This window comes from Mongoliitalea lutea, from assembly GCF_014652135.1.
GTDB classification, from domain to species: domain Bacteria; phylum Bacteroidota; class Bacteroidia; order Cytophagales; family Cyclobacteriaceae; genus Mongoliitalea; species Mongoliitalea lutea.
In genome coordinates, this window is the sequence record NZ_BMYF01000002.1 from 115,344 (window position 1) to 173,014 (window position 57,671).

The window sequence follows — 57,671 nt, forward strand, 5'->3', positions numbered from 1 at the left end:
TTGGACCTTTGCCAGTGATTTTCAACCTGCTTGGGCAGCCTATGGAGGTGTTTGGGAGTGCCCTGATTTATTTCCTTTAAAAACTGAAACAGGAGAAGAAAAATGGGTATTACTCGTAAGCATCAATCCTGGAGGTCCCCAAGGAGGATCTGCTACCCAGTATTTTATAGGTGATTTTGATGGAAAATCATTCACTCCAACGCAAGAAGATGTGGAATGGATTGATTGGGGAGCGGATAACTATGCAGGTGTTACTTGGTCCAATATACCAGAAGCGGATGGAAGAAGAATATTCATCGGATGGATGAGTAATTGGAACTATGCCCAGGTGGTACCTACGACCGCCTGGAGATCTGCTATGACCGTACCTAGATCATTAGCTTTAGTGGAAAAGGAAGGGACATATTCAGTAATTTCACAGCCAGTTTCAGAGTTGGAAAAGCTACGAATAAGAGAATTTCCCGTAACTAGTGAAGTTTTTGAATTGGGTTCAAAAACAATTGAATTGCTTCTTTCTTTGCAAGATGAACAGGATTTTTCTCTACGCTTCTATAATGACAGCGGAGAGGAAGTTGTGTTGTCGCGTATTCGAGATCAATTTATTTTTGACCGTAGTAAATCAGGTGTTACCACTTTTGAAGATGGATTTGGGAATCCTCAAACGATCCCGTTGAATTCCGTTCAACTGGAATCTGTTCGAGTATTTGTTGATCAGTCTTCCATAGAAGTTTTCTTAAATGATGGAGCGGTAGCCATTACAAATCTGGTTTTTCCCAAAAGAGCTTATTCTCATGTGGAATTGAGTGGGATTCCTGCTCAAGGAAGTTTGTATCACCTAGCTTCCATTTGGAAGTAACTGAATCGTTTTACCATGCAACAACATAAGAATTACGTACTCTTTTTATCCATTACAGCTGCGCTGGGTGGATTTCTGTTTGGCTTTGATACAGCAGTAATTTCCGGAGCAGAAAGGGATATCCAAGTGATTTGGCAGCTTTCGGATTGGAGTCACGGCTTGGCAGTAGCGATGGCCCTGTACGGAACAGTCATTGGAGCACTTTTTGGAGGGATTCCTGCAGATAAATTTGGCAGAAAAGTGTCCTTATTTTGGATTGGGATACTGTACTTGGTTTCTGCTATTGGTTCGGCAATGGCTCCGGACGTGAATACCTTTATGTTTTTCCGCTTTTTGGGCGGTTTAGGAGTAGGTGCTTCATCGGTGGTGGCGCCTATGTACATTTCTGAGATAGCCCCTGCTGCAAGAAGAGGTCAATTGGTTGCCCTGTATCAGTTTAACATCGTTTTTGGAATATTGATGGCCTATTTTTCAAATTACTTGATTGGTACGGCCAATTTGGCGGAGGCTTGGCGCTGGATGCTAGGGGTGGAAGCGATTCCTGCCTTGATTTACAGCATCTTGATTCTGAGAGTTCCAAAAAGTCCTCGTTGGTTGATAGCCAAAAAGCAGGATTTTGAAAATGCACGGGTGATCTTGACTAAAACTGATCCTGAAGGAGTGGAGGAGGCCATGCAGTTGGCCATAGCCGAAAGCAAGGAGATCAAAGGGAAAGTTTCATTCACCAATTTGTTTCATTCCAAGTATAGAAAAATCACCTTTTTTGCCTTTTTGATTGCCTTCTTCAATCAGGTATCCGGGATTAATGCGATTATTTATTTTGCTCCCAGAATTTTCGAATCAGCGGGTATTGCCACAGAAGACGCGTTACTTTCTACCATAGGAATTGGATTTATCAACTTGGTTGCGACCATGGCAGGCTTGTATTTTATTGATAAGTTGGGCAGAAAAAAGTTGATGTATATCGGTTCGGTAGGCTATATCATTTCTCTTTCCTTGATGGCTTACAGTTACTTTGGAGGCGCTGTTGGGCCACATTTGTTGCCTTACTTTGTATTTATCTTCATTGCGGCACATGCCATCGGGCAAGGTTCTGTCATTTGGGTATTTATTTCAGAGATATTTCCGAATGAATTGCGTGCCTATGGACAATCTTTGGGTTCTTTTACCCACTGGATTTTAGCTGCTGTAATTGCCAATTTGTTCCCCTATTTCGCATCAAATTTTGGAGCAGGGTATATTTTCGCTTTCTTCGCAGCTATGATGGTCTTACAATTGCTTTGGGTGGCTTTCCGCATGCCAGAGACCAAGGGAAGATCCTTAGAAGAGATTCAACAAGATTTACAGAAAAAATATGTCTAAACGTGTCATTTGTTTTGGAGAAATGCTATGGGATTGTTTTCCTAGCGGAGAAGTCCCTGGTGGAGCCTCTTTAAATGTAGCGCTGCATCTTTCTCAATTAGGCTTAGATGTGAGCCTTATTTCCAAATTGGGTAAAGATTCTTATGGAGAGAGGTTACAAGATTTTATGGCTCCGTACAGCTTGGATACATCATGGATTCAGTTGGATGAAGAGCATCCGACAAGCACCGTGCAAGTCAACAACGATGACCCTCAAAATGTCAAATATACGATTGTAGCACCTGTAGCTTGGGATTTTATCCAATGGGATGAGCAACTTCAGCAAGCTGTCAATCAGGCTGATGCATTTATTTTTGGGAGTTTGGCTGTAAGGAATCAGGTAAGTTGGGAAAGTCTGTATCACTTGCTGCATAGCCCGGTATTGAAGGTCTTTGATATCAATTTGAGAGCTCCTTTTTACGACTTTGAACAGATTGAAATCATCTTGGGCTACACAGATATTTTGAAAATCAATGAAGATGAATTGCTGATTGTTGCTGACTATTTCAGTCTTGAACACGATTCAAAAGGGTCGGATGTTGTTTCTATGGCTACGGAAGTGTGTGCATATTTGACTGAGCACTTTCCAATAGAGCTTATTTGTGTCACTCTAGGTGCAAATGGAGCAATGATTTATCAGGAAGGAAAGGTGTATCGACATCAAGGGTATAAAGTCAAGGTTCAGGATACTGTTGGGTCGGGAGATGCATTTTTGAGCGGATTTGTCAAGAGCTATTTAGAAGAGAAGAAGCCGATGGAAGTATTGGATTTTGCCTGTGCTTTGGGGGCATTTGTCGCTTCTCAAAAGGGTGGTACTCCCCGTTATAGCCTTTCAGATATAGACGCCGTTAAGAAAGGATAAGAGCTTTCGCTAGTGCACGTTCAATGATTTTTATGGTTCTATGACCCAATTGAATCGTGTTTAATGCGGTAAGTTAGTTAAGTTTTTTACATTTAGGAAAGTAAATATGTATATCAAACTAATATTTACTATCCTAAATACTTTTTGCTGTTGGTACTCGATTTTTGCTAGTTTGATTTACATTTTTGAGATGCTTGTAATTGGCAAAAAACTTTTTGATTTCATTAATGCGTCTAATAGCTCATATAAAAATTATTAATCTATGTTAACTCACGTTTCGTTCAAAAAAGCGGCTTTCAGCGCTTGTATGCTACTTTTATTAGCGACAGCATCTTTTGCACAGCGCTCTGGTCAGCAGGTAAAAGATGCAAAAAAAGCCTTGTATGATGATCCTAAGTGGAGAAAAGAAAACTACATCATCAACAGAGATTCGGCTTATGCCAACCCATACTATGCATTGCAAAAATTGCGATGGGGAAACCAGCGATTTACAGAAGGTAGAAGCATTCACCCAAGACAGGATGCAGATGTTATCAATGAACTGGCGAAGGGTCAGCAACCATTTGCTACAATCGTTGGGTGTAGCGACTCAAGAGTATCAGCTGAAATCTTATTTGACCAAGGTTTTGGTGATCTATTTGTAACACGTACAGCAGGTCAGGTAATGGCTCAGGCTTCTTATGGTACGATTGAATTTGCTTCCGCTGCCTTGGGAACAAAATTAATCTTGGTCTTGGGTCATTCTAAATGTGGTGCGGTAGAAGCTGCCATTAGTCTTCCTGAAAATCCTCCAGGCCATATTTCAACCTTGATCAACAGCATCAAACCTGCTACCAAGCGTTATTTTGGTGTGAGTGATAACTTATTGGAGTTTGCCGTTCGTCAAAATGTAATCAATCAGGTCAATGAATTGAGAGAATTGGAGCCTGTATTGTCCAGAATGTACCAAAGAGGTGAAATTTTGATTGTTGGTGGTGTGTATGATTTGGCTACCGGTCAAGTGGAGTTTTTGGAGGAGACCATGGTAGACCTTCCTGCTACCAAGTTTTCCAAAAAAGACATCATGGGTATGTAAGCCAATCCATCAAAAAAAGCTATCACAAGCATCCCAAAAATTCATGTAAAAAAGTGGCGAGGCCTAACTGCTTTTGCGTAAAAATTATGGCTAAAAATTAGCAGAGTATGCTGACTTTTAAAAGACAAAAGTCACCAAAAGGAGAAGGGGTATCTACTAATTTCGTGCGCTATTACAGGAGCTTGTTCGTGAGACAGCTTTTTTAGAAATAAACATCATGCTAAAGAAGATAGCTGCGATTATGGGGATTGTCTTGGTATTCGGGACAAATCCGGTTGTTGCCCAAATTTCCGAGCCGGGCAATTGGTTGATTTATTTCGGCAATCAGAATTTTGCCAACAATAAATGGGTCTGGCATAATGAAATCCAGTACAGGGATTACAGCTTGTTGGGTTCAAGAGAACAATTGTTACTTCGTACAGGAGTTGGTAGATACCTGACAGAGAATAACAATATTGTCTCAGGAGGATATGCCTTTATCAGTACTAGACCTCAAGGTTTGCAAGATGGTTTGGTGGTGATCGATGATGCCAATGCCTTTCAGGAACACAGACTTTGGCAGCAATACCTGACGAGACAGCCTATTGGAAAGGTTTTGTTGACTCATCGCTATCGGTTTGAACAGCGGTTCTTCAACGATGGAGATTTTCGCTTGCGAGGAAGATATTTCTTAGCGGCCAATATCCCTTTGAATAATCAGCTTATGATGGAAAAGACCTATTATTTGTCTTTCTACAACGAAGTCTTTCTAAATGTGACTGACGACACATCGGTAGCACTCTTTGATAGGAATCGGCTATTTGGAGCGATAGGGTATCAAGTCAATAGAGGTGTTCGAGTAGAAGTGGGGCTGATGCACCAAACGCTTAACAATAGGGAATTTTCCAGAACGCAATTACAGTTTGTTGTTTTCAATAACCTGCCTTTCAAAAAATAAGGCAGAAAAACTCAGAGGTAACGCCAAATATAAATTTTATGTCAACGCTACCTCTGTTTTTTTATGTTTATTTCAAACGTTTCAATCCTTTGGTTTCTTCTTTGCTAGCTTCCATGATGCTGATAGCATAACCTCCGCCTGAGGCAGTTTGCTGATTGAGCTTGGATTTGTTAGTGACGATCACTTGGCGGATGGTATAAGCCTGGGCATTGTTTCTATAGTGGGCATCCTTGGCATCTGCATAGATAGTGGCTATGTAGGTTTTGTCCGGATCAAGAAAGTCAAAGCTGATAATGGAATTTCTGACGGGAACTCCATTCACATTTCCTACAAACCAATTATTGCGACCTTTTTCTTTTCTGGCTATCGTTACATAGTATCCTGGTTCTGCCTCTAGGTACTTACTTGTTTCCCACTCTACTGGTACATCTTTGATGAATTGGAAAGCGTCCATAAATCGCTCATAATTTTCCGGAAGGTCTGCTGCCATTTGCAATGGGCTATAGAGGGTAACATACAAGCCCAATTGATTGGCAATGGTACTGTTCACCCAAGAATCATTTTCAGGATTTACCTTGCTGATATCCATCTCGAAGATGCCTGGCGTGTAATCCATAGGTCCACCGATTTGACGGGTAAAAGGTAAAACCGTGTGGTGGTTTGGCTTACTGCCACCAAAGGCCTGATATTCTTGACCTCGTGCAGATTCATTGGCGATCAAATTAGGCCACGTACGGGCTACGCCTGTAGGCCTTACTGCTTCGTGGGCATTGACCATGATTTGGTATTCGGCGGCTTTTTCTACGGCATATTGGTAGTGATTGACCAGCCATTGGCTGTAGTGATTTTCCCCTCGGGGAAGGATGTCTCCCACATAGCCGGATTTCACAGCATTGTAGCCGTTGTCTTTCATGAATTGATAAGCCCTATCCAAATGACGCTCATAATTGCGGACAGAGGAGGAAGTCTCATGATGCATGACCAACTCCACACCTTTGGATTTGGCATAATCTCTTAAATAAGGCAAATCAAAATCAGGATAGGGAGTCAGAAAATCAAATACATAATCTTTAGAGTTTCCAAACCAATCTTCCCAACCGATATTCCAACCTTCCACCAAGACCCCTTTGAATCCATGTTCAGCAGCAAAATCAATATGACGTACCACATTATTGGTATTGGCTCCATGACGCCCATTGGGAAGTACTTTGGTGTAGTCGGTTTCACCTAGTTTGACAGCAGGTAATTCATCCGTATATGCCCAAGAGCTTTTCCCGGTAATCATTTCCCACCACACACCGATGTATTTCATGGGCTTAATCCAAGAAGTATCTTTGATTTTGCTCGGCTCGTTCAAGTTATAAGTCATTCGGGAAGCCAAAATGTCCCGTGCATCATCGGATACGATGATCGTTCTCCAAGGACTGTTGAAAGGAGACTGTAAATACCCTTTATCACCGATAGCATCAGGAGTCAGCCAAGACTGAAAAACCATGCGCTCATCATCCAAGTCTAAGTGCATGGTAGAATAATCAATTAATGCTGCTTCATGAAGATTAATATATAAACCATCATCACTTTTCATCATCAGCGATGTTTGTACACCAGTTGTTGAGAAAGGTTTTTGGGATAAATTACCTGTAATAGCTTTTTCCATCAAACCCCTGATTTCAGAGAGTTTGGACTCGGTGTAATCATATTCCTGAGTATCATAATCCCCCGGTATCCAAAAAGCCGTATGGTCGCCTGCCATAGCGAATTGCGTCAATTCATCCTTGATGACAAAATGACCTAAGTTGGGTTGGGAGGGGAACTCATATCGAAACCCTAAACCATCGTCAAAGACCCGAAAGCGAATATTAAGCGTTCTTTCTGTATTTGCTTGATTGAGGGTAACCAAAAGTTCGTTGTAGTGATTTCGGATGCTGCTTTCTTCTCCCCAAACAGGTATCCATGTTTCGTCAAAGGAAGAAGTCTGAGAGGACACTAAGGTGAAATTTCCAGCTAATGGTTCTTGATTTTTGATTTCAAAACCAAGAGAACTGGGTTTAATGACATCTTTGTTTTTAAAAGTCAGGGAGTAGATGGCCTGGCCATTTTCCACTGAGAAGTTTAGCACAATATTTCCATCAGGAGATTTGACCTCTTGTGCTTGTACATGTAAGACCCACAGCAAGAGGGAGAGGGAGAGCAAATAAATTCTTTTCATAGTAAATTGGGTTAATAATAGGTTTTGCCAAATCGTTCAAATATCGCGATATCTAGGGTTTCCCGATGATCAGGATGTGCAATTTGCTGCAAGGCTTTTGCTCGTTGCTTCAAATTTTTACCATAAAGATAGGCAACTCCGTATTCAGTTACCACATAATGCACATGGGCCCGAGTAGTGACTACTCCTGCACCTTCTTTTAACGTTGGTGTAATTTTACTTACTCCTTTATTAGTCACAGAGCTTAAAGCCATGATGGGTTTACCTCCATCTGACAAGGATGCACCACGAATAAAGTCCATTTGTCCGCCCACTCCAGAAAATTGATAAGTTCCAATGGAATCCGCACAGACCTGTCCTGTAAGATCGATTTCAATGCAGGAGTTGATGGATATCATCCGGGGATTTTTGCGGATTACTGCTGAATCGTTCACATATTCCGCCTCTTGGAAAGTGAAAAGTGGATTATCATGGATGTATCGGTAAAGTTCTAGATTTCCCGCAGCAAAGGAAGTGAGTACTTTACCCTTGTGTTTCTTTTTGTAAGCATTGGTAATAGCCCCTGACTCCAATAAAGGAATTAAGCCATTAGAAAACATCTCTGTATGGATTCCCAAATCTTGATGGTTGGTCAAGGACTGTAATACAGCATCAGGGATGGCACCGATTCCCAATTGTAGACATGATCTATCTTCAATCAATTCTGCAATATGATGACCAATGGTTAATTCTGCCTCAGAGATTTTTTCAGCATAATTCACTTCATGCAAGGGTTCATCTACTTCAACTATTGCAGTAAACTGACTTACATGTATGTGCCCGTCTCCATGGGTACGTGGCATTTGATGATTGACTTGGGCTATGACTATTGGAGCAGATTCGACTGCTGCTTTAGCAATATCCACGGAAACTCCTAAGGAGCAAAAGCCATGAGTATCCGGTGGGGAAACATGAACGATGGCAACGTCTAAGGGAAGGATTTTCTTTTTAAACATTTGCCCAATTTCGCTCAAGAAAATAGGGATATAGCCTCCATAAAGGGAGTTAGCGGCATGCCTTATATTTTGGGAAACGAATAAGGAATTGAAAAAGAAGCTATCCCTATTTTCAATGGCTGCCAATGGCATAGGACCAAAACTGGAGATAGATACTAATTCCACTTGACGAAGATCCGAAGCTCGCTCGGCAAGGCAATTGATGAGGTGAGTGGGGGTGGCTGCACTTCCATGCAAAAACACCCGCTGGCCAGATTGGATAAGTTTTACAGCTTCCTGTCCGCTGATATACGATAAATTCATTCTAAATTCTTCATTCCACATTCTTAATTCACAACTGTTCACTTCTCCTTCCCCACCATTTGAACAATTCCATCAAAAGAAGCAAAGGAAATGCCAAGACCAAAATATATCCCCATTCTTGTAACGTGATGGGTTCTATCCGGAGGATGGATTGCATGAAAGGGATATGCATACTCGCGATGTGTATGACTTGGGTCAAAATTACAAATAAAATCAACAAGTAATTGCGGGAAATAGGAATGTTGAAAGTGGATCTACGCTCGGATCGACAATTGAAGATATGGAGATTTTGCATCAATACCATCAGCAATAATACCATGTTTCGGGCATGCAATTCTGACATATTGGTGAACTTGTTCAAATAAAGCCATAGGCCAAAAGCTATACCACCCATGATCAAGCCTGAAATCAAAATCTGCTGGCTCATGATGTTGTTAAAGATACCTTCTTTGGGATCTCTTGGTTTTCTGCTCATCGTCTCAGCCTCACCGGCTTCAAAAGCCAAGGCTTTGTCTTGGATACCATTGGTGACCAAGTTGAGCCATAAAAGTTGTACAGCTAGTAAGGGTAGGGGAAGCCCTGCGAATATGGAAAGTATAAACATGACAACTTCCGCCGCACCCGTGGAAACCAATAGATAGATAACTTTTCGCACATTATCATAAGCAAATCTTCCTTCTTCTACACCAGCTACAATTGAGGAGAAGTTGTCATCCACGACTATCATCGCACCCACGTCTTTGGCAACGTCTGTACCCGAACCCATAGCTACGCCTATATTCGCACGTTTTAGGGCAGGGGCATCATTGACGCCATCTCCAGTTACAGCGACAAACTCTCCCTTTTGGATCAGCACATCCACAATTTCCAATTTTTGTGTAGGAGAGACGCGTGCAAATACATTGGTAGAAGCGACTAAATCTTGGAAAGCTTTATCGGATGGTCCACCTGCTTTTTCTAATTCAGCTCCTGTCACTACCGTTCTGGATTTCTCTTTTAATCCCAATTCTTTGGCAATGGTGGAAGCAGTGGCCGGGTGGTCACCGGTGATCATCATGACTTGGATGCCAGCCTTCTTACATTTAGCAACTGCTTGGATCGCTTCCGAACGTAATGGGTCAATGAAACAAATCAAGCCTTGATAGCTTAATTTTGGAATATCTGATAAATGATAAAAGTCTTTGGCCTGAAAATCATCGACCTCTCCGGAAGCAAATGCTAACACGCGATAGCCTTCGGAGGCGAATTGATTAGCAGTGGTATGGATCTTTTCGATTTCAGCTGATTGCATGTGGCAGAAACTTAAAATTGTTTCAACAGCCCCTTTAACTGCTAAGTGAATGTGGTTATCCTCCTTGTAAAAAGCACCTGAAAATTTTCGTTCTGACTCATAAGGGATCAATGATTGGACTGGGAATTCTTCATGAATTGTCTCAGGCTGAAGTGCAGCTTTGTAGCCCATGCCAAGCAAGGCAACATCCATTGCATCCCCATAGAATTCCCACTTCTCGTCCTTTAGAAGTAATTTAGATTCATTGGCTAGCATGGCTGTTTTGCATACGTTAAAAAGTGCGGACTCCTTTTGCGGCTTGACAGTTTTTCCATCAATGCTAATTTCTCCAATCCCATTATATCCTTCCCCGCTCACATCGTATTGCTGACCATCTGAAAGATAGATTTTTTTGACTGTTTGCTGATTCACTGTCAGGGTTCCAGTTTTATCAGAAGCAATGACAGTGCAGCTGCCCAAGCTTTCCACCGAGGTCAGCTTTCGTACAATCACATTTCTTTTGGCCATTCTTCGCGTTGCCACAGCCAATGCTACTGTGAGCGAAACAGGCAAGCCCTCCGGAATGGCTGATACTGCCAAGGCTACTACAAAAAAGAAGATAGCTGAAAAGTCCATGCCTTGGAAGCGTAATAAAACTGCCAGAATTACTGAAAGCACAATAATGATATTGGCGATTTTCTTGGTGAATTTCTCCATCCGTTGGATCAAAGGTGGTTTAGCGGATTCACCTTCTTGTACATTTTGGGCAATTTTCCCAACCTCTGTGTTTAATCCGGTGGCAATGACAATTCCCTGAGCCCTTCCGGACATGACCGTAGCGCCGGCATGCGCAATATTTTTTCGGTCGGCAATTGGCGTGTTTTTGCCAAGGGCCTCTGGGTTTTTCTTGATAGCTTGGGATTCTCCTGTCAAAAAACTTTCATCTACCTCCAAACCTGCTGTTTGGATGAGTCGGAGATCAGCGGGGACTTTATTTCCAGATTCTAAAATCACCAAATCTCCAGGTACTAAATCTTCCGAGTCAATTTCTGATACCTCATCAGTCCGCTTGACTTTTGCTTTGATACGAAGCAGCTTGGTGAGATTGGAGGCACTTTTTTCTGCATTGTATTCCTGATAAACCCCAATCACGGTATTGATAAGAATGACCAAAAAAATGAAAATGGCATCTTTTCCTTCTCCAATAGCTACAGAGGCAATGGCAGCAGCAATCAAAATGAAGATCAATGGGTTGATCAACTGCCCGATAATCATTTTAATCATGCTGATCTGAGACTTATCGGGTAGCTTATTTGGCCCAAAAACCTCTCTACGAATTCCAACTTCCTGTTGCGATAATCCTGAGGAAGAAGTTTGTAAATCCTTCAACAATTGATCTGATGAAAGGACATGCCAGTGTTTGGGGTCTTGGATGTTCATAGGCTTGGAGTTAATGGCTAAGGGTTGGTCCCATTGCCTTTTTGACTAAAATAAATTCACTAATATTCTCTTGGTCCAAGATACCTAAGAAGTGACCGTTTTCAATAACAAATGCGACTTTTGTTTTCCGGGTGAGCATATTTCTCCAAGCCTCGTTGAGATCTTCTTCAGTTTCAAGTTTAAATGGTTCCATATTAGCTACTTGTTCAATTTTCCCTTGATTGCCAAATTCTTTTAATCCTTTGATGATTTCATTTCGGCTCAAGGTTCCTACTGCGACATCATCTTTAACTACTACAAAATGAGTTGCTTGGGAGTTAAGCAGTTTTTCCACTGCTTTTTGAAGCGGTGCATCAAAAGCAATGATCTGAAATTTCATCATCATGGCATCTTTTACTTTGAAGCCTTTCAGCATACTTTCCTGTTGGGTATGACTTACTTCCGCACCTGCCCCTAGAAAAATAAAAATACCTATCAGTACCAGTACGGGATTATTGAATAGTCCAAAAAAGATGAAGAATATCGCCAAAAACTGTCCTATACCCCCTGCGATAGCGGTAGCTTTGGCTCTTGGGAGTTTGATAGCCAAGAATGCCCGTAAAATTCTACCCCCATCCATTGGAAATGCAGGAATGAGATTGAAGATCGCCAAAATCAAATTGGCAGATGCTAAATAAAGCAGAAAGGTATCCGGGCCAATATTGATTTTCTCCAAGGCTTCTACCTCAAACCCTTGAAAAGAGAGTAGGATAGAGAGTCCTATAAAAATAACAATATTTACCAAAGGACCTGCAATGGCCACCCACAATTCCTGTTTGGGATCGTCGGGAAGTTTTTCTAATCGGGCCACTCCTCCAATGGGATAGAGCACGATATCCTTGGTTTGGATGCCGTATTTTTGTGCTGCCAGTGCATGACCAAATTCATGTAAGACTACGCAAAAGAAGAGCGCAAGTACAAGGAAAATTACCCAGGCAATGTCTACGGTCGGCATGCCTTGCCGGTAGTTGGAAATAATGATCCATAGGAGCAGTAAAGAGAAGGTCCAGTGGATAAAGACTTTGATGTTTTTGTAAGTGCCGAGTGGGAGAGAAAGCTTCATTTTGTATCTGATCGTTAAACTAATCTAAATTTAGAAAATTTTTTTAAAGGAAATGCTGACAAAAATCATGTTACTGTTAATTTAATTTGAACAGGATATTTTTAAAACATTACACATGTAAATAGCTAGAGAGTTTCTTTTTTGATTAAAAGCGAAAGATCTGAAATGTAGACTTGATTTTATTTTGATATTTTAAGTTAATGACAAATAATAATATGTTATTGCATTCAAAATACAAATTAACTACTATATTTGTTTTATCGATTGTATTTTTCCAGAATATTGTTTTGAAATTTATCCCGTTGGAAACCTGTAGTCCTGTTTTTTGTTTATATTCGCAAGTTGGTAGAATTTAATTTGCTACTTAATTATTTGACAAGTATTCAGCGATATAAACCCAAATTGAAATGTCTTTTACAGAAGAGATTTACAAGCCTCAAAATCACATCCGGATTGTAACCGCAGCCTCCTTATTTGATGGGCATGATGCAGCAATCAATATTATGCGTAGGATTATACAGTCCACGGGTTGTGAGGTGATTCATTTAGGCCATAACCGTTCGGTACAGGAGATTGTTGATTGTGCGATTCAAGAGGACGTACAGGCCATCGCCATTACTTCTTACCAAGGAGGTCACGTAGAGTTTTTTAAGTATATGTATGACCTATTGCAGGAAAAAGGTTCAGGGCATATTAAGATCTTTGGCGGTGGAGGAGGTACCATACTTCCGGAAGAGATTAAAGAACTCCATGCCTACGGTATTACCCGTATTTACTCTCCTGATGATGGGCGTGCCATGGGTTTACAGGGCATGATCAATGATCTGGTTCAGCAATCCGATTTTCCGGTAGGTAAAAATGTAGCTGATATCGTTCCTAGCATGACTGATAAATCCAGTATCGCTAAGATCATTTCTGCTGCAGAAAACTTCCCGGAAGAAAGTAAGGAAATGCTTGCCGGATACAAACAAACAGCTGCTGCTAGCAAAACCCCTGTTTTAGGAATTACAGGCACAGGTGGTGCGGGTAAATCATCTCTTGTGGATGAGTTGGTTCGTAGGTTCTTGCTGGATTTTTCAGATAAAAATATCGCCATTATTTCGGTAGATCCCTCCAAGCGCAAAACAGGTGGGGCATTATTAGGGGATAGAATCCGCATGAATGCTATCAATCACCCTCGAGTGTACATGCGCTCATTGGCTACCCGTCAATCCAACCTTGCACTTTCGAAGTATGTACAGGATGCGGTTGATATTGTAAAGTCAGCTGATTTTGATTTGATCATCTTAGAAACTTCCGGTATCGGGCAATCAGATACAGAGATCATCGAACATTCTGATATGTCCTTGTATGTTATGACTCCAGAATATGGTGCTGCTACCCAATTGGAGAAAATTGACATGTTGGACTTTGCTGATATCATCGCACTCAATAAGTTTGACAAGCGTGGTGCGCAAGATGCCCTAAGAGATGTCAAAAAACAATATAAGCGCAATCATAACCTGTGGGATATTGCGGATGAGGATATTCCAGTATTTGGTACTATAGCTTCCCAGTTTAATGACCCGGGAATGAATAATCTGTACAAAGCCATTATTCATAAATTGGTTGAAAAAACAGGTGCAGATTTAACAACATCCTTTGAGGTAACCAAAGAGATGTCTGAAAAAATTTATATCATCCCACCGGCAAGAACACGGTATTTATCAGAAATTTCTGAAAACAACCGAGCCTATGACAAGTGGGTAGAAGAGCAGAAGGAAGTTGCCCAAAAGCTTTTTTCTATCCAAAAATCTATCGAAGCTATCCAAGGCACGTCTGTTGCAGATAAGGACCGCTTAGTAAAAGAGCTACAGGAAGTATATGCAGAGGTAGCGCTCAACTTGGATCCTAAAAACAAGAAATGGTTGGAGGAATGGCCTGAAAAAGTGGAGAAATATTCCAATGATTTCTATGTGTTTAAGGTCCGTGATAAAGAAATCAAGGTTCAGACCTATCATTCTTCACTGTCGAATACCAAGATTCCCAAAGTTGCCCTACCAAAGTACGAGGCATGGGGAGATTTGTTGAAGTGGGGTCTAAAGGAGAATGTGCCGGGAGAATTCCCTTATACCTCTGGAGTATTTCCGTTTAAGCGGGAAGGAGAGGACCCAACCCGTATGTTTGCAGGTGAAGGCGGGCCAGAACGAACCAATAAGCGATTCCACTATGTCTCCCAAGATATGCCTGCCAAGCGTTTATCGACAGCATTTGACTCTGTGACCTTGTATGGGGAAGATCCGGATTATAGACCGGATATCTATGGTAAGATCGGTAACTCTGGAGTGAATGTCTGCTGCTTGGACGATGCCAAAAAACTGTATTCAGGCTTTAATCTAGCAGATCCAAAAACATCCGTATCCATGACCATTAATGGTCCTGCTGCTACCATGACAGCATTCTTCATGAATGCAGCCATCGATCAGCAATGTGAATTGTACATCAAAAAGCATGGATTGGAAGATGAGGTGCATGCAAAAATTGAGACGATTTATAAAGAGAAAGGTGTTCCGAGACCTGTGTACAACGCTCCGATTCCTGAAGGAAACGACGGGTTGGGCTTAATGCTTTTAGGCGTGACAGGTGATCAGGTATTGCCTACGGATGTCTACGAAGAAATCAAAGCATATACATTAGCTACTGTCAGAGGAACTGTGCAAGCAGATATTCTGAAAGAAGATCAGGCGCAAAATACCTGTATTTTCTCTACAGAGTTTTCGCTTCGTTTGATGGGAGATGTGCAACAGTACTTTATCAACCGTCAGGTAAGAAACTTCTATTCCGTATCGATTTCAGGCTATCATATTGCCGAGGCCGGTGCTAACCCCATTACGCAGTTGGCATTGACACTTTCCAATGGCTTTACCTATGTTGAGTACTATGTTTCCCGAGGAATGGATATCAATAAGTTTGCTCCAAACCTTTCTTTCTTCTTCTCCAACGGTATTGATCCGGAGTATTCCGTAATCGGTCGAGTGGCTAGAAGAATTTGGGCAAAAGCCATGAAATTGAAATATGGTGCGAATGAGCGTTCGCAGATGTTGAAGTACCATATTCAGACTTCAGGCCGTTCCTTGCATGCGCAAGAGATTGATTTTAACGATATCCGAACTACCTTACAGGCGTTGTATGCAATTTATGATAACTGTAACTCTCTGCATACCAATGCGTATGATGAGGCTATTACAACTCCTACAGAGGCGTCTGTACGAAGAGCAATGGCTATTCAGTTGATTATCAATAAAGAGCTTGGCTTGGCTAAAAATGAAAACCCTATCCAAGGCTCCTTTATCATTGAGGAATTAACAGACTTGGTAGAAGAGGCAGTTTATACCGAATTTGATAGAATCACTGAGCGTGGAGGTGTTTTGGGAGCGATGGAGACCATGTATCAGCGTGGAAAAATCCAGGAAGAAAGCTTGCATTACGAAATGTTGAAGCATACGGGAGAATATCCGATCATCGGGGTAAATACCTTCCTTTCTTCAGAAGGTTCTCCTACAGTAATTCCGGGAGAAGTGATCCGAGCCACTATTGACGAGAAAGAAGATCAAATCCGCACTCTTCAATCCTTGCATCAACGTAACGCTGAAAGGATAACCGAAGAGTTGAAAGGCTTGCAGCAGGTAGCCGTACAAAATGGTAATATTTTCGAGCGATTGATGGAAGCTACCAAGGTTTGTTCCTTGGGGCAAATCACCAATGCTCTTTACGATGTAGGCGGTCAGTACCGCAGAAATATGTAAGAATCAAGCACAGGCTGAACTTTCCTTCAGCCTGTTTTGGTTTCTATGACTGGATAATTGAAATGTTATGAGTATAAGAAAATCTGTAGTCCGCATGAAGTCTGACTACGAATACGTGGCTACGAATCAGCAGGGCAACGCTGTTGAGATAGATATGTACGATGCGCCAAATAAAAAGGCTCAATCTCCTATGGACTTGCTATTGTCAGCCTTGGGAGGGTGTAGTTCTATTGATGCAGTCTTGATGATGAAGAAAAAAAGGAAGACGATAGTAGACTTTTTTCTGGAGGTAGAAGGTACAAGAAATGATGGTATTCCAGCATTTTATACCCATATCCAAATGAACTTTGTCCTGGTGTCACCGGATGCTACAGAGGAGGAGTTTGCTAAAGTTGTCACGCTTTCGGTAGATAAATATTGTTCTGTTGCATCCTCAATTAAATCTGAAATTTCCTATACTTCTGAAGTTCGCAGGCCATGAGAGTTGTTACTGAGTTTGTCAAAGAAGAGGTCAGGATTTCTGTTTTTTCTTGGAACAATAAATACCTGATCAAATTTGAATTGGGCCCCATGGAGCAGACATTCAAAATTCCTGAAATAGATGTATTGGATGAAGCAGATTTAGAAAACTTCTATCAAGGAGAATTTTTTCAAGCCGTTTTAGCACGATTTGAAGAAATGGGCCAAACTTTTCGAAAAGAGTTAGAAAATCTTTAGCTTTACTCCAAAGCTAGAGATTTTGAAAACTCCCTTAATGTTGATCGGTATTCTTCTTTTTTGGGGCTGTTCCAGAAAAGATTCCTATACATCAGAAAGATTGCTGGAGTTGGAGGCTATTGTTTCTTTAATGGATTTTGATTTTGATCAACTTGAACAAGAAATTGTAAATCTTGGTGATTTTTCTACCAAAATCTATCATTCCAAAGACACAATTACGAAATCTAATCCCTTTTTTTTCTTTGATTTTTCGGAAAGGATCATCAACTCTGAGCCAGACGCTAATCCAGATTTTAGTACAATATATTTTTCAGAAATCGGGAACAACAAAGAGGCTGCAAGAGATTTGCTCAAATGGACTTATGCTTTAGAAAGAAAATTTAAAAGAATTATTGAAAATACTCCTACGATCTCACAGGTATATTTTAATTCGCCTCTTCAATTAAATAAGTTATATCCACCATATCCTGCAAAGTTTATGCTTGCACCAGATTTGGATTTGAAGCAATTTAATTTTTTTTATGAGGCAACTTTAGAATATAATCCTACCAAAGCACCTGTATGGGTTCAAGATATTTATTTAGATCCAGTTGGGAAGGGTTGGATGGTTTCATTACTGAATCCAGTTTATGACCAAGATCAGCTGTTGTTTGTAATTGGCTTTGATATAACTTTAAAAGACATTGTTGAAACATATGTTAATCAATATTCTAAACAATTGATAATTATTGATGCTACGGGAACAATTGTTGCTGGCAAATCTCGAGCTATTGAGGCCTTATCACTTCCACCTTTGAAAGATCATATCTACAGCCATACGATTACTTCCGATAGTTTTATTCCAGAGGAGTTTAATTTGTTTAAAAGTAAAAATAGTCTTGTTAGAAATATGGCATCGGATGTCATTTTGGGAAATAAATTAGAGTTTGAATTGACAAGTGATTTTGATAGTTTTTCTGGTGTGGTCAAAAAATTTGATCGAATGAACTGGTATTTAATCGATTTAAGTTGGAAATGATAAAATTAAACAATTTATTAAAAATCGATAAAGCTACAAGGGGGCTAGTCTTTTTAGGTGTTTTTTTAGTTTTCTCGATTCTTTTTTTGGCATTTTATTTTTATCAAGCACTCAATGAAAATCAGATAAGATCTAATAATCAAACTTTATCTAAACAGATTGAGCTTGCAGGGAAAGAAACTGAAAAGTCATTCAATTCCATGTATGATGACATGCTTTTTTTTATTAATAATCTTGAAAATTGGACTTATGAGAGAACTGGAAATGAAATGAAGGCTTTTGAGGGTAGAGCACGAAGGATTTTCAATAATCACAGGGATTTATTAGATACAATTATTGTTGATTTCCCTAACCATCGAGTTTCTTTTTATTTTGACAATAAAAATACCTTCGTTAGGCAGTTTAGAGAAAAACAACCAATAGAGTTAGACAATTTAAATAATATACTTACTCTTAAAAAACCTGAGAAAGACCTTTCTTTTTTAATTTATCTAAATCTCCAAAGGTTTGCAGACAATCAATTAGCTAATTATTATTTAGGTTCGGAATCTTCCAAATTTATGACAGTAAGTGGGGAGATTTTTGATTTGGTAGATGATTCTTATTTTTCAGGTTTCCATATAGATGTTAGTAGTTTAAATTACATTAATAATAATCTTGATATAGGTTTAAAAGGTCTGGTAAATGGGGTAATGAGTAACGCCGAAGGTAAAAGAATATCTGTATGGATCCATTTTTACCCTATTAAATTGAATCCTTTAGGAAAGGATGCCTCGCTTGTATTCATTCAAGCACTTAATTGGACATCATCGAAAGCGTTTTCAACATATATTTATTTGATTATTGGTTTATTAGCAATGGTAGTGATTGTATTTTTTATCCTCTATCAATTCAACCAATCTATAACTAAATCTAATGAATCGTTAGCCAAAAGTTCCAAAGAAATTGAAGAACTTTTCAAAAGGCAAACACTTTTATTACAAGAGTCAAACGGGTTCATTTATTTTCAAAATGAAAAAAATGAAATGATCAGCGTTGGGGATGAGGTGAAAAATGTATTAGGCTACGATAAAGAAGATTTCTTAATAAATTTCCGCTCCTATATTGCTCCAGAGTGTGTCTTTGAACTGCGTGAAAAGGTTTCTGAAAGTATTTCAAGAAAGGTGGAATTTTTCAAAACTGATTTCTTTATCTTTAAAAAGGGTGGTGAGAAAATCCGGGTAAAAGTTTTTGAAAAATTACTTTTCGATGAAGGTGGCGAATATAAGGGTACTGTTGGTATTTTTACGGATATCGATGAACAGTATCGAACCGAACAGGAACGGATTCGTTCGGAAGAGCGATTTAGATTGGTATTGCATTCGCTTCCAGACCTCATTTTTACTTATGATAACGAGGCTAATTTTTTGGATTATTATGTTCAGGATAGCAGTGTATTATTGTCTCCTCCTGAGGATACAATCGGTAAAAATGTATTGGAGGTGGTACCAGGAGAGCTTGGACAGCGGGTATATGACATGTTTAAAAAGGCAAAAGAAACTGGGAAAATGCAACGCATCGATATGGAGTTGCAGGTTCCAGTAGGTACAAGGATTTTCGAAACAAGAATTTTTCGATTAGACGAGAACAGGTTGATCTCTATTGCTAGGGATGTTACAGCGCAAAAAGTTTGGGAAAAGGGATTAAGAGAAGCGATGGAAGCCGCCGAGTTGGCCAACAAAGCTAAATCTGAGTTTTTGGCTAATATGTCTCATGAAATCAGAACTCCAATGAATGCTTTGTTGGGGATTGTCAGTTTGTTGGAAACTACCCAATTGAATGCACAGCAATTAAAATATCTTCAGCTGCTTAAATCTTCTGGAAAAAACCTATCTGGTATTATCAATGATATTTTGGATTATTCCAAAATTGAATCAGGGGCGATGTCTCTGAAACCTACGGTATTCCATTTTAAAAATGAAATTGAGCGAACATTTCAATTGTTTGAAGGATTGTTGAAAGAAAAGGAAATCGATTTTTCACTTCAATACAATGGAGAAATACCCGTGTTTGTAGAGGTGGATCGGGAGAAATTAGTTCAGGTGATTTCTAATATTCTTAGTAACTCCATCAAATTCACGGCTAAATGTGGCAAGGTCAGTGTATCTCTGTCTTGCGAAGATATCATTGATGATACGGTGATGCTTTTATTTGAGGTAAAGGATTCAGGGATTGGTATACCTCAGGATAAAATCCAACAATTGACAGAGCCTTTCTTCCAGTTGGATGGCAGTAATACGCGGGAGTATCAAGGGACTGGTCTAGGACTGGCTATTTCAAAAAAGATTTTGGAACTGATGGGAGGGGATCTATTGATTGAAAGTCAGGAAGGTATCGGTTCTACGTTTTCATTTTCAGTTTTTGCAAAAGCCATCACAATTGATAGTCAAGCAGATGATACGGCAAATAAAAGTGCCTTACAAAAAAGTGATCTAGTTCCTGCCTTTGGAGCGAAATATCCATTACAAATTTTGATAGCAGAAGATAATAATACCAATATTGTCTTTATGGGGATGTTGATGGACCAATTGGGTTACCAAGTGGATTTTGTATTGAATGGTTTGGAGGCAGTAGAAGCTGTGCAAAAAAAGTCCTATGATATGATTTTTATGGATATACAGATGCCGAAGCTCAATGGATTGGAAGCGACGCAAGAGATTCTAAAATTAGGTCTGGAAAATCCACCTCAAATATGGGGATTGTCTGCTAATGCATTTAATGAAGACCGGGAAAAAGCGATTCAGCTAGGTATGAGCGGTTATTTAGCAAAACCTGTAGATATTGAAATAATCGCCAAAACGCTGCGAAGCATCTACCTCAGTTTACACAAAATATAAAAAAGCCATTTGATTTTATCTTGGACAATGTTGTCTTTCGATAATTCAAATGGCCTTCTTTAAAACAATCTTTTTTTACAACTCTGTATTCAGGTCAAAAGCTTCTAAGTAATCAGAAACACGTTTAACAAACATTCCTCCCAAAGAGCCATCTACCACTCGGTGATCGTATGAATGGGACAAGAACATTTTGTGTCGAATAGCAATGACATCACCGGTAGGAGTCTCAACTACCGCAGGCTTCTTTTGAATGGCACCAACGGCCAAAATGGCTACCTGCGGTTGCATGATGATCGGCGTACCCATCACATTACCAAATGATCCTACATTGGAGACCGTGTAGGTTCCTCCACTCAATTCATCTGGAGAAAGTTTGTTGATTCTTGCTCTGTTCGCTAGATCATTGATCTTTTTGGAAAGGCCAGTGAGATTGAATTGGTCAGCATTTCTGATGACCGGAACAATCAAATTACCGGTAGGCAAGGCCACTGCTACTCCTATATTGATATCCTTTTTCTTGATGATGTTTTCTCCGTCCACAGAGATATTGATCATTGGGAAGTCTTTGATTGCTCTAGCAACTGCCTGCACAAAGAATGGAGTAAAAGTAAATGCTTCACCTTCTTTCTTCTTGTAGCTATCTTTGACTTTATTTCTCCACAATACAATATTGGTCACATCTGCTTCTACAAAAGAAGTTACGTGTGGAGATATACGCTTGGAGTCCACCATGCGCTGCGCAATCATTTTACGCATTCTGTCCATCTCCATGATTTCATCTTGGGCAGATATGCTCATCTCTACCTTATGGGCTACAAACGCAGGTGCTGGGGCAAGTTTTGCGCTTGGAGCTGAAGGGGCTGCTACCGCTGGAGCTGCTTTTCTATTGGCTAGGTAGTTGAGCATGTCCTGTTTGGTCACTCTTCCTTCTTTACCTGTTCCTGGAATAGTTGCCAATTCAGCTTTGCTGATATTTTCTTCTTTGCAGATACTTAATACCAATGGAGAATAAAAGCGATCATCATCTACAGTAGCTGCTGGAGCACTTGGAGTAGCGACTAAGGTGGAAGTCTGTGCCGGCGCAGCAGCAATCAGTTCTTCTTTAGCCTCCGCCTGTACAGATGCGACTGGGGCGCTTGCAGCAACCTCGGCAGAAGTTTCAATGATTGCAATGGGAGCGCCAACTGCCACCACATCACCCTCTTTTGCCAATATTTGTTTCAAAATACCTCCGTGAATCGCTGGTACTTCTGTATCTACCTTATCCGTTGCTACTTCCAAAACAGACTCATCTTGCTCAATGGTATCCCCCTCTTTTTTGAGCCAAGTAAGGATCGTACCTTCTATGATACTCTCACCCATTTTGGGCATCAACATCTCTACTGTTGCCATAGTTAAATTATTTAATTGGGTTTATTTCTGAGTTTTAAAATTAAATTTTATTTTCTCTATTGCAAAATCAATTTACAAAATTTTTATTCTGTTTGACCGATTATGCATGTTCGAAGCAAATTTAGCCCTGCGATAGCCGTCAATTGTATATTCAACATACGGTCTTGGGTCAATTGGAGTTTTTTGGTGACGGTTGTCTGTCCATCACTGCAAGCAATCCATACAGTACCAACCGGCTTCTCTGCCCAGCCTCCTCCAGGACCTGCAATGCCACTGCTAGCCAACCCGTAATCTGCATTGAGTTTTAAGCGGATATGTTCGGCCATCTGAATGATCGTCTCCTCACTTACGGCGCCTTTAGTCTGCAAAGTTAACTCATCCACGTTTAATAATGCATGTTTAAACTGATTATGATAAGGGACCATACTTCCTTGGAAATAGGCACTGCTACCCGGAATGGAGGTAATCATATGAGAAATATAACCTCCTGAACAGCTTTCTGCCAAGGCCACTGTCTTTCCATGGTTTTTGAGTAAGCGACCTACCGTTTCTTCTAGGGTGTCCTGATTGTATCCATAGACATACTTGTCGATCAAAGGAAGTAAGGATTGTAGTTGCTGCGCCACATCATTTTCTAAGTTTTGGAAGTTGTCTCCAAAGGCCGTCAATCGTAACCGAACTTGTCCTAAAGAAGGTAAGTAGGCCAACTTAATATGTGGTGGAAGTTCTTTTTCCCAATCTTTGATCACATCTGCGAGCCAACTTTCACCAATGCCCACTGTTTTTACTACTTGATGGTAAATTATGGGTAGTTCGAAATTTGACTTGATTCGAGGGATAACATGATCTTCCATGAGTTTTTTCATTTCATGGGGTACGCCTGGCATTGACATCCAAATGGTGCCATTTTCCTGAAACCACATGCCTGGGGCTGTGCCAAGTACGTTGGGGATGTATGTACATTTGGTAGGTAAGTGGGCTTGAAGACGGTTCAGATCCGTTAGTACTCTTCCCCGTTTTTCAAAAAATGTTCGTACAGCTTTCAAAGCTTCAGGAACCAACTCAATTTCGCAATTGAAGTATTCTGCTAGTAAAGGTTTGGTCAGATCGTCATTTGTGGGACCTAATCCACCTGTCATCAAAATGATATCGGCGCGCTTTTCGGCGGCAGCAAAAGCTTCCAAAATTGCTTCTCGGCTATCACCTACAGTTGTTCTCCGCACTACGCGAACTCCGATTTTATCCAGCTCTTGGCTGATCCAATGGGAATTAGTATCGATTATCTGTCCGTATAGGAGCTCATCGCCTATGGCAAGTATTTCTGCTTTGACTTCTTGGTATGGAGACATGGGTTTAATTAAATCGTTGATTATCCTTTATCGGACTTTAGCTTTTGCAAGTATTTTCGAAAAGATGGTGGGGAAGAAGCGCTTGAGATAGACAGCATAGGTTTCTTTTCCCCCAATCAGGACTTCTTCCTGTCGGTTGATAATGGCTTTATAGATGATTTTCGCACATGCTTCGGCACTCATACCTTTGTTTTGTGCATCATCCATAGTACCCAATGGGGATCCATCTCCAGTTAAAGCGTTGATGGAGACATTGGTTCGGATAAAGCCTGGACAAATCATGGTTACATAAATATTATCGGCAGCATGTTCTGCTCTTAAGGAGTCAAAAAAACCATGGAGTGCATGTTTTGACGCTGCATAGGAGGAACGATAAGGGGAACCAAACTTGCCAACCAAGCTACTGACCACTGCAAACTGTCCTGTTTTTCTTTCCAAAAAGTGCGGTAAGAGTGCTTTGGTCAAGGCTACCGTACCAAGGTAATTCACCTCCATGATTTTTCTATCGACATCGAGGGAAGTCTCTCTTACAAGTGAACGTTGACTGATGCCGCCGTTATTGAGCAATACGTCTATTTTCCCGAAAGCATCGATTGCTTTTTTTACGATTGTTCCAAACGATTCGCTCTTGTAAAGGTCGAGGGGTAGAATAGCGATGGAATCCTTGAAGGGACTTTGGGCTTTTATTTCTTCCAGTTTCTCTGTATTTCGTGCTGAGATAATCACTTGGTGACCTTCTCTCAGGGATTTTTCAGTAACAGCTTCACCTATACCGGAAGAAGCTCCTGTAATCCAAATAGTTTTCTTACTCATGATGCTTTTCGTTTGTAGGTGACAAAAGCATAATCGTATTCATTCTTTTCATCCTTTTGAAAGCTTTCTCTTCTGACCTCTTGCCATTCTTCTGGAGAAATTAAGGGAAAAAATGCATCCCCATCCGGACTGGCCTGAACTTCTGTGACCAATAATTCATCGGCATAAGCCATCGCTAATTTGTAGATTTCAGCCCCGCCGATGACGTAGACACGCTCCAACTTTTTCCCTATACAAAGCTGAAGTGCCTGTTCAAAAGAATTGACCATATGATGACCTTCAGGTACTTCAAACGCTGAATTTCTGCTGATGACAACAGAAGTTCTGTTGGGAAGTGGGCGGCCCACCGATTCATAGGTTTTGCGGCCCATGATGATGTGATGTCCGGAGGTAGTATTTTTGAAGAATTTAAGATCTGCGGACAATCTCCATATCAACTCATTGTTTTTACCAATGACTTGATTTTTGGCTGTTGCGACTATGATTGAGATTTTCAAGGTGATTTTTTTTGACAAGTTACCAAGGATTCGTGATTCTGAAAACAAAATTCCCCAAGCTTTCACTTTCAATAAAGTGTAACTTGGGGAAATTGTTTGATTTTTAAAGCAAATCAAAAATCTGTATTCTTCTTTTTGAAACCAATGTTATAGTTTAAAACCTCTTAAGAATTCCTCGATTCCCATTCTCTTTTTCCCTTCAAGTTGGAGCTCTTTGATATAAATACTACCATTCCCCGTTTGGAACTTCAAGTAGGTTTTTCCATCGGATGTCCATTCCCCAACTTGTAAGTTAGGGTCGTTTTTAGCGGATGTTTCGGTGAGATAAATTTTGCAGGTTTTTTCTTGCAAGGTAGTCCAAGCCGCAGGATACGGCGATAAACCTCTTACTAAATTATGAATGCTTGTTGCATCTTTGTTCCAGTCTATTTGACAGGTTTCTTTGAAGATTTTTGGAGCGTGGTGAAGGAATTTATTTTCATCTTGTGGATAGGTTGTCACTGTTCCATTAGCGATCAATTCCACCGTTTTGACTACTAGGTCAGAACCTTTCTCCATCATTCGTTCATAGAGACTTCCTATAGTGTCTTCGGGATGGATTGGCTCTTTTTCTTGTAAGATGATATTTCCTGTATCGATTTCATGCTTCAGGAAAAAGGTGGTCATGCCTGTTTCCGTTTCTCCATTAATAATGGCCCAGTTGATTGGGGCAGCTCCCCTGTAGTTGGGCAGGAGAGAAGCATGCAGGTTAAAGGTGCCTAAGGCAGGCATGTTCCATACGACTTCGGGAAGCATGCGGAATGCCACCACAATCTGTAAATTTGCCTGATAAGAAGATAGTTCATCTAAAAACTCAGGAGATTTTAGATTGGTGGGCTGAAGCACAGGAATATTCAAATCCAGTGCAGCTTCCTTGACAGGAGAAGGAATAAGTTTCTGTCCTCTGCCTTTGGGTTTGTCGGGTGCGGTAATTACTGCTACTACATTCCAGCCTGCGGCAACTAATTTTTGTAAGGAGGGAACCGCAAATTCAGGCGTTCCCATATATATAATGCGTAATTCTTGCTTCATCTATCCCAAATTGTGTTAATCAGAGGACAAAAATTAAAAAAAATACTGAATTCGACCGCTTAATTTTATTTTATTTGAAGGTAACCTTTTTTCATGAAGCTCGTTCGAACTAACTGAATTAGTAAGACTGAAATCAAAGTGCTCCAGAAAATACAAGGTGAAAAAAGCATGATTAACGCATTTTCTGTTTTATTCGTGACCGTCTTCACTTTTTTGTCTATATGTGACCATTTTGAAGATATTGAGGATGTAATTTACCAAGATATTGAAATCTTAACTGAGCAAGATTTTGATGATTTTGATTTTCCTGTTAAAATATCGCGAGTGCTAGAATCTTCTTTTGTTTTGTTTGAACGAACCGAACAAATTAAGGTGGTTGATTTTCTTCTTTCAGTTATTGTACCACTTAAAGTTTATCAAGATGATTTTTTTATTCAGCCTCCAAAAATTCAAATAGTTTATGAGTTTTTTGTAGGTACGAGTATTTTTAGAAATGCACCCTAGTTTTTTGTAACTATTGCTTTGCTCCATAATTAAGTTCTCACCGCTAGATAAAGTTGCCGAAGGTTTTTTTATTGAATTTGGGTGAGCTTCTTATACTGCCTTATGGAGCCATGCATTTTATTTATTGATAATCAATTTTCTTTCTTTAACTGAAGTTTATAAATGCGACTAACATTCTTAGTGGGCCTGCTATTGATTTGTAATAGCACTATGGCTCAGCAAAACCTATTTAATATTCCATCTGGTGACATAACCGAAAAAAAAAAAGTGTTCTACCAGCATCAGTTCAATATATTTCAGCCCATGTTTGAGTCTAAAGGCCATTTCGTCTATGGTTTGGGCAAGGGATGGGATATAGGTGTAAATTTGGTGGGAAAAGGTGTTGGCTTTAGCCCTTCTCTTGAGTTTATCTACAATGATAACCCCTCCCAAGGTGCCTTATCACCACATTTGATGCCATCCATTCAAAAACAATTTCGAATATCAGAAACCTTTGATGTCAATTTTGGGACACAAACAGGCATAAATTTGGCAGATCAATGGGACGAAAAGGAGTTGGCTTACTTTAATTATGGGATAGGTGTCTATCATTTTATGAATAAAAAAAGCCGAATCATTGGAGGTATGTACCATACCAATCGAAATTTTGTAGGAGAAGGTACACATGTTGGTTTTCTAGTTGGGTATGAGTTAAAAATCGCCCCCAGAACCTACCTTATGGGAGACTGGATCAGTGGTAACAATGAATCTTCTGTAGCTGTAATTGGAGCCATGTATAATGTGACTAAACGGTTTCAGTTTTGTGCAGGAGTCTTATTGCCAAATGAAGGGAATGACAAACCTTCTGGTCTAGTCATCGAGCTCAACTTCTTTGGCTGGGATTTGAGCATGAAATAATGATGAGGGATGATAGATTCAACTAGTGATTCAATTGATTGATTAGTTGAGTCTATCGCCTTTGAAAAAAATCGAAATAATATTTTTTGGAGAATGTTGAAAAAAGATTTTTTGGTTCGAAATTTGACTACTTTTACATCGTGAAACAATCAATACATATTGTCAGACCACTTCTTCGTGTCATCGCGCTTGCCATGGCATTGTTTTTTGTAGTTTTGGCTGTATTTGATGGGTTTGAAGAAGAGCAAGATATAGAGTATGTAGGTGAATTTTTAAATGAGGCTGATTTCGATTACGTGGATTTTCCCACTTCGATTTCCAGGTCTAGCAGCACCCAATCACTCAAAATTCAACGAATCATTGTATTAAGCGTATTTGAATTTGTCTCTCAAGCATTGAGGTTATCAAAACCATCCATGCTTTCTATTGCATATATTCCTCTTGACATATTTTCAGGACTTGATTTTTTGATTGGCAAATCCATTGCTGCCAATGCGCCCTGATTAGGGGGCACTAACACTTTCTTTTATTTGCGATAAACCCTCAAATAACTTTCTCTGAAAGATTATTCACATTCTATTTGTTTATGAAAACCAATCACTATTGGGCTTCTTTGAGTGCATTTCTATGTACCAAAGCAAGTCATTTGAGCATGTTTTTGCTCATTCTCATTTCTTTTGCCTGTAACAATGGCAGTGGAAAAAATCAGAACCAAGTACTCATACAAGTTCCTATCGTGGAACTTCAACCGATGAGTATAACCCTTCCCAAAACCTATGTCAGCGATATTCAGGCTGTGCAGTTTGTAGAAGTACGGGCTAAAGTTGAAGGCTTTGTGGACAGGATATATGTGGACGAAGGTCAATTTGTCAAAAAAGGACAAAACCTCTTTCAATTGACTTCCAATGAATACAATGAAATGGTCAATTCTGCCAATGCGCGTTTGTTTCAAGCCCGTGCAGAAGCGCAAGCTGCCCAATTGGAAGTGGATCGTCTCAAAGTCTTGGTGGATAAAAATATCATTGCCAGATCCGAATATCAATTGGCCTTATCCAAAAAAGCAGTGGCAGAATCCGTCATCTCTGAAGCAGAGTCTATGCTCAAAAATGCTAAGACTGGATTGTCCTATACCACCATTAAAGCTCCTTTTGACGGTATTGTAGATCGTATTCCTTACAAAACCGGGAGTTTAGTAACTGCAGGAGATTTATTGACAAACATTACGGATATCTCTGAGATTTTTGCCTATTACAAGGTGACTGAAAATGAGTATCTTAAGTATATGCGTGCCAAAATCGAAAATGATACCTTCGATGATCAAGAAGTTTCTTTGATTTTATCCGATGGGGTTTATTATGAAAATAAGGGAAGATTGGAGACCATGGAAGCTGACTTTGAAAGAGGAACTGGCTCCATTGCTTTTCGGGTACGTTTCCCAAATCCTGATCAATTGATCAAGCATGGTTCTACGGGTAAGGTAGAGATGAGTGAGACTTTAGAGGATATCTTTTTGATTCCACAAAAATCCACCTTTGAAATCCAGGATTACAATTATGTGTACATCGTGGATAAAAACAATAAGGTGAGGGTACGAAGCTTCAAGCCTTTGCAGCGCTTTGGGGTATTCTACATCGCTGATGGTTTTGAGCCAGGCGATAGAATCATCTATGAAGGTATTCAGCAGGTAAAAGACGGTATGGAAATCATGCCAGAATTAACTCCTGAAAAAGATGTGTATGACACCTTGGTAAAATCCTAAGCCATGTTAGAGCTATTTATCAAACGACCGATCTTATCTACAGTAATATCGGTTTTCATCACGCTATTGGGCTTGTTGGCTTTGACTTCTTTGCCTATCACACAGTTCCCTGAGATTGTACCGCCCTCAGTAATGGTTACAGCTAGATATACTGGAGCAAACGCAGAGGTTTTGGCCAAAGCTGTAGCCACGCCCTTAGAACGAGCAATAAATGGGGTGCCTGGTATGAGTTATATGACATCGGTCAACACTAATGATGGTGTTACAATGATCAATATTATTTTTAAAGTTGGAACAGATCCAGATCAAGCTGCAGTTAATGTGCAGAACAGGGTTTCTACAGTTTTGGATGAATTGCCAGAGGAGGTTATTCGTGCTGGAGTACAAGCCGAGAAGGAAGTAAATTCCATGCTTTTGTATTTGAACTTGGTCACATCGGATTCTACCCAGGATGAAAAGTTCGTGTACAATTTTGCGGATATCAATATCCTTCCTGAATTAAAAAGGATTGATGGGGTAGGCTTTGCCCAGATCATGGGATTTAAGGATTATGCCATGCGGGTTTGGTTGAAACCTGACCGGTTGGTCGCTTATAACCTTTCTCCCCAAGATGTAACAGAAGCCATCCGTCAGCAAAACGTGGAAGCGGCGCCTGGTAAATCAGGTATTGCTTCTGACAGAGATCCTCAGGCCTTGCAATATGTATTGAAGTACACGGGTAAGTTTAATCAAGAGGAACAGTTTGAAAATATCACGCTGAAAGCTTTGCCTGATGGTTCCTTACTCAAATTAAGAGATGTGGCCGACGTGGTCTTTGATTCTCAAGAATACAGCATGGTTTCGATGACAGATGGCAAACCATCTGCTTCTATTATGATCAAGCAAAGGCCTGGATCCAATGCGCGGGAAGTTATCCAAAATATTAAGGATAAAATGGATGAATTGCAAGAGGATTCCTTTCCTCCGGGTATGGAATACAATGTATCCTATGATGTTTCCCGGTTCTTGGATGCTTCTATTTTTGAAGTAGTAAAAACTTTGATCGAGGCATTCCTTTTGGTTTCCTTGGTAGTGTTCATTTTCCTTCAGGATTTCAGGTCTACTTTGATTCCTGCAATTGCGGTTCCCGTTTCCTTGATCGGTACTTTCTTTTTCATGCAACTATTTGGTTTCTCCATCAACTTGTTGACGCTATTCGCCTTGGTTTTGGCGATTGGGATTGTGGTGGATAATGCGATTGTGGTAGTAGAAGCTGTGCACGTGAAAATGCATGATTTGAAAATGAATGCCATGGATGCAACTTTGGCAGCTATGAAAGAGATTGGTGGTGCGATTGTGGCGATTACCTTGGTAATGTCAGCGGTATTCGTTCCGGTGAGTTTTCTTTCTGGTCCAGTTGGGATTTTCTACAGACAGTTTTCCCTGACACTCGCCATTGCTATTGTGATTTCAGGGATTAATGCTTTGACCCTATCACCTGCACTTTGTGCCATGTTGTTGAAACCAGTTGATGTAGACCATAGTCCTAAAAATGGAAAGTTACAACGATTCTTCTATGGTTTCAATAAGCGCTATGATGCCTTAGCTTCTATGTATAGTGGTGTAGTGAATGCCATTGCAGGTAGGAGAGTGGTAACTTTTGGAGCGCTGATTTTATTCTTTGGTTTGACTTATGGAGGATTGGCTGTATTGCCTACGGGGTTTATCCCCAATGAAGACCAGGGGATGGTCTATGTCAATGTCACCACACCTCCAGGGGCTACGGTGGAGCGTACCTCTGAAGTGATGGATATGGTTCAGGCTAGTTTACTTCCTTTGGAAGAGGTGGAAACCGTTTCTACGCTTGCAGGCTACAGTTTGATGACTGAGACAGCAGGTGCATCATACGGAATGGGAATGATCAATTTAGTAGGATGGGGAGACCGTGACAAAAATGTCAATCAATTGATTGAAGATTATCAAGAGCGTGTGTCTCATATCAAAGGAGCAGAAATCCAGTTCTTCTCCCCACCACCTGTTCCGGGTTTTGGTAATGCATCGGGATTTGAACTGCGAATGCAGGATAAAACGGGTGGATCTTTGGATGTTATGGCGCAAGTTACGCAAGATTTTCTGGACGAGTTAAATGCAAGACCAGAACTCAAAGAAGTAACTACCAACTTTGAGCCTAACTTCCCTCAGTATGTATTGAATGTGGATCATGATAAAGCTGCCAAACTGGGGATATCGGTCAATGACGCCATGGAGACCTTGCAGTCTTATATCGGAAGTTTCTATTCTTCCAACTTTATCCGATACGGACAGATGTATAAGGTGATGATTCAAGCTTCTCCTGAGTACAGAACATCTCCCGAGTCTTTGTTGGCTATGTATGCTAAAAATGACAGAGGTCAGATGGTACCTTATTCCAATTTCCTAACCTTGGAAAAAGTTTACGGACCAGAGCAGCTTACCCGATATAATATGTTTAACTCAGCATTGATCACAGGAGATGCTGCCCCGGGATATGCTTCTGGAGATGCCATCAAAGCAGTGGAAGAAGTAGCTTTAAAAGTTTTGCCCAGAGGCTTTGATATCGACTGGTCGGGTATTACCCGAGAGCAAATCGAATCTGGAAATCAGGCAATCTACATCTTTGCTGTTTGTTTGATTTTCGTATATCTGTTATTAGCTGCTCAATATGAAAGTTACTTCTTGCCTTTGCCGGTAATTTTATCGCTTCCAGCGGGGATTTTCGGTTCCTTCTTGTTTTTGAAGTTGACGGGGCTGGAAAACAATATCTATGCGCAAGTATCACTTGTCATGTTGATTGGTCTTTTGGGTAAAAACGCGATTTTGATCGTGGAGATTGCGATTCAAAATAGAGATAGGGGACTATCTATTTTACAAAGTGCGATCAAGGGTGGAGTTGAGCGATTGAGACCTATTTTGATGACTTCCTTTGCTTTTATCGCAGGTTTGATTCCCTTGACTATTGCCTCAGGTGCAGGTGCTATCGGTAACCGAACTATCGGTACTGCTGCAGCAGGAGGAATGCTTATCGGTACCTTGGTTGGGGTATTTTTGATTCCAGGTCTGTATGTGGTGTTTGAAACACTCGATACAAAATTCAAGAAAAAGAAAACCATTGAAATCAAACAAGAATAAGCGGTATTATGAAAGCATTTGTGAATAAACATACAATAGTTGGGCTGCTTCTAACAGGTCTATTCTTGGTTTCTTGTAAAACAGCAGAATTGACTTTAGAGGATATACAGACGGCGCTACCAAGTAATTTTGAGACAGAAATAGCATCAGAGGAGCAGACCTCTGCGGCATTACTCCAATGGCAGAATTTCTTTGAAGATGAAAATTTGAAAGAGTTGATTCAAGTGGCCTTGGACAATAATCAGGATCATTTAAAAACGCTGGAGAGAATCCGGATAGCCCGAGCCAATTTCAGGATTGCCAAAGGCGGATTACTTCCAGAGGTCAATGCACTTGCGGGTGCTTCCGTAAGGAGGTTTGGAGAGTACACGATGGATGGAGTCGGTAATGCTGACTCCAACCTTTCTCCAACCGTTCCAGAAGATAAACTCATTCCAGATCCTTATCGGGACTTTATAGTAGGAGCACAATTTAATTGGGAAATTGACGTGTGGTCCAAACTCCGTAATCGAAAAAAAGCCGCTTTTGCACGATTTTTAGCATCGGAAGAAATGGTCAATGCCATTAGGACATGGCTGGTAGGAGAGGTGTCTCAACAATATTATGAATTGGTAGCATTGGATGAAGAGATTCGGATTTTAGAAGCTAATATTCAATTACAGGAGTTTGCAGTCAATCTTTCCAAAGATTTGAAAGAATCAGGGAAAGAAAATCAATTGGCAGTAGATCAATTTGAAGCCTTGATGTTGAACTCAAAGGCGCAACTTGTAGATAGAAAGCGTGAGCTTCGGACTGCTGAACTACAAATGGCTCAACTACTTGGTGTATATGATTTTCAACATGTGCGGAATACTATGGAGGAGGTTTTTGGGACTCCAGATTTGGTTGATGTAGGACTACCAGCCGAGTTATTAGCATACAGACCGGATATTCGAATGGCCGAGCGTGAGTTATTGGCTACAAAAGCAGAGGTACAAGCTGCCCGTGCAGCTTTCTTTCCAAGTATTCAATTGGGAGGGATGGCTGGATTCAATGCGTTTGACTTTTCCCGTTTGTTCTTCAGTCCTGCTTCCACGGTGTATCAACTTGGAGCTGGGTTAGTAGCGCCTGTATTTAACAGAAATCAGATTCGTATGGATTTTGAAGCGGCGAAAGCTGGTCAAAAGATTGCCTATTTGGATTATGAACAAACCATCTTCAAAAGTTATTTGGAGGTATTGAGCTTGGTCAATGAGTTTAGTGCATTTGATGAGCAATTGCAATTAAAGACTTATGAAGTTGAAGTTCAGAAGCGTTCGGTAGAAAATTCCAACATTATGTTTCGGGTAGGATATGCTGGATACCTCGAAGTTTTGAATGCACAAGTGAATGCTTTGCAAGCAGAAATAGAGTTGATTGAATTGAAAAAACAGCAGCTTCAAGCGAATGTAAGGCTATATAGAGCTCTTGGAGGGGGGTGGTCTGAATAGTTTGGTATGTTAATTAGTTGCTTCAATCGATTTTGAAAAATAAATCTATGTAAATACCTGAAAAATAGATGTTTTGGCATGAGATTTATACATATATACTAGTACAAAAAACCAATCAAACAAACACAGTAATGAAGAAAATGATCTTCGCTATGATGCTTACAGCTGGAATCATGCTAGCATCTTGCGGCAACAAAACAACAGAAAATGTTGAAGTTGAAGAAACAGTTATCGAAGAAACTGCACCTGAAATTGAAGAAGAGGTTTTAGAGATCGAGTCGGACTCAACTCAGGTAGAAGAAGCTCAATAAGTAAAAAAGCTGCTCAGGGATGAGCAGCTTTTTTATTTTAAAAACTCTCTAATATGCCTCAGAGACTTTTTGGTTGGAAAACCCTTATTTGAACTTAAACACTTGATAGAGTTAATCTACCGTTTCAAAAGTACGAAATTAAAGTTAGAAAAAAATACCCAATTTTGGGTATTTTTTGTCGAGTTTGGCTATTATTTTTTGGATTATTGCATGAATAATCATTTAGTAAGATTTTTTTAATATGAATTTGCACTAAATGTTCGGCCAGAGAGGTGCTCGTCCAAACTTAACTTAGAGACTCCCGAGTCTATCCAATCGATGTCTTTTTTACTTTTAAGATGATAATCAAAGAATTCCAACATACGAACACTGTAATCCTTTCTGTTTTCCAACTTGGATAAACCATGGTTTTCACCTTTGTACTGGACCATGATTACCGGTTTTTTCAATCTTCTCAAGGCATTGTAATATTCAATTCCTTGAGTGAAGTCCACTGCCCCGTCTTTATCATTGTGAAGCATCAACAAGGGTGTTTCTACGTTTTTTACATGGTACACTGGTGAGTTTCTTTGGTAAGAATCCCAATTTTCCCAAGGTCCACCCCGGAATCTTCCCTGTGAAGATTCAAAAATGGCCATATTTCCACCCCCAGTATTCCAATAAATCAAATCATACATTGAAATCATATTGGTCAATGGAGCTCCGGCAGCTGCAGCTTTAAACTGATTTGTCTGCGTAATCAAGAATGAGGTTTGGTAACCTCCCCATGAATGTCCATGCAATCCCATATTTTTTTCGTCAATGATTCCTGTCTTCAAGGCTTCTTTTACGGCAGGCAATACACACCAAACAGCTGACATTCCTGGGTCATCCAATTGATAGACAATATCTGGAATCAATACAGCATATCCATTGGATGTGTAGACAGCAGGGTTCCAACCTGTGCCAGAGAATCCTGGATTACTGTAGTTGTGAAGGGTTTGTGATAATTTTTCGTAGTAGTAAATGATAGTTGGATACTTTTTACCTGCTTCATAATTCGCTGGTAAAAATAGTGCAGCTTGCAATGTATCTCCTTTGTCAGAAACATAGTCTACTAATTGGGCTCCAGAAGACCATACATACTTTCCTGCATCAGGCGCATTTTGGGTAACTTGTTCACGTTTTCCAATAGTGGCATCTGTAAGGAACACATTAGTCGGTTCATTGAGCTTCTCTTTGGTGAAGTAATAAACTTCGGCATTCTTAGCTTTGGTGTAGCGGTTGATGTTCGCATCTTCCCAAATTAAGGCTGTTGCTCCTGGAGTCAAGCCTGCTTTTCCTCCGTTAATTCTAGCTATACCACTCTTTTTGGTCCACTCTCCATAGGTGCCAAAGTACTGTGCTTTACTAAGGTCAATGCCTTTCTCTTCGGAATCCAACACATAGCGGCTTTGATAACGGATTTGTTCTTTACGACCATTTTGTGTGATATTTTGTGCACGCTCTCTTCCTGCGAGCACAGGTACTTGCCAGATATCCCATCCATCTCTCAATAAGACAAATCGACTATCAGAAGACCAGCCCATAGCGCTGTACATCGGTAATGTTACATTTCGATCGTTGGACTCGTCGACAAAGCTGACAGGGAGTGATTCTGTTAGGTTTCTTAATTGTTTACTTGGAATATCATATACATGGAAATGTCCATCTTTAGCCAATAAGAGTTTGGTTCCGTCGGGTGAAGGCCTTGGCAAAGAGGCTGGAGAAGGAACGTAGAATTTTTCAAATACTAGGGTTTTTTCACCTGTTTGGAGATCAATTGTGTAGATGTCCCTGTAATTCTGTCCATCCAAATTGATGTCTAATTCATACGCTTGCAAATCAAGTCCCAAACCAAATCTGTGCTTTGGCAAGAGGGTCATTTCACGGAAACTGCTATCCTGCAAAGAAACAAACTGTTTCTTCCCTACATCATACATACCATAGGTATTATACATCTTATCTTGATTTTCCAATACCTGCTGTCTGGATTGTAAGCGGCTATCCTGCCAATGCCAAATGGTCATATCCGGCTTGCTGGCATCGTTTGTTCCATTTGTTTTTTCAGCTGTAGTGGAGGTCTTAGCAATTGCTTTTCTCAAATCATCCAAAGATTTAACAGTTGTGTCGGCAAGGATTTTCTGTAGCTGTGCCTTTTCAAGTGAGTCCTTATTGCTTACCGGTTCAGTTTCTTTTTTGCTTTCTTTTTTCTCAGGAACGAGCGCGTGGATTCCAAAAAATAACCGGTTCAAATCATCAGACCACATCGGTCTTCTATTTGGACTAATGGTGGATTCCTTGGTGAAGTTGACGCTATCTTTCTGAGGATCATAGACGATCAATTGTGGTGCGTTAAGATTTTTGACACCCAATACTTTTCCATGATCTTGCTTGTATTGTTTGTCTTTGACCATCTTCAAAAGGGCAAAGGCATCTCCTTTTTCTGTCCAAGCAATGGAACGATAAGTAGCGGCATCCGAATCTAACACTTCCGTTTTTCCAGAGTTTAACGTCAATAGATAAATTCCATTACCCACTTGATTGGCGGCATCGACTGCATACGCCAAAAACTCTCCAGATTTATTAAACCCGAAATCACTCACATTTCCAATGTTTTGTTTTTTGCCGGATGTAAGATGTAGTAATACCAAATCAGAACCTTTGGCATCTCCATTGGAGCCTTCTCTGTTGAGATTGATCGCTAAATGGGTAGATGCTTTGCCATTGAAATTGAATGAGCCCACATTTTCAAAGCTTGTTTGCTTGTAATCGTTGGAAAGATCAACCAAAATCAATTTTTCTTTCAGTCCTCTACCTCCTGATTTGGCAGCAGCTTTTCTTTCCTTATCGGTAGGATACTCTTTGAAGGCTAACCATTTTCCATTTTCTGAAAAACTCACAGAAGGAAAGTTACTGGAACCAATTTTAAACGTTTTCTTATCCTCAGGATTGCCGGTTTTTTGAAGGATGAGTTCGCTGTCTCCTTCTACCATACTCATCACATGGGTCATCCATTGGCCATCGGGAGATAGTTGCACGGTACCCATATTGATGGATTTCCATGCAGGAATATCCTGCCAAGTGATGGGTCTCGGTTCTTTACTTGCATTTTGCGCAATTGCATAGCTTGCTATCCAAGCAATGCATATCAGTACTATGGATATTTTTCTCATTAGTTTGTTAGTCAATTAGGGGTGTTCAACATAGCGCTCAAAGAATTCAATGATTCTAGCCATTCGGTCAATTCTTCTATGAATAGCTCCCGAGCGGGAAAGTTCATGGCCTTCACCTGGATAACGTACATATTCTACAGGTTTACCTAATATTTTCAAACTCTTGTACAGGAGTTCTGATTGTCTTACACCTGTTCGTAAGTCCTGATCTCCATGCTTGATGAGTAGGGGAGTCTGAATATTCTGAACGTAGGTTTGTGGACTATTATAATCCATTATTTCTTTAACGCCCTCTTCCCAAGGATAGCCAAAATGATTGGGAACTAATCTCCAAGCATTTCCTTCTCCCAAGAAGAAGGTCAATTCATACACTCCGCGTTGCGCAAAAGCAGCTTTGAATCGATGGTCATGTCCCACAATCCAAGCAGTCAAATAACCTGCATAGGATCCACCTGTTAGGAAATATTGATCTTTATCAATCCAATCGTATTGTTCCGTAGCTTTGTCCAAAGCAGCTAACACATCCGCTGCAGGTCCATCTCCCCAATCCTGGAAGTTACCCTTTTGGAATGCCTTGCCATAACCGCCACTACCTCTTGGGTTTGCATATACTACACCATAGCCTTTAGCTGCCATTACTTGGAATTCATGCCACATAGAGCCTTCTCCTGGTCCCCACATAGCAGAAGGTCCTCCGTGCATATTTAAGATGGTAGGATACTTTACGCCCGCTTTTACCTCAGCAGGAGGCATCACCCAATACTCAATTTCAAAACCATCTGCTGTTTGTAAGGTATGGAAACTAGGCTTGGATAGCTTTTTGCCTGCTAGCCATCCTTGATTCCAAGTGCTGATCTGTTGAGGATTGCGGTTATTGAGGTCGGCTACAAATATTTCAGAGATATGTTCCACCTTGGTCAGTGCATAGACCAATCGCTGTCCTACGATATCGAAGCTGCCGACGCCGACTTGGGCACTGATGACAGGATCAATTTTTCCTGTATTCACCGCCGCCTTCCACAAATAGAATCCCCCATTGCTAGCACCTGTAAAGTAGATACTTTGGGAATCTGCTGTCCACGTTGGTGAAGAAACAGATCGGTCCAGAGACTCAGTGATCCATTTAAAACCAGTTCCATCTGCTCTCATGACTCCGATCATGGATTGATTGTAGGATGGCTCTTCTACATTTTGTCCACCTACAGCAATCCATCTACCATCGGGAGAAAAGCTTGGATTACCCACCCGGTGATTTTCTAAGCCAAAAAATTTACTAGCTTCTTTGGTTGAGATATTGATTTTCCAAACTTCTGTGTGGTTAGTTTCATCTGGATGAATATCGTTGAAGAGGGACGATGAATAAATATGTTGCATATCAGGGCTCCAAGTACCCCCAAAGAAACTCTGAAAGCCTTTGGTGATGATTTCTGATTCACCAGATTGCACATCAATGATTCCCAAGTGTGAAAAATTTAATTCAGGATTTAAATCCAACTCACCAAGAAAATTCAAACGGTCAATGACTTTTGGATCGTTTTTGGAATTGTTCTTGGCTAGAAATGCGCGCATTTCCTCTAAGCTTCCATCTGGATTTGGTTTAATTTCCTCCTTAGCCAAACCTGCTTGGATTGCTTTATAATTGGGCTCATCTCCATAAGCTCTGCCAGGTCTTGGTTGTTCCCAGTCAGGGTTTCCTTCAATTGCCCAAATGGGTAAACTTACAGAAAATAAAATCTTTTTAGAATCTGGTGACCATACAGGACTAAACGCGCCATTTTTTTCTTTGGTAAGCTGTTGGCTTTCTCCACCAGCAGTAGGAAGCAAATATATTTGAGCTTTTCCATCTTTTGCTCGAGTGAATGCAAGATGCTTTCCATCTGGAGAAAGTGTAAAGGAGGAAACATTGTAATCTGAAGAGGTTACCGGTGTACTGTTGAATGGTGCTTTTAGCTCCGTTTTCCAGATTTGAGACTTATACTGATATGAATCTTCTCCAGTTACTTCGATATGATTTTTGACAAAATACACATAATTTCCATCGGGACTGATTTGATGATTGTTTGTCTGAACAATCTTGGTCAGATCTGAAATTAAAATCTTTTTATTGTCTTGCCCAATGGCTAAATGCACACAGCAAATCCAGAGCAAAAGCATTAACGATTTTTTCAAAGTTGGATAATTCATGAAGGATTTATTTTAAAATTGAATGTTAATTCATTAATATTTCGCTAATTTACTGTTAAATCACCGTGTTTAAGCCCCCTTTAAGTCAAGGATATGACCGTATTTAAAAAATCCGACTATCATCAACCTTCTTTTTCCTCTAATGATGCCGAATTATCATTTCTTAGGGGTGTTATGCGTAGAAGTTTGGATATGGTTGCCATCTTAGACAAAAACGGGTATTACAAATATATTAGTCCAGCAGCAATAGATATACTAGGATACCAGCCAGATCAAATTATTGGAAAATCTTTTAGGGAGTTTGTTGATAAGGGAATAATAGAGATAGATGGACAAATTTTTAATAAACTTCTTGAAACAAAAGAGCAAGTTACTGTTGATTTTTGGATGACAAAAGCTGACGGTAAAAAGATGTTGTTGCAAAATTTGGCAATCAATTTATTGGATGATCCGAATGTTGAGGGAATTTTGTTTAATGGCCGGGATATTACTGATCTTTTTTATACAAAAAAATCACTTGATAGAAAGTTTGAGCTAGAGTCCCTTTTAGCTAATTGTTCTACAAAATTTGTAAACTCTGTTTACACTAATCTAGATGAAGCATTTTTATATTCTTTAAAAAATTTCTCCTCCTATTTCAAGGCAAAAAAAAGTTATATTTATCGGGTTAGTTCTGATAAAAAGGATGTCAAACTTTTGTATAAACATGGGGAAGATTTAGATCAAATACCAACTTTTTTAAGTTATGAATTGCTAACTGATGTGTTGGTAGATGAATATTCTGATGGAATAATTTACCTTGAAAAAGGATATTCCGATTCAGTATGTCATAAGCTTATGGGGGATTTATCAGAGCTTTTTTTAGAATCCAATCATTTAATTATTCCAATTTTAGTAGGTAATCAATTATCTGGTTTTTTTGGTTTTACTGATTTTGCGGACTCCTTTGATTGGGAAGTAAAAGATTTGTTAGTTTTAAAGCAATTGGGGGATATTTTTTCAGGTGCTTTTGTCAATTTGTCAATAAAGAAAAGGTTAGATAGAAATGAAAACTTATTGATAAATACTGAGATTTTGGCCAAATCAGGTTCATGGCGGTTTAGTGAAAATCAAAAAAAAGTCGTTATTACGCCTGGATTTAAAGATTTGTTTCAGATAAGTTCAAATGATTTAAACTTGAGTGTATTTACTGCATTGAGGTTAATTCCTGAATTAGATCGATCAAAGTTCCTTCAAAAAATTAAAAAAGTAAGCACCTCTGGTTCTATTGAGACAGGGGAATTCGTGATTCAAAGCATAGATGGCGATTGTAAGTACATAAAATTTCACATTCAAAGTAAAATTTATCAAAATCTCAACTTACGAGAATTATATGGTTATTTCGTAGATATTACAGATGTTCACAAGAGTAAAGAGCAAATTCTGAAGAGTGAAGAAAAATTTCGAACACTTGTTGAAGATAGTACTGAGATTATTTTTTCTTTAAAACCAGATTTGACAATTATCTATTTATCACCTAATGTTGAGCAATTTTTAGGTTTTGAGTCATCAAAAGTAATTGGGACCAAACTTACCCAATATATGCACTCAAGTGACTTAGAAGCTTTTGAAGAATTTTTAAAAATAGACGAACATTTTTTGTTGAAAAACCAATACTTGGAATTTAAGCTTCGTACCAAAGAAAATGATTTTAAAGCATTTTCATCGAATGCGAAGGTTGTATACAGTAGCGACGGAGAGTTTTTATATAATGGAATTGCTCGTGATGTGACGAAACTTCGAGAAGCTCAAAAGGAATTAGTTTTTGCAAAAGAACGTGCGGAAATGGCTGCAAAGGCTAAAAGTCAATTTTTATCCATAATGAGTCATGAAATCCGTACACCAATGAATGCAGTTATTGGACTTACTCATTTATTGATTGAAGAAAATCCTCGATCTGATCAATTGGAAAATTTGAAAACCTTGCAGTTTTCAGCTGAGAATTTATTGAGTTTGATAAACAATATTCTAGATTTCAATAAGATGGAGTCTGGTAAGTTGGAAATAGAATATGTGCCTATTGATTTAAAAAATCTCATAAATACATTTATAATGTCATACAAGTATCAAGCAAGAGAAAAAGACCTTCAAATTTTGTTTGAATTTGATGAAAGAATTTCTTCAAACCTCTTGGGAGATGCAGTTAGAGTTGGTCAGATAATAAATAATTTGTTATCTAATGCCATTAAATTCACTGAAAAAGGATTCATTAGGGTATCTGTTAAATTAAAAACTCAGAAAAGTGATGGTTTAATATTAGATTTTTTAATAGAAGATACTGGGATTGGAATCCCCGATGATAAAATTAAAGATATTTTTAACGCATTTACTCAAGCTAGTACAGAAACAACACGTAAGTTTGGGGGAACAGGATTAGGGTTGGCGATAGTAAAAAAACTAATTCAATTGTTTGATAGTGAAATTCATGTAGATAGCCAAGAAAATAAAGGTACTTCAATAAGTTTTCCAATATTTTTTCCTTTTGGAAGTTCAACCACTACTTCTCTATCATCGCCTATTAATCAATTAGAGGATAATTTGAAAGAGGCCCGATTGTTAATCGCAGAAGATAATATTGTCAATCAAATGATGGTTAGAAAATTCATGAAAAAATGGGGTGTTGATAATTTTACTATTGTCAATGATGGTCAGGAAGCTATTGAAATGCTTGATTGTAATATATTTGATATATTATTATTGGATTTGCAAATGCCTAGAAAAGATGGGTTAGAAGTTGTGAAATTTGTTCGGTCACATTCTAAATTGGAAATTAGGAACCTCCCAATAATTGCAATGACTGCCTCTCCTTGGGAAGAGGTAATGGAGAAATTTGAAAATCTAAAAATGGATGATTATGTTCCAAAACCATTTAATCCTGAGAGTCTTTATTTAAAACTCATAAGGCACTTACAAACATAATTGTTCGTTATTTTATTTTTTTTTAACAATAGCTGTATTTTTGAGGACAAATTCACCAAAATGAAAATTATAGCAGGGCTTTTTATTAGTCTCTTATTTTTCCAAGACTTGTATGCGCAGTCTTCCATGACTAATAGATCTACTTTTTACAGTACTATCGGTACCACAGGGGCCAATTTACGAGAGTTTAATAATTTATTGGCTGATAAGGGATTAAGTCCTATGCGAAAAGGGTATACCAATTACACCCTTGGATACATGGCTCGATTCAATGATTTTATTTTGGGAATGGAACTGATCCAAAGTTCTGGTCCACGATCGGATTTCGATGATTATACAATTGGGTATCGCACTACGCGCGCCATGTTAAATGTTGGCTTTGCTTTTACAGAGGAAGGTAGATTTCAATTGATCCACTACATGGCAGTAGGAGCAGGATATTTGAATTTTCAGATGTTGCGTCCCGATGAGCCTGCTACCTTTAGTCAATTTATGGATAATCCTCGTCAGGGGTATATTTTAAGGGATGGAAATGTTCAGCAGAGTAGCTTGAATATGACGGGATTTTTGACAGAGTTTGGTTTTCAGATGGCTTATGATTTGCCTATCCCTGGACGTAGTGAAGCCTTGGAATTGATCGCTAAATTTGGCTATTCTTTTTCCCCTTTTGAAGATTCCTGGAAGCTGAACGGTATTAGCTTTAGCTCTATCCAAAGTGGTGCTTTCCTTAGGGTAGGAGCAGGGATTTCCATTCCTGACCACAATTATTTTTACAAAGATGCAGATATTGGAGTTCATCTTTTTGGAAGTATGAATTTTACTTCGCCCAAAGCTTTGAATGAACGATTAGCCGAGAAAGGATACAATACCTTTTCAGGAAGACCGAATAATTGGGGTTTGAAAATCATGGGGTACAGCAAGGATTGGTTGTATGGTATGGATTTATACAACCTAGGTATGAGTGGTCAGGCATCTGAGCAGTTGGAGCATACACTTAATTCTGTGCGGTTGTATGCCAATTTGGGAAAGAAATTTTTTGAGTTTAAAAACCTTGAGATGGGTGTACTCGGAGGTCTCGGTTATGGGAATTTGCGCTATACCTTGTATAATCCCAATAAACCTGATTTTCCAGCATTGTTTGAAGAACCTGATTTTGATGGACGGTTGACAGGAAGAGGGTTAATGGTAAAGCCGGAGGTATATATAGGTTATGGTTTACCGCTTGCCTTGGGTAAATTCTTCAAAGTCTTCACAGCAGTGCATGCAGGCTATGAGCAACCATTAGGCGCTTATAGATTGGGGGATTTGGGAATGGCATCTTACATGAGTAACCCGTATGTGCAAGTAAGTTTGGGAATTCGACCTTAGTTTTCGATTTCCACAATCAATTCGATTTCCACAGCAAAGCCTAAAGGAAGGGAGTTCATCCCAAGAGCAGATCGTGCATGTTTCCCCTTTTCTCCAAAAACTTCTACCATCAAATCAGAAAACCCATTGATCACCTGAGGATGTTGTGTAAAATCGTCCTCACAATGGACCATTCCTAAGACTTTGACGATTTGCTTGACTTTGTTCAAACTTCCAAGTTCTGCTTGGAGTACCGCTAACTGTGCAATTGCGGTTAATTGTGCAGCTTCTTTGCCTTCTTCTATACTTAGGTCTTTTCCGATTTTTCCTAATACATATCCTCCTTCCGGAAGTTGTGGACCTTTTCCGGCCAAGAACAGAAGATTTCCAGTCCGAACCACATGTACATAGTTGGCAATAGGGCTAGAGATTTCGGGAAGAATAATACCCAATTCCACAAGTTTTGCGTCAGCGTCCCAAGCGGCGATTTCTTGAGGTACAGGTTCATTGCTTGATTGTTCTTTGGCAGGTTGGCAACCAAGAATGAACAAAAGAAGGAATAAGCGATAGTTCATAGAGGATTTTTTGTTTACAATTTACACAAGTTTCATCCTTGATTTTGATGTTTTTGATTAGGAAGAGGGAATATTTTGCAAAAAAGTCCAATAATTCCACCTTTTGTCTGTAAATTTGGACTTGCTTATCGAGAAAGACCGAGGGGTGGGCCCTACGACGTCTTAGCAACCTGAATACAAGGTGCTAATTCCCCTTCCGGAAATGCCGGAAAAAGATGAGCGGTTGATTCAACTTTTATCTTCCGGTTCTTCTCGTATAAGCTTTTTGATTGAAAATATGAACAAAAGAACAGAACAATTACTAGCCTTAGCTAAGCAAAAAGTGTTGATTTTAGATGGTGCCATGGGTACCATGATTCAGCGTTATAAATTATCCGAAGAGGATTTTAGAACAGTCGATTTGGCGTCACATCCCAAACCTTTGAAAGGGAATAATGACTTGCTTTCTCTTTCAAGACCGGAAATTATTAAAGAAATCCATGCAGCCTATTTTGAAGCTGGAGCTGATATTATCGAAACCAATACATTCTCGGGTACCTCAATTGCTCAGGAAGATTATGGCCTGCAGCATTTGGCATATGATATCAACTTTTATTCAGCCAAAATTGCACGAGAAGTGGCAGATGAGTTTACGGCAAAGAATCCGGCAAGACCTCGATTTGTGGCGGGGGCTTTGGGACCGACCAATCGTACAGCGTCCATTTCCCCAGATGTCAATGATCCAGGCTACAGAGCAATTACCTTTGATCAATTGGTGGCCGCTTATGAGGAGCAAGTAAGAGGCTTATTGGATGGAGGATCTGATATCTTGTTAGTCGAAACGATCTTCGATACCTTGAATGCAAAGGCTGCTCTTTTTGCTATCCAAGAGGTTTTTGAAGAACGGAATATTCCTTTGAATCCAGAAGAAGGTGGAGTCCCCGTGATGATTTCCGGTACGATCACAGATGCTTCTGGAAGGACTCTTTCAGGTCAGACTACAGAAGCGTTTTTGATTTCTGTCTCTCATGTTCCTTTGTTCTCAGTAGGTTTAAATTGTGCTTTGGGAGCGAAAGAGTTGAGGCCATATTTGAAAGTATTGGCTGAAAATGCACCTTTTTTGGTATCAGCCTATCCAAATGCAGGTTTGCCTAATGAATTTGGTCAGTACGATCAGGGAGCTTCAGAAATGGCAGATCAAATTGAGGTCTTTTTGAAAGAGGGTTATGTAAATATCCTGGGTGGTTGCTGTGGTACCACGCCAGACCATATCCGTGCAATAGCAGAAATTGCAGGAAAATACACGCCTAGAGTTAGAGAATTTGAAGTTAGCAGCGATGAGTAAGATACGTCATAGTGAAGTGTTAAAATTATCGGGCTTGGAGCCTTTGGTCTTCACTCCTGAGATCAATTTTGTCAACGTAGGGGAGAGGACCAATGTGACTGGATCTAAGAAGTTTGCCCGATTGATCTTGAATGGTCAATTTGATGAAGCGTTGGATGTAGCTTTAGATCAGGTAAGGGGAGGAGCGCAGGTATTGGATGTATGTATGGATGAGGGGATGTTGGATGGAGTGGCAGCCATGACCCGGTATTTGAATTTGATAGCGTCTGAACCGGAAATCAGCCGTATTCCAATCATGATAGACTCTTCCCGATGGGAAATTATTGTCGCAGGCTTGAAATGTGTACAAGGTAAAAGCATTGTCAACTCCATCAGTTTGAAGAATGGAGAGGAAGAGTTTATTCATCAAGCCAAAACTATCAAAAAATTTGGCGCCGCTGTAGTGGTCATGGCTTTTGATGAACATGGACAAGCAGATACTTATGAGCGAAGAATAGAGATTTGCAAGCGCAGTTACGATATCTTGGTGGATGTGGTGAAATTTAATCCTCACGACATCATTTTTGATCCAAATATTTTCCCAGTAGCTACGGGAATGGAAGAGCACAGAAGAAATGCACTAGATTTTTTCTTGGCTACCCAATGGATTAAACAAAACCTTCCCGGAGCAAAAGTGAGTGGGGGTGTCAGCAATGTGAGTTTCTCTTTCCGTGGCAATGACCGCGTAAGGGAAGCCATGCATGCTGCATTTTTGTACCATTCGATAAAGCATGGAATGGATATGGGTATCGTCAACCCTACCATGTTGGAAGTCTATGATGATATCCCCAAAGATCTCTTGGAAAAAGTAGAGGATGTCTTGTTTGACAGACATGAAGGAGCAACAGAGGCTTTATTGGAATTTGCCGAGACTGTGAAATCTGCGGGCAAAAAAGAGGTGGTCAATGAAGCTTGGCGTTCGGATGCGGTTGAAAAACGTATTGAGCATGCACTTGTAAAAGGAATCATCGACTTTGTCATTGAAGATACAGAGGAAGCCCGATTGAAATATCAAAATCCATTGAAAGTCATCGAAGGGCCATTGATGGATGGCATGAACGTGGTAGGTGACCTGTTTGGGGAAGGGAAAATGTTTTTGCCTCAAGTGGTGAAGTCTGCCCGGGTTATGAAAAAGGCTGTGGCTTACTTGGAACCCTTTATGCCACAAGTGGGTGATGCCGATTTCAATGCTGAGCAAAGTAGTGTGAAGAAAATTTTGCTAGCCACAGTAAAGGGTGATGTGCATGATATCGGTAAAAATATTGTAGGGGTGGTGTTGGCATGTAATAGCTATCATATCATTGATTTAGGAGTCATGGTCGAGGCTCAAAAAATCATTGATGAAGCCATCAAAAATAAGGTAGATATCATTGGGCTTTCCGGATTGATTACACCATCACTAGATGAAATGGTCAATGTGGCTTCTGAAATGGAGCGGCAAGGGTTGAAAATCCCTTTGTTGATCGGTGGGGCGACAACTTCCAGAATTCATACTGCGGTCAAAATAGATCCAGTTTACTCAGGAACAGTAATCCATGTGACAGATGCATCCAAGTCCGTACCAATTGCGGGAGAATCTATTTCTGAGGAAACTAAAGAAGCTTATCATGTCCAAATCAAGGAGACTTACAGGAAATTACGAGTAGAGCACGAAGCCAAGCAGCAGGTCAAGCAGTTGGTCTCATATGAAGAGGCTAAAGCCAATCCTGTGTTTATTGATTGGGATCATTATGTGCCTGTCAAACCAATCCAAACTGGAGTTACTGTATTGGAAGATTTGGATTTGAACATTTTGAGAAATTACATTGATTGGACCCCGTTTTTTAGTACTTGGATGTTGTCTGGGAAGTATCCGAAAATTTTGGAAGACCCCGTAGTTGGGGCAGAAGCGACACGATTGTATCAGGAAGCGAATAGCATGTTGGACCAGATTATTGCTGAAAATTGGCTAAGTGCCAAAGCGGTGGTTGGATTATTTCCATTAAAGCGGTCAGGTGATGATGTGACGATTATTTCCCCTGAAAAAGAGCTAAGCTTTCATTTCTTGCGACAGCAAGGCAAAAAAGGGAAAGGAGTACCTAATCGATCTTTGGCTGATTACTTACATCCGGAAAAAGAGGATTTCATGGGAGGTTTTGCGGTTACTGCTGGCTGGGGAATCGAACAAAAACTGGAAGAGTTTCAAGCTGCACATGATGATTATCACGATATCATGCTCAAGGCTTTGGCAGATAGATTAGCAGAGGCTGGTGCGGAGTATTTGCATGAGTTGGTCCGAAAAGAGCTGTGGGGATATGCGCAGACAGAAAACTTGGACAATGAATCGCTTATCAAAGAGGCTTACACAGGTATTAGACCTGCACCTGGTTATCCTGCCTGTCCGGAGCATTCTGAAAAGCGTACCTTATTTGAACTTTTGGATGTAGAAAAACACACGGGAATCACCTTAACAGACTCCTTTGCCATGTATCCAACCTCTTCTGTTTCTGGATTTTATTTTGGACATCCGGAGAGTAAGTACTTTGGGTTAGGAAAAATCGGAGAAGATCAAGTAGCAGACTATGCCAAAAGAAAGGGTGTATCTCTTGCTCAAGCAGAAAAATGGTTATCCCCAAATCTCGCTTATAATCCATCTCAACAACCTATTGAAAGTTAATCAAGAACCTATGAAAATTACCGAATATATAGCTCAGGCTGAAAAGACCCTTTTTTCATTTGAAATCCTGCCTCCATTGAAAGGGCAGAGTATGCAGGATTTGTGTGATGGTATTGCACCCTTAATGGAATTTAAGCCACCTTTTGTGGATGTTACCTATCACAGGGAAGAGTTTATTTATAAAAAGCATCCCAATGGTTTGTTGGAGCGTGTGGCCACCAAAAAAAGACCGGGTACTGTTGGTATTTGTGCAGCGATAATGAACCGCTTTCATGTAGATGCGGTGCCCCATTTGCTATGTGGAGGTTTTACCAAAGAGGAAACGGAGAATGCCTTGATTGATTTAAACTTTATTGGTGTACAAAATGTCCTTGCACTGAGAGGTGATGCTCCCAAGACAGCAAATAAGTTTGTACCAGAAGAAGGAGGCCATGCATTTACCAAAGATTTGGTGAAACAAATCATTGGAATGAATCATGGAAAGTACCTTCATGAAGAGACGGAAACTAGTTTCCATACTGATTTTTGTGTAGGTGTAGGAGGCTATCCAGAAAAACATTTTGAAGCTCCCAGCCTACGGACTGATCTCAAATATCTGAAAGAAAAAATCGATGCTGGAGCAGAGTATATCGTGACTCAGATGTTTTTTGATAATGAAAAATTCTATGAGTTTGTCAGAAAAGTGCGTGAGATGGGGATTGATGTTCCAATTATTCCAGGATTGAAACCTATCACAACTTTGGGACAAATCAGTATGTTGCCACGTACCTTCTTTATTGATATGCCAGATGCTTTGATGGATGAATTGGAAAAATGTAAAACTAACGCAGATGTAAAACAGGTGGGGATTGAGTGGGCGATTCATCAAAGTAAGGACCTAATCAACAATGGAGTACAGGTGCTTCATTACTATACTATGAGTAAGGCGGAAGCTACTTATCAGATAGCAAAAGAGGTGTTTTAGTGTCTATGGATTGAATTATCTTGGATGACTTTCTTGGCATGTGAACTTTTCCAAAGTTGAATAAAATGGTTTTTATCCTAAACCATCGTCAAAAAAACTTTGGGAAAGTTCTCCCAACTTAGACTGCTTTTCTCTTGATTAGCCATAACTTAAGTGTTAACATCTAAGTAATCTAAAATATACAGAAAGGATTTATAGGACGTTTTTAGTTGACAGGTTAAAATTATTTTATGAAAGCCAATAAAGCATTTTTCTTTTTTCTAATCATTTTCATGGGTTTTCTCCCCTTGTCATGTGATCTCTTTTGCTTTGATGATTGCGCCTGCGGAAGGTTACCCACTCCGAGAAATTTTGTGATTGATTCGATGATGGTAGGTGTTTTGGCTAGTAACCAAGCAATCGATACAGCTCAAAGTTATTCGGTTGAGGATTTAATCATTAGAATTATGGTTGATCAAGTTACTTTCGCAGAAGCAGGAAATCAACAAGCATCCCTTTCTTTTGTACATACAGCCTTTGCATGTGATCCGGTTCCTCCGGGTTCAGCGCATCATGTGAAAGCAATTACCATCAACAGCAATACGGCATTTGAATGGAATGGACAGGACTTTGCAGTTGGTGAAGAAATCACGAATCTTTTTCGAGTAGCTGGTTTTGCTTCCGATCCATCTTTTGACTATTTACGCCAATACCGGTTTAATTTTTTAGGACAGGAACCTTTAGAAATTCGATTGATTGAGCACCCTGAGGGAAGCACTTCCATGGATATAAACTTAGAACTCACCTTGAGTGATGATCGGGTTTTTAGGTTTGAGGGGTTGGGTTTTAGGGTTTATTAAATTTGGGCTTTTTTCATTTATAGTCGGTTGTCTTTAGTTAACTTTTTTAAATGTTTCACTTATTTCAATAATTTTGGTCCTCAACGTTTTTCAATTGAATACTAAAGTTCTAATTCATTTACCAGTATTTACTTCAATACTTGGTCCAGTATTCGAGCCAACTCTCCAGTTAAGCTCCTCCTTGCAAACCTCTCAATGGAAGTTCCTTCAGATCTTTCTTTTGTTGGATCAAAATTCACTAAAACATCCATAATTTTCTCCTCATTGCTTGGGTCAAGAATCATCCCAGCTTGGGCTTGCTTGATAATATTCGCAGCATCTCCCTCAGGATCACCTAATCCAAGAATCATTTTACTACTTGCCATGTATTCAAATAATTTCCCGGGGATATTTCCTTGGGCGTTTTTGGTTGTAGTCAAAATCAATAATAAGATATCAGCAGCTTGGTAATACTCAAATACCCGTTGATGGGAGACATAGCCAATAAACTCCACATGGCTTGCAAGCCAAGAATCTGCTTTCACAAATTCCTCAACAGTTATCGAAACTTTTCCAACGAATCGCAGTCGGACTGTTTTTGATGATATTTCAAAAGCTGTTTTAAAAGCATTTAAAAAGGGGAGAGGATTACGAATTGCATCAATTACTCCAGAATACACAATCTCAATATTCTTTTCCTTTAATCCTTTATCCGATAAGTCTTTAGGGAAATCATCTGCATCAAAACCATTGGTCAAAAGATGAATTTTTCGTTTTGCTAAGTTTTGAAGCTCGTGCTGAAAAGTAGGGCTAATAGTAGTGATAGCATCAGCGGAGTGAAAGACCTGTTTCTCTAATTGCCGATGACGCTTACGAACCCATGAAAGCATGGGAAGGGTATCCAAAAACTCCCAAGTAGACCAAGGGTCTCTGAAATCTGCTAGCCATGGAATTCCGGTTTTTTGATGGAGCCCCAAGCCTATTAAATGCATACTGTGCGGAGGACCTGTGGTGATGATGGCTTGATAATGCCCTTTTTTGACAGCTTCTTCCAAAAATGATATGGATGGCTTGACCCAAAATTTTCGAGGATCAGGGATCAATAGATTGGCACGCATCCAGATAGAAAGCTTGTCAAAAGCTGACTTTTCTTTTTTCTCGAGAATCTTAGCGGGATCACCTTGGGTATTTCCTTTCATTTTTCTGAAAATACTGTAAGGTTCCCAAATGGGGAATTTGATTACTTCTAAGTTGGAAGAAATATCCTTTTCCAAGGAAGGGTCCTGAAGTTCAAAATCAGGATTTTCGGGCGTGAAAATCACCGGTTCCCAACCAAAATCAGGCAGGTACTTGGCAAGCTTCAGCCAACGTTGCACACCCGAACCTGCGGAAGGTGGCCAATAATACGTGATAATTAAAACCCTTTTGGAATTCATATTGTAAAAATAGTCCTTTTTTCAAATTTGCTTTTATCCTCATTTGCTTAGAATTTGAGGATGAATTCTTGAAGGTTTTCGCTACGTTCCAAATTCAGTTTTTTTCGCAGTCTATATCTGGAAATCTCCACGCCACGGGCACTTATATTCATCAAATATGCAATTTCTTTGGTGGAAAGATTCATCCGGAGATAGGCTGTTAATTTAATTTCCTGAGGACTTAAATTGGGAAAAGTTTTTTTGAATCGCTCCATAAAGTCTCCGTGTACCTGGTCGAAGTGCATTTCAAATTGTTCCCAATCATTGTCTTCTGCTATGTTTTTGTCTATACTATTGATAACTTTCTGAAGCTCATTTTTCACCTCTTGGTTTTTACTTTTCTTTATAATTTGTCCGAGGTGATTCTTAGTTTGGTCGATAAAACCATTTTTATTGAGCAAATGCATGGTGGCAGAAGCAAGTTCTTTATTTTTGTTTTGAATTTCGGCCTCTAGGCGTTCTGTTTGTAATCGAGCCAATTCTTGCTTTGACTGCTCCAAATCGCTAGATTTTTTATCTAACTCTTCCCGTTGTTTAGCAGTAATGATTTTGGTTTTTTTCTGATATTGTTTGTCTACTCTTTTAAAAACAACTACCAATAGAATCAGTAAACTTATGATATAGAAAAAGTATGCTAAACTGGTACGGTACCAAGGTGGTAAAATAGTAAAAGTAAAAGGTACAGCTTCACCTATTTGTCCATATACATCTTTACTTTGTACGTAGAAAGTATAAACACCTTCTCGTAGATTTGTATATTCTTTATCACTTTTATTTGTCCACTCACCAAATTCTGCTTCTAAACCATCTAACCTAACTCTAAATTGAGTACTTAACCAACTATTGGGTATACTATTTGAAAATTCAAACCGAATATCTGAGCGTTTAGATGGAAGAATTAGATTTTTTCCGCTAGTTTCAGGCCCAAATCTTTCTTCCATTAATTCAATATTTTTACCAATAGCTACAAGTGAATCACTTGTTCCTGTGATATAAACTGAGCGTATAAAAGTTGGATAGGCGGCAGGTATTGTCTCATTTAGATTTTTTTTGTACCAAATAAAGCCTTCTTTTGCAGCAAACAATACTTCATTGCTTTTGAGTAAAGAAACATTTTGAAGATCATCATTTAGAAGGGGTAATAAGCGATTGAACAGTTGGTTGGATTTTTTGTAAGAACCATCTTGTTGTTTCTCTAAGACCCCTATTTCTGTGGAACCAATAAAGAATATATTTCCTATTGGGTCCTCGACCAGACTAGTAATAAGTAAATCATCAGGAAAGTAGCTGTTGAGTAGCGTTTCTTTTTCAAATCTATCAGTTTGTGAATTGTATTGATACAACCCATATTCAGTTGTAAACACCAGCTTTCCTCCAATTTTCCAAACAGAGTTCAATAAATTTGTAGGCAATCCTTCCTTATTACCATAAAATTTCGCGGTTACTTCACGTAAATCATCGGAAATTTGAAGACGGTAAATCCCCTTATAACCATGTGACATCCATATATTCCCTTGTTCGTCTTGTTGGATTAATCGGGAAGATTCATTGAATCCATTCAGTCTCCTAACAAATTGATAAGTACCATTTGTTTTTTGAAAAAGTGCTAATCCACTATAAGTTCCCGCTAGTAAATATGCTGGATCCTTCGCTAATGGCAGGAAATTCCATATTCCATCTAACCCATCAAAGGGAATAGCAGTATTCTGATTGATGAGGAATCCTCCATTATTATGGGCCAACAATAAATCATCATTGATAATTGAAAAGCTGTAAGATTGACCGTCGGAATTTGAAATGTCTTTCAATTCCTGTGTTTTTCTTCCAATTTTTTTTACGTGGATATTGGTCCCCATATAAATATCATTTCCAACTTGCGCTGCCGCATAGCCCGTACCATTAATCCCTGAATCTCTTCCTAAAACCCTAAATGGTAGTCTTAATTCCAAGAAGCTGATCCCATTATTATGACCAATCCATAGGTTACCAATTACATCTTCAAAAAGTGATAATATCGTATTATTTCTAAGCCCATTCTCTTTATCCATATGAAGAATCAAATCCCCATTTTCTTCAAAAATAAATAAGCCTTGATATTGGGTGCCAATAGCAATATTTCCATTTTTAAGCCGTATGATGGAATTTACTGATTTAACCAATTCGGATTGTGGAAGCCTGATTTCCTGTGTACGTTGAGAAGTTTGAGAAAATATCTTACCATTGGCGAGATATATATTAATTTGGTCGGTACCAAATTCCAGTAATCCAGTAATGACTTCATTTTTGAAAATGCTTGGTTCGCTAAGATTTATAGTAGAACCATCTCCATTTAACTTTAAAAAACCAGCTATGTTATCTTGAAAATAGAGTTGATTATTGTTTTGATGAAAGCTTTGAAAATTTCCTTCTGCTTCAATAGTTTTTTTCAGAACCCCATTTTGGTCAAAAATAAACACAGCGTTAAATGAGCAGAATACATAATCATCATTGAATTTAAATACTTTCCAAACTTCTTCTATATTTTGATATTTCAGTGGAAGATTGGCTGTCCACGAAATAAATTCAAAAATCCCTTTTTGATTAAGTCTAAAATACCCAAGTTGTCCTTGACCTGCCACATAAATACGCCCGTTTGATTCTATATAGAAATCTCGGATTTTAGTACTATTGGGCAATGCATACCGTTCCCATGTCCCTCCATCGTACTCCAGTAATCCAAAATTATTTGCTGAATATATGATGCCATATTTGTTTTGACCTATAGCGTAATTCTGCATCCCTCCATCATATTCTTTACTTGAAAAATAATGATAAAATGGCAGGCCCAACTCCTGTGCAGATATCTGAAAGCTTAAAATCAAGCCAAATAAAATACTTATACAAGATCTCATACAATCCCTACTTTATAAACAGTTTCGAAAATACATTTTTTTTTGATGTATAAGTATGGAAAACTAATGATATGACAGAAATATTCATTTTTGTAATGAAATCGATTGAGATTTATGCTTTTTTAGTTAATGATGTGTTTTTGTGAAAGCGGTATTTTTTGAATGATGTAGTATTGATGTACTTACAGTTTTTGATTGATGTACAATCTTTCAGTCCTTGTGATTGTATTATAAATCCAAAATACATGAAAAAATTATTTACATTACTTTTGTTTCTGGGCTTGCAATTGTCATTGTTTGCTCAAACAGGGTCTATTAGAGGCCAGGTACTGGATGAGAGGGGTGACCCAATACCCGGTGCAAGTATTTTGAAGGTGGGGACAACTGCTGGAACTGTAACTGACCTAGATGGCAACTTTACTCTTGCAGTTTTGCCTGGGGATCAACTGCGAGTAAGTTTCGTTGGTTATGAAACCCAAACTTTCACAGTTAGAAGCCAAACGGAAATAACCATTAGACTTGTAGAGGAGACTTCTTCTCTCAATGAAGTTATTGTTGTAGGTTACGGAACAGCTACTAAAAAGGAGTTGACTGGAGCTGTATCTCAGATCAAAGGTGAAGCAGTGGCAGATATGAATATGCCCCGTTTAGATCAGGCATTACAAGGAAAGCTTTCGGGCGTGACAATTACCACTAACTCCGGAGCACCGGGAGGGACTTCCAATATCCGTATTCGTGGTCTAGGTACCTTTGGTAATAACAATCCATTGATATTGGTGGATGGAGTTATTTTTGATGCAGCGGGTTTGAACTCCCTTAACCCTAATGATATTGAATCCATCAACGTATTGAAAGATGCGACGGCAGGTATCTACGGTGTACGAGCAGCTAATGGTGTAATTATCGTAGAAACCAAAAAAGGTTCTAAAAATCAAAAACCATCTCTTGAATTCAGCAGCTACTATGGTGTACAACAAGCGGAGAGAAAACTCAATCTTCTAAATGCTCGTGAATATGCCGTATTAGTTAATGAAGCTTTTGCAGCTGGTGGTAATTTACCTCCATTCGCTAACACAAATCTCGGTGTAGGTACAGATTGGCAGAGTGAGGTGTTTCAAACTGCTCCCATTCAAGAGCACATGGTTACCGTCAATGGAGGTTCAGAAAAAACTTCTTACTCCATTGGTGGGGGCTATTTTGGTCAGCAAGGTATCGTAGGTGGTGATCGCTCTAATTTTGAGCGTTACAATGCGAGAATCAACTTTATTACAGAAATTGCTCCAAAGATAAAGCTGACTTCTGTATTTCTTTATTCTCATGAGCGCACCAGTGGTATTCCTCAAGGAGGTATTGGTTCTGTATTGTTTAATACCATCAATGCTTATCCAACAGAGCCTGTTCGAGTAGGAAATCGTTTTTCTTTCTTAGAGAATGTACAGGACATTATCAATCCAATTGCACAAATTGAGAATACTTTCAATGATGCTTGGGTAAATAAGATTGTAGGTAAGCAAGAATTATCATATGAGATCAATGACCACTTTAGTATCAATGGAAGAGCAGGTTACAACTTTGCATTAGTTGATGTAAAAGCATTTAGCCCACTAGCCTGGTTTGGCCCAGGAAAGTTTGCAAACTCCGCTAGAAATGAGAATTTAGATCCAGTATTAGTGGATGTAGGTGGTACCCTGATTGAAAGAGGGGCTTCTGTATTCGAGGCGAGAGATTCCTTCTTGGACTATAATTTTGAAGCCTTCTTAAATTATGACCGTTCCTTTGATAGCGACAATAGAGTAAAAGGTACAGCAGGTGTCAGTTACTTTGGTAATAGAAATATGGGTTTGAATGGTACTGCCTTCAATATCCCTAACAATGATGTTCGTTTTGCTGATATTTCCGCCAGTCAGGCTCCAGGAGGATTTCTTAACCAGACAGGCTCCTTCCAGAGCATGCAAAAATTAGTTTCTGCCTTCGTTAGAGGTGAGTATGAATACAAAGGGCGCTACTCTGTTTCAGGTATTTTAAGAAGAGATGGTTCTTCCAACTTTGGACCAAATAACAGAATTGGTTACTTCCCTACGATTTCAGGGGGCTGGATCATCTCTGATGAGGATTTCTTTAGTTCAAAAGCAATTGACTTCATGAAGTTAAGAGCCAGCTTTGGGGTTTCTGGTAACGACCAAATTGGTTTGTTCAGATTCCGAGGCTTGATGAATGGTTTGGCTCGTTATGTATTTAATGACTTTATCGTTAATGGTGCTGCTATTGGAACATTCAGTAACCCAGATTTGAAATGGGAAACTACCCTTCAGACCAACATCGGATTGGACTTTACCTTGTTCAGAGATGTGGACTTTACGGCTAACTACTTTATCAAGGATACAAGGGATTTATTGTTCCAGCCAGAAGTTTCGGCATTGTTGGGTTCTTATGGACCGGGAAGTTTTCCCCCTTTCATCAATGCAGGTAACGTAACCAACCGTGGTATTGAACTAGAAGTAGCCTATGCTACGAAGAGACCAAGTGGTGTTAACTTCAGAGTTGATTACAACTTTACCTATCTTAGAAACCGAGTGACCAAAGTGCCTGAGGGACTGGACTTCATTCCTGGAGCGGCATTTGGAGTAGGTGGGAATATTGCTACGAGATTCCAAGAAGGTTTCCCTATTGGTTACTTTGTAGGATTTAAAACAGATGGTATTTGGCAGACTCAAGAAGAAATTAATTCTAGTCCTGTAGTGCAGCCGGATGCAAGGCCAGGGGATCTACGTTTTGTGGATGTCAATGGAGATGGTGTAATCAATTTCAGTGATGAGTCTGACTTGACATTCTTAGGTTCTCCAATTCCTGATTTTATCATGGGTTTGAATCTTTCTGTAGATTACAAAGGGTTTGATTTTTCTGCTAATATATATGCGGCATTAGGTCAGGAAATCATCCGTAACTATGAAAGACAGCAACCATTTGCTAATAAAATGGCATACAATGTCAATCGTTGGACAGGTCCAGGTACTACAAATGAGATTCCCCGATTAACTACTGGACAAACCAGAAATGCTGTGTTCTCTGACTTCTTTGTTGAAGATGGTTCATTTGCAAGACTTAGAAATGTGCAGATTGGATATACTTTACCTGACAGCATGACTGGTAAGGTTGGTATTCGTTCTATGAGATTCTACATCGCCGCTAAC

The 57,671-nt window shown here is 39.5% G+C and carries 38 protein-coding genes and 1 riboswitch (2 of these 39 cut by a window edge); of the genes, 24 read left to right on the plus strand and 14 right to left on the minus strand.

Features of this window, described 5'->3' with window-relative positions:
* The 5 genes from IE080_RS02215 to IE080_RS02235 all read left to right on the plus strand — a co-directional run.
* On the plus strand, positions 1 to 856 hold the 3' portion of the coding sequence (locus IE080_RS02215; RefSeq protein ID WP_189578811.1) for a glycoside hydrolase family 32 protein. 650 nt of this gene lie to the left of the window's left edge; only the last 856 of its 1,506 coding nucleotides appear in the window; the start codon falls outside the window, past its left edge; the stop codon is at positions 854 to 856.
* A gap of 15 nt (positions 857 to 871) precedes the next feature.
* Positions 872 to 2,218 carry a sugar porter family MFS transporter gene (locus IE080_RS02220; RefSeq protein WP_189578812.1) on the plus strand — a complete coding sequence of 449 codons (1,347 nt, stop codon included), beginning with the start codon at positions 872 to 874 and terminating at the stop codon, positions 2,216 to 2,218.
* On the plus strand, positions 2,211 to 3,119 hold the full coding sequence (locus IE080_RS02225; RefSeq protein ID WP_189578813.1) for a carbohydrate kinase family protein: 909 nt from the start codon (positions 2,211 to 2,213) through the stop codon (positions 3,117 to 3,119). Before IE080_RS02220 ends, IE080_RS02225 begins: the two co-directional genes overlap by 8 nt.
* 262 nt (positions 3,120 to 3,381) lie before the next feature.
* Positions 3,382 to 4,194: a carbonic anhydrase gene (locus IE080_RS02230; RefSeq protein WP_229800453.1), complete on the plus strand. Its 813-nt coding sequence runs from the start codon at positions 3,382 to 3,384 to the stop codon at positions 4,192 to 4,194.
* Positions 4,195 to 4,411: 217 nt separating this feature from the next.
* Complete coding sequence (locus IE080_RS02235; protein ID WP_189578814.1) at positions 4,412 to 5,131, plus strand: DUF2490 domain-containing protein; 720 nt, start codon at positions 4,412 to 4,414, stop codon at positions 5,129 to 5,131.
* A gap of 67 nt (positions 5,132 to 5,198) precedes the next feature.
* Here the strand turns inward: IE080_RS02235 and IE080_RS02240 are convergent, their stop codons facing one another.
* The 4 genes from IE080_RS02240 to IE080_RS02255 are packed head-to-tail and all read right to left on the minus strand — an operon-like array spanning position 5,199 to position 12,450.
* Complete coding sequence (locus IE080_RS02240; protein WP_189578815.1) at positions 5,199 to 7,340, minus strand: glycoside hydrolase family 97 protein; 2,142 nt, start codon at positions 7,338 to 7,340, stop codon at positions 5,199 to 5,201.
* Between the two features lie 11 nt (positions 7,341 to 7,351).
* The gene (locus IE080_RS02245; RefSeq protein ID WP_189578816.1) at positions 7,352 to 8,638 is read right to left on the minus strand and encodes an acetyl-CoA hydrolase/transferase family protein; all 1,287 of its coding nucleotides are present in this window, start codon (positions 8,636 to 8,638) and stop codon (positions 7,352 to 7,354) included.
* A gap of 28 nt (positions 8,639 to 8,666) precedes the next feature.
* Positions 8,667 to 11,348, minus strand: a complete 2,682-nt coding sequence (locus tag IE080_RS02250; RefSeq protein WP_189578817.1) for a cation-translocating P-type ATPase — start codon at positions 11,346 to 11,348, stop codon at positions 8,667 to 8,669.
* Between the two features lie 10 nt (positions 11,349 to 11,358).
* Positions 11,359 to 12,450 carry a site-2 protease family protein gene (locus IE080_RS02255; protein WP_189578818.1) on the minus strand — a complete coding sequence of 364 codons (1,092 nt, stop codon included), beginning with the start codon at positions 12,448 to 12,450 and terminating at the stop codon, positions 11,359 to 11,361.
* 407 nt (positions 12,451 to 12,857) lie between these two features.
* On the opposite strand from IE080_RS02255, the gene IE080_RS02260 reads away from it, so the two are divergent.
* The 5 genes from IE080_RS02260 (at position 12,858) to IE080_RS02280 (ending at position 20,846) form a co-directional block, all read left to right on the plus strand.
* Complete coding sequence (locus IE080_RS02260) at positions 12,858 to 16,235, plus strand: methylmalonyl-CoA mutase family protein (protein ID WP_189578819.1); 3,378 nt, start codon at positions 12,858 to 12,860, stop codon at positions 16,233 to 16,235.
* A gap of 67 nt (positions 16,236 to 16,302) precedes the next feature.
* Positions 16,303 to 16,716, plus strand: a complete 414-nt coding sequence (locus IE080_RS02265) for an OsmC family protein (RefSeq protein WP_229800454.1) — start codon at positions 16,303 to 16,305, stop codon at positions 16,714 to 16,716.
* Positions 16,713 to 16,952, plus strand: a complete 240-nt coding sequence (locus IE080_RS02270; RefSeq protein ID WP_189578820.1) for a hypothetical protein — start codon at positions 16,713 to 16,715, stop codon at positions 16,950 to 16,952. Before IE080_RS02265 ends, IE080_RS02270 begins: the two co-directional genes overlap by 4 nt.
* A 109-nt stretch (positions 16,953 to 17,061) precedes the next feature.
* The gene (locus IE080_RS02275; RefSeq protein ID WP_189578821.1) at positions 17,062 to 17,970 is read left to right on the plus strand and encodes a PDC sensor domain-containing protein; all 909 of its coding nucleotides are present in this window, start codon (positions 17,062 to 17,064) and stop codon (positions 17,968 to 17,970) included.
* Positions 17,967 to 20,846, plus strand: a complete 2,880-nt coding sequence (locus IE080_RS02280; RefSeq protein WP_189578822.1) for an ATP-binding protein — start codon at positions 17,967 to 17,969, stop codon at positions 20,844 to 20,846. The genes IE080_RS02275 and IE080_RS02280 overlap by 4 nt, the downstream gene beginning before the upstream one ends.
* A 75-nt stretch (positions 20,847 to 20,921) precedes the next feature.
* On the opposite strand, the gene IE080_RS02285 is transcribed toward IE080_RS02280, so the two are convergent.
* The 5 genes from IE080_RS02285 to fmt form a co-directional block, all read right to left on the minus strand.
* Positions 20,922 to 22,238, minus strand: coding sequence for a dihydrolipoamide acetyltransferase family protein (locus IE080_RS02285; RefSeq protein WP_189578823.1), 1,317 nt, complete (start codon positions 22,236 to 22,238; stop codon positions 20,922 to 20,924).
* Positions 22,239 to 22,321: 83 nt separating this feature from the next.
* Positions 22,322 to 23,587, minus strand: a complete 1,266-nt coding sequence (locus IE080_RS02290; RefSeq protein WP_189578824.1) for a competence/damage-inducible protein A — start codon at positions 23,585 to 23,587, stop codon at positions 22,322 to 22,324.
* A 27-nt stretch (positions 23,588 to 23,614) separates the two neighbouring features.
* Positions 23,615 to 24,400, minus strand: coding sequence for an SDR family oxidoreductase (locus IE080_RS02295; protein ID WP_189578825.1), 786 nt, complete (start codon positions 24,398 to 24,400; stop codon positions 23,615 to 23,617).
* Positions 24,397 to 24,897: a dihydrofolate reductase gene (locus IE080_RS02300; RefSeq protein ID WP_189578826.1), complete on the minus strand. Its 501-nt coding sequence runs from the start codon at positions 24,895 to 24,897 to the stop codon at positions 24,397 to 24,399. Before IE080_RS02300 ends, IE080_RS02295 begins: the two co-directional genes overlap by 4 nt.
* A 147-nt stretch (positions 24,898 to 25,044) precedes the next feature.
* Positions 25,045 to 25,968: a methionyl-tRNA formyltransferase gene (gene fmt / locus IE080_RS02305; protein WP_189578827.1), complete on the minus strand. Its 924-nt coding sequence runs from the start codon at positions 25,966 to 25,968 to the stop codon at positions 25,045 to 25,047.
* 168 nt (positions 25,969 to 26,136) lie between these two features.
* Here fmt and IE080_RS02310 point away from each other — a divergent pair, with 168 nt between their 5' ends.
* From IE080_RS02310 to IE080_RS02340, 7 genes are all read left to right on the plus strand, one after another.
* On the plus strand, positions 26,137 to 26,472 hold the full coding sequence (locus IE080_RS02310; RefSeq protein ID WP_229800455.1) for a hypothetical protein: 336 nt from the start codon (positions 26,137 to 26,139) through the stop codon (positions 26,470 to 26,472).
* 162 nt (positions 26,473 to 26,634) lie between these two features.
* Entirely contained in the window at positions 26,635 to 27,369 is a 735-nt protein-coding gene (locus IE080_RS02315) for a hypothetical protein (protein ID WP_189578829.1), read from the plus strand.
* Between the two features lie 140 nt (positions 27,370 to 27,509).
* Complete coding sequence (locus tag IE080_RS02320) at positions 27,510 to 27,872, plus strand: hypothetical protein (RefSeq protein WP_229800456.1); 363 nt, start codon at positions 27,510 to 27,512, stop codon at positions 27,870 to 27,872.
* An 83-nt stretch (positions 27,873 to 27,955) separates the two neighbouring features.
* Positions 27,956 to 29,128 carry an efflux RND transporter periplasmic adaptor subunit gene (locus IE080_RS02325; protein WP_229800457.1) on the plus strand — a complete coding sequence of 391 codons (1,173 nt, stop codon included), beginning with the start codon at positions 27,956 to 27,958 and terminating at the stop codon, positions 29,126 to 29,128.
* Between the two features lie 3 nt (positions 29,129 to 29,131).
* Entirely contained in the window at positions 29,132 to 32,275 is a 3,144-nt protein-coding gene (locus IE080_RS02330; RefSeq protein WP_189578830.1) for an efflux RND transporter permease subunit, read from the plus strand.
* A gap of 8 nt (positions 32,276 to 32,283) precedes the next feature.
* On the plus strand, positions 32,284 to 33,744 hold the full coding sequence (locus tag IE080_RS02335; protein ID WP_189578831.1) for a TolC family protein: 1,461 nt from the start codon (positions 32,284 to 32,286) through the stop codon (positions 33,742 to 33,744).
* 131 nt (positions 33,745 to 33,875) lie between these two features.
* Positions 33,876 to 34,055: a hypothetical protein gene (locus IE080_RS02340; protein ID WP_189578832.1), complete on the plus strand. Its 180-nt coding sequence runs from the start codon at positions 33,876 to 33,878 to the stop codon at positions 34,053 to 34,055.
* A 236-nt stretch (positions 34,056 to 34,291) separates the two neighbouring features.
* On the opposite strand, the gene IE080_RS02345 is transcribed toward IE080_RS02340, so the two are convergent.
* Entirely contained in the window at positions 34,292 to 37,249 is a 2,958-nt protein-coding gene (locus IE080_RS02345; protein ID WP_189578833.1) for a S9 family peptidase, read from the minus strand.
* A gap of 15 nt (positions 37,250 to 37,264) precedes the next feature.
* Positions 37,265 to 39,433 carry a S9 family peptidase gene (locus IE080_RS02350; protein ID WP_229800458.1) on the minus strand — a complete coding sequence of 723 codons (2,169 nt, stop codon included), beginning with the start codon at positions 39,431 to 39,433 and terminating at the stop codon, positions 37,265 to 37,267.
* Between the two features lie 93 nt (positions 39,434 to 39,526).
* Here IE080_RS02350 and IE080_RS02355 point away from each other — a divergent pair, with 93 nt between their 5' ends.
* Both IE080_RS02355 and IE080_RS02360 read left to right on the plus strand, forming a co-directional pair.
* Positions 39,527 to 42,391 (plus strand): PAS domain S-box protein, encoded by a 2,865-nt coding sequence (locus tag IE080_RS02355; RefSeq protein WP_189578834.1) that lies wholly within the window; start codon positions 39,527 to 39,529, stop codon positions 42,389 to 42,391.
* Positions 42,392 to 42,451: 60 nt separating this feature from the next.
* Complete coding sequence (locus IE080_RS02360; RefSeq protein ID WP_189578835.1) at positions 42,452 to 43,759, plus strand: hypothetical protein; 1,308 nt, start codon at positions 42,452 to 42,454, stop codon at positions 43,757 to 43,759.
* On the opposite strand, the gene IE080_RS02365 is transcribed toward IE080_RS02360, so the two are convergent.
* On the minus strand, positions 43,756 to 44,313 hold the full coding sequence (locus tag IE080_RS02365; protein WP_189578836.1) for a RidA family protein: 558 nt from the start codon (positions 44,311 to 44,313) through the stop codon (positions 43,756 to 43,758). The two genes, IE080_RS02360 and IE080_RS02365, sit on opposite strands and share 4 nt — an antisense overlap.
* Positions 44,314 to 44,435: 122 nt before the next feature.
* A riboswitch (SAM riboswitch) is annotated at positions 44,436 to 44,535 on the plus strand.
* Positions 44,536 to 44,590: 55 nt separating this feature from the next.
* Between IE080_RS02365 and IE080_RS02370 the strand changes: the two genes are divergently transcribed.
* The 4 genes from IE080_RS02370 (at position 44,591) to IE080_RS02385 (ending at position 50,135) form a co-directional block, all read left to right on the plus strand.
* Positions 44,591 to 45,637: a homocysteine S-methyltransferase family protein gene (locus IE080_RS02370; RefSeq protein WP_189578837.1), complete on the plus strand. Its 1,047-nt coding sequence runs from the start codon at positions 44,591 to 44,593 to the stop codon at positions 45,635 to 45,637.
* Complete coding sequence (metH, locus tag IE080_RS02375; protein WP_189578838.1) at positions 45,630 to 48,332, plus strand: methionine synthase; 2,703 nt, start codon at positions 45,630 to 45,632, stop codon at positions 48,330 to 48,332. Before IE080_RS02370 ends, metH begins: the two co-directional genes overlap by 8 nt.
* Positions 48,333 to 48,342: 10 nt before the next feature.
* Positions 48,343 to 49,296 carry a methylenetetrahydrofolate reductase [NAD(P)H] gene (gene metF / locus IE080_RS02380; RefSeq protein ID WP_189578839.1) on the plus strand — a complete coding sequence of 318 codons (954 nt, stop codon included), beginning with the start codon at positions 48,343 to 48,345 and terminating at the stop codon, positions 49,294 to 49,296.
* A 230-nt stretch (positions 49,297 to 49,526) separates the two neighbouring features.
* Positions 49,527 to 50,135 carry a hypothetical protein gene (locus IE080_RS02385; protein WP_189578840.1) on the plus strand — a complete coding sequence of 203 codons (609 nt, stop codon included), beginning with the start codon at positions 49,527 to 49,529 and terminating at the stop codon, positions 50,133 to 50,135.
* 128 nt (positions 50,136 to 50,263) lie between these two features.
* Here IE080_RS02385 and IE080_RS02390 read toward each other — a convergent pair whose 3' ends face one another.
* Positions 50,264 to 51,550 carry a glycosyltransferase family 4 protein gene (locus IE080_RS02390; protein ID WP_189578841.1) on the minus strand — a complete coding sequence of 429 codons (1,287 nt, stop codon included), beginning with the start codon at positions 51,548 to 51,550 and terminating at the stop codon, positions 50,264 to 50,266.
* 47 nt (positions 51,551 to 51,597) lie between these two features.
* The gene (locus IE080_RS02395; protein WP_189578842.1) at positions 51,598 to 54,480 is read right to left on the minus strand and encodes a two-component regulator propeller domain-containing protein; all 2,883 of its coding nucleotides are present in this window, start codon (positions 54,478 to 54,480) and stop codon (positions 51,598 to 51,600) included.
* Positions 54,481 to 54,725: 245 nt separating this feature from the next.
* On the opposite strand from IE080_RS02395, the gene IE080_RS02400 reads away from it, so the two are divergent.
* On the plus strand, positions 54,726 to 57,671 hold the 5' portion of the coding sequence (locus IE080_RS02400) for a SusC/RagA family TonB-linked outer membrane protein (protein WP_189578843.1). The gene runs 135 nt beyond the window's last position; only the first 2,946 of its 3,081 coding nucleotides appear in the window; the start codon lies at positions 54,726 to 54,728; its stop codon lies off the right edge, out of view.

Coding starts and splice junctions, on each gene's coding strand:
- IE080_RS02220 (WP_189578812.1), top strand. CDS start 872: ATGCAACAACATAAGAATTACGTACTCTTTTTATCCATTACAGCTGCG.
- IE080_RS02225 (WP_189578813.1), top strand. CDS start 2,211: ATGTCTAAACGTGTCATTTGTTTTGGAGAAATGCTATGGGATTGTTTT.
- IE080_RS02230 (WP_229800453.1), top strand. CDS start 3,382: ATGTTAACTCACGTTTCGTTCAAAAAAGCGGCTTTCAGCGCTTGTATG.
- IE080_RS02235 (WP_189578814.1), top strand. CDS start 4,412: ATGCTAAAGAAGATAGCTGCGATTATGGGGATTGTCTTGGTATTCGGG.
- IE080_RS02240 (WP_189578815.1), bottom strand. CDS start 7,340: ATGAAAAGAATTTATTTGCTCTCCCTCTCCCTCTTGCTGTGGGTCTTA.
- IE080_RS02245 (WP_189578816.1), bottom strand. CDS start 8,638: ATGAATTTATCGTATATCAGCGGACAGGAAGCTGTAAAACTTATCCAA.
- IE080_RS02250 (WP_189578817.1), bottom strand. CDS start 11,348: ATGAACATCCAAGACCCCAAACACTGGCATGTCCTTTCATCAGATCAA.
- IE080_RS02255 (WP_189578818.1), bottom strand. CDS start 12,450: ATGAAGCTTTCTCTCCCACTCGGCACTTACAAAAACATCAAAGTCTTT.
- IE080_RS02260 (WP_189578819.1), top strand. CDS start 12,858: ATGTCTTTTACAGAAGAGATTTACAAGCCTCAAAATCACATCCGGATT.
- IE080_RS02265 (WP_229800454.1), top strand. CDS start 16,303: ATGAGTATAAGAAAATCTGTAGTCCGCATGAAGTCTGACTACGAATAC.
- IE080_RS02270 (WP_189578820.1), top strand. CDS start 16,713: ATGAGAGTTGTTACTGAGTTTGTCAAAGAAGAGGTCAGGATTTCTGTT.
- IE080_RS02280 (WP_189578822.1), top strand. CDS start 17,967: ATGATAAAATTAAACAATTTATTAAAAATCGATAAAGCTACAAGGGGG.
- IE080_RS02285 (WP_189578823.1), bottom strand. CDS start 22,238: ATGGCAACAGTAGAGATGTTGATGCCCAAAATGGGTGAGAGTATCATA.
- IE080_RS02290 (WP_189578824.1), bottom strand. CDS start 23,587: ATGTCTCCATACCAAGAAGTCAAAGCAGAAATACTTGCCATAGGCGAT.
- IE080_RS02295 (WP_189578825.1), bottom strand. CDS start 24,400: ATGAGTAAGAAAACTATTTGGATTACAGGAGCTTCTTCCGGTATAGGT.
- fmt (WP_189578827.1), bottom strand. CDS start 25,968: ATGAAGCAAGAATTACGCATTATATATATGGGAACGCCTGAATTTGCG.
- IE080_RS02310 (WP_229800455.1), top strand. CDS start 26,137: ATGATTAACGCATTTTCTGTTTTATTCGTGACCGTCTTCACTTTTTTG.
- IE080_RS02315 (WP_189578829.1), top strand. CDS start 26,635: ATGCGACTAACATTCTTAGTGGGCCTGCTATTGATTTGTAATAGCACT.
- IE080_RS02325 (WP_229800457.1), top strand. CDS start 27,956: ATGAAAACCAATCACTATTGGGCTTCTTTGAGTGCATTTCTATGTACC.
- IE080_RS02330 (WP_189578830.1), top strand. CDS start 29,132: ATGTTAGAGCTATTTATCAAACGACCGATCTTATCTACAGTAATATCG.
- IE080_RS02335 (WP_189578831.1), top strand. CDS start 32,284: ATGAAAGCATTTGTGAATAAACATACAATAGTTGGGCTGCTTCTAACA.
- IE080_RS02340 (WP_189578832.1), top strand. CDS start 33,876: ATGAAGAAAATGATCTTCGCTATGATGCTTACAGCTGGAATCATGCTA.
- IE080_RS02345 (WP_189578833.1), bottom strand. CDS start 37,249: ATGAGAAAAATATCCATAGTACTGATATGCATTGCTTGGATAGCAAGC.
- IE080_RS02350 (WP_229800458.1), bottom strand. CDS start 39,433: ATGAATTATCCAACTTTGAAAAAATCGTTAATGCTTTTGCTCTGGATT.
- IE080_RS02355 (WP_189578834.1), top strand. CDS start 39,527: ATGACCGTATTTAAAAAATCCGACTATCATCAACCTTCTTTTTCCTCT.
- IE080_RS02360 (WP_189578835.1), top strand. CDS start 42,452: ATGAAAATTATAGCAGGGCTTTTTATTAGTCTCTTATTTTTCCAAGAC.
- IE080_RS02365 (WP_189578836.1), bottom strand. CDS start 44,313: ATGAACTATCGCTTATTCCTTCTTTTGTTCATTCTTGGTTGCCAACCT.
- IE080_RS02370 (WP_189578837.1), top strand. CDS start 44,591: ATGAACAAAAGAACAGAACAATTACTAGCCTTAGCTAAGCAAAAAGTG.
- metH (WP_189578838.1), top strand. CDS start 45,630: ATGAGTAAGATACGTCATAGTGAAGTGTTAAAATTATCGGGCTTGGAG.
- metF (WP_189578839.1), top strand. CDS start 48,343: ATGAAAATTACCGAATATATAGCTCAGGCTGAAAAGACCCTTTTTTCA.
- IE080_RS02385 (WP_189578840.1), top strand. CDS start 49,527: ATGAAAGCCAATAAAGCATTTTTCTTTTTTCTAATCATTTTCATGGGT.
- IE080_RS02390 (WP_189578841.1), bottom strand. CDS start 51,550: ATGAATTCCAAAAGGGTTTTAATTATCACGTATTATTGGCCACCTTCC.
- IE080_RS02395 (WP_189578842.1), bottom strand. CDS start 54,480: ATGAGATCTTGTATAAGTATTTTATTTGGCTTGATTTTAAGCTTTCAG.